Consider the following 57,671-nt stretch of genomic DNA (forward strand, 5'->3'; position numbering starts at 1 on the left):
CACACCTGTTGCGGAAGATCGCGCAGGGCTTTGCGACTAGCGCAAGGCGCGACGACGAGGAATGGTGATTCCATGGCGAGGAGGAGCAACGCAGCGATCGTCGCAAAGAACCAGCGAGGGCCGCAAAGCGGGCAGATGCAGCCGTACACTCTGCGTGTTGTGTGGCCACCGATTCGCCTTGCGCCACAACGGAATCGCGGCATCTGCACGCGCAGGTGTGAGAAATGCGGGCTAGACCTCGCCACATTCGGCATGCTAACTTTCCGGTCATCGCGCTCGCCGAACCCGGCTTGAGTGCTGTCTGCTCCGATATCCACGGCCCTCGATCGACGCCCTGCGTCCGACTCGATGGCCTGATCGCGCGATCCGCGCAAACTCCGCGTCACTCCTAACGCCCAATCTCAAGGCGCCTCTCAGCAAATCCTATGCATCTATCCGAACTGAAGCGGAAATCCGTTGAAGAACTCCTGGAAATGGCCGACGCGATGCAAATCGAAGGCGTCGCCCGGGCCCGCAAGCAGGAAGTCATCTTCGCCATTCTCAAGGCCCATGCCAAATCCGGAGAATCCATCTCCGGCGAAGGCGTACTGGAAATACTCCAGGATGGTTTCGGCTTTCTGCGCGCCGTTGATTCGTCCTTTCTGGCGGGTCCCGACGATGTCTACATCAGCCCCAGCCAGATTCGCCGCTTCAATCTGCGCACCGGCGATTACATCCGCGGCAAGGTGCGGCCACCCAAGGAAGGCGAGCGCTACTTCGCCCTGCTCAAGGTGGACGACATCAATGACGAGCCGCCGGAATCGAAGAAGAATCAGGTTCTGTTCGAGAATCTGACGCCCTACTACCCGACCGTGCGCTACAACCTGGAGCGCGGCAACGGCTCGGCCGAGGACATCACCGGGCGGGTCATGGATCTTATGTCGCCGGTGGGCAAGGGCCAGCGCGGATTGATCGTGTCGCCGCCCAAGGCCGGCAAGACGATGATGCTGCAGAACGTCGCCCAGGCTCTGATGGCCAACCATCCGGAAAGCCATCTGATCGTGCTGCTGATCGACGAGCGACCGGAAGAAGTCACCGAGATGCAGCGCATGGTGCGCACCGGTGAAGTCATCAGTTCGACCTTCGACGAACCCGCCGCCCGCCACGTGCAGGTGGCGGAAATGGTGATCGAGCGCGCCAAGCGTCTGGTCGAACACAAGCGCGACGTCATCATCCTGCTGGATTCCATCACCCGTCTGGCGCGCGCCTACAACACCGTGGTGCCGTCATCGGGCAAGGTGCTGTCCGGCGGTGTCGACGCCAACGCCCTGCAGCGCCCCAAGCGTTTCTTCGGTGCCGCGCGCAAGGTCGAGGAAGGCGGTTCGCTGACCATTCTCGGGACGGCGCTGGTCGAGACCGGTTCGAAGATGGACGAGGTCATCTACGAAGAGTTCAAGGGCACCGGCAACATGGAAGTGCACCTGGAACGTCGTATCGCCGAAAAGCGCATTTATCCCGCCATCAACATCAACCGCTCGGGCACCCGCCGCGAGGAGTTGCTGCTGGCGGCCGAACCGCTGCAGAAGATCTGGATCCTGCGCAAGCTGCTGCACTCGATGGACGAAACCGCGGCGATGGAATTCATGCTCGACAAGATGAAGAGCACCAAGTCCAACGACGAGTTCTTCCAGTCGATGAAGCGGCAAGGCTGAGGGCGGGCACACCCTGCCGAGCAAGCTCGGCACTACCAAGGCCTCGTACACCGACGCTCTGGTAGAGCGGAGCTTGCTCCGCTGCTTCTGCCGGGCTTGTGCTTGGGCTTTTGCCGCATGCCCGAAGAGCCGCAATCCCTGCCGAGCAAGCTCGGCACTACCAGAGCCTCGTGCACCGACGCTCTGGTAGCGGAGCTTGCTCCGCTACGGTGGCTGGGCCTTGATGGTGCGTGTTTGCCGAGAATCAACCCTTCGCCATCGGGCAATAGCGCTCGACGTATTCCTGGTGGCTGGGCAACTGGCGCAGGCTCATCGCGACTTGTTTGCGGATGCCTTCGAGAAAACCGGCCAGCTCGGCGTCACCCATCAGATCCGCTGATGGATGGTGCCGTTCAGGCATGATTCCCTGGCCGAGCATCACCTGGATCCAGGAGTTCTCGGCGAACAGTTCGTTGGGTACGCGGAATACGCGCCCGGTCTGGCGGAACAGGTCAATGCGATGACGCAGGCTGGGCGGGATGTCGAGTTCGCGGCAGGCACGCCAGAAGTCGGTGTCCTGACGTTCGGTGACGTGGTAGTGCAGCACGATGAAATCGCGGATGTGCTCGATCTCGGCTCGGGTCTGCTGGTTGTATTCGTCGATGTCGGCCTGGCAGATGCCCTGTCCCGGAAACATCTGCATCAAGCGGATGATGCCGCGCTGGATCAGATGGATGCTGGTCGACTCCAGCGGTTCCAGGAAGCCGCTGGAGAGACCGATGGCCACACAGTTCCTGTGCCAGGTCTGCAGGCGCTGGCACGGGCGGAAGCGGATCACGCGCGGCTCGGTGCGCAGTTCACCTTCGATATGGTCGAGCAGCGTGGCCCTGGCCTGGGCATCGTCCAGATGGCGGCTGCTGTAGACCAGACCGTTGCCGACCCGATGTTGCAGCGGAATACGCCACTGCCAGCCAGCATCGTGGGCGATGGAGCGCGTATAGGGAATGGCCGGCCCTGTCGACTCGGTCTGCACAGCGATGGCGCTGTCGCAAAACAGCCAGTGTGACCAATCCTCGATGCCGATGCCCAGTGTCTGCCCAATCAGCAGCGCGCGGAATCCGGTGCAATCGATGAACAGATCGCCTTCGAGCTCCAGGCCGGAATCCAGTCGCAGCGCAGCAATATCGCCGGACTCGGGGTCGCAGCGGACCTCGACGATCTTGCCTTCGATGCGCTGCACACCAAAGCCCTCGCTGAACTGACGCAGGAAGCGCGCATAGAGCCCGGCATCCAGATGGAAGGCGTAGTTCATGGCGCCGCGCGGCAAGTGCGCGAAGCGACTCTGTTCAGCCGCCTGAAGCTCCAGGCAGTAGTCACCGTAGTCGCCGGCCAGTCCGCGCTCGCGGCCCTTGTGCCAGAAATGCTGGAAGCCGGCGGTCCAGTGGTCGGTACCGGTCAGGCCGAAGGAATGGATGTAGTCCAGGCCGCGGTCGCGCCAATTCTCGAAGCGGATGCCAAGTTTGAAGGTCGCATTGGTGGCCGCCATGAATGCCTGCTCGTTGATGTCGAGCAGGCGATGGAAGGTCACCAGGGTCGGGATGGTGGCCTCGCCCACGCCCACGGTGGAAATCTCGTCGGACTCGATCAGCTTGATGTCGAGCTGGCGGCCCAGGATCTTGGATATCGCAGCCGCCGCCATCCAGCCGGCGGTGCCGCCGCCGGCGATGATCACGCGTTTGATTGGCTGATTGCGCATCTGTGATGTCCTCAACGGTTCAGGCGCTTGAGCAAGCGCGCGCGCAGACTGCGGGTGGCGTCGGCGTCGAAGGTCTTGAGCACGCCGCGCACTGATTCCGGAATATGAGCCGCAGTGCGCTCGTCGGCTTCGAAGATGTAGTGCTGGAACAGCTGCTGCCAAGCCTGGCGTTCGGCGCTGGGCAGATCCCTCAGGGTCATCAGTCCCAGCATCAGCGCATTCATGGGTGAGTCCATGTAGGCGGGCACCTGTCGCCACCAGTAGTTGATCAGCACATTGAACGCATCCAGCGCCTCTACGTGGTGCCACCAGAGGCTGGGCACAAACAACGCATCGCCAGCTTCCAGTTCCGCCACCTGGGCGTGCGCCAGCGCCTCGACAAAACGCGGATGGCGGGCGAGGTCTGGCTGGGCGAAATCGACCAGGCTGATCGCTTGCCCAGCGGGCGTGAAATCAAGCGGGCCAATGTAGAGATTGCCCACCTGCCCCGGAGGAAACAGGGTGAAGCGACGGCGACCGGCGATGACACAGGCCAGATTGTCGGGCACATCATGATGGGCGGCGATGCGGGTACGATTGCCGATCCAGACGCTGACCAGTGGGTCGAGGTCGCCGAAGGGCAACTCATTGGCTGCGCGAAATCCGGGCAGACAGGTGTCGACCGTGGTCGAACCAATGTACAGGGCAGGCGCATCGAGTTCGCCGGAGCTCGCGACAAGCAGGTCCAGCAGCTGATCAAGGCGCGTGCGAGTGACGCTGAAGTTGAAGCCGCTGAAATCCCGATTGTAGAAGAAGCGCCCCTGGTGTTCGGGCGCGCCCTGCCAGGCCACCACTGCCTCACCCTGATAGTGGTGGCGAAGATAGTCTGCCGCTGCAGCAGCCGATTCTCGTCCGGCGCGGGCACTCGGCCAGTGTGCCACGAGACCACGCACCAGGATCGGCCTGTTGGCGCGCAGCAAGGCCTCCGGCAGCGTGGCTGCCTCGGCCAGGGCCATTTCGCGCACGGCTTCAGGCACGGGACCGCTCACGGCGGAAGCGCTCGATCAGTTCGCGGAACTTGGAGATCGAAGCTACCGCCATGTAGATCGGCAGCAGGTGGCCGCTGCGGGCCAGCGCTTCCAGCGCAGCGCCCGACAGTGCCTGCAGACGCTCTTCATTGATGGTGTGAAACCCGGCCAGGCGATTCTGCGAGCCGTCACCCGGATCAATGTCGAGAACAAAGGACTCCAGCAGTTCGTGTTGCACCAGCGCGGCGACAAAGGCCGGGGTGCTCTCGATGCCCTGATGGATGGCGAGCAGCAGTGAATTGATGTGCTCGAGGTACTCGCTGGTGCCCCCGTGGGGCAGGAACACGGGAGTGCCTTGCTCCCCGCTGATACGCGGGCTGTCCATGTCGACATGGATGACCAGTTCATCGCCACTACGACCGATCAGAAAGGGCTGGCGCTCGATGGCCATCGGCACATAGCTGGCGTCCCAGCCATGCCCGTCCAGAAACAGATTCTGGCCTTCGTGCAGACCAAACAGGGCCAGTGGTTGGTAATCGCCAGCGGCGGAGGTCTGTCGGAATACGATCGGATAGTGCGCCTGGATGCTGCGGAATTCGGCAGGAAAGGTCAGCGCGCTCATGAGCCCGTCGCCCAGTTCGGCACTGTGCTCGGTACGGATGCGCAGATTCTTGTGCTCGATGTTGTTCAACAGCTGGTGATTGGCCATGTGGCAGTGGGCTCGCTCGAACTGGGGTGGGCGCCGAATCAGGCGCGGGGCAGACCGTGCCGGTGGATGTGATCGATCAGTTCACGGTGGCTGGGCAGCGCCGCCAGCATCCGTCGAGACAGGCTGGCGGCCTCGCGAAAGGCGCGGTCGGCCAGCTGCGGCTGATCCGAGCGCCGCGGCGCCAGGTGTGGATCAGGACGAAAACCCATGCCGTACAGCACATACTGATAACTGGCGCTGGGGAACATTTCCTCCACCCGATGCAGGTCGTAACGCGAAGGCGACTGCTGCCGCCACAGTGCCAGTTGTTCCTTCAGCCGATCCGGGATCGATTCAGGGCGGCAGTGATCCCGCCAATAGGGCGTGTCGCGGCGTTGGCTGAGTACATAGTGCAACTTCAGGAAATCGATGACGCGGCTCCAACGATAGCTGAAGGCATCGTTGAAGCGCCGCGCCACGATGGCCATACGCTCGACGGTGGTCGGCATCTCGTCGCTGAGCATGGCGGCGGACAGTTCGACCAGAGCCAGCGCTGAGGCCTCCAGCGGCTCGATGAAGCCCGACGAGAGACCGATGGCAACACAGTTGCGCTCCCAGAAGCGCTCACGGTAAGCCGGCTCGAAACTGAGCTTGCGCGGTGTCAGATGGGGATCAGGCGCGCCACTGCGGGCCAGGTACTGCTGCAGTTCCTGCGCAGCCGCGTCGTCGCTGGTGTGGGCGCTGGAATAGACATGGCCGACGCCGCGCCGAGTGGGCAAGCCAATATCCCAGATCCAGCCGTTGCTCTGTGCCGTGGAGATGGTGTGCGAGGCGATCGGCGCGTCGGCCTGGGCGTAGGGCACCTGCACGGCCAGGGCAGAATCGTTGAACAGTATCTGGCGCTGCGGAATCAGCCCGACCCCGTAGTGCTGGCCGAGCAACAGCGAGCGCATCCCGGTGCAATCCACAAAGAGATCGCCGACCAGAGCACCATGCTCCTGGGTCTGCACCGAGGCAATGTCGCCATTGTCGCGCGTGTTGACCCCCACCATGTGATCCAGCACATGGACCACGCCCAGGTGTTCGACGCAATGCCGGCGCAGGAACAATCCGAACTTGCCCGCATCCAGGTGGTAGGCGTAGTTGGCGACGGCGGCAAACTCGGGCGTCTGTGCCTGCTTGGGGGCCTTGCCGGCCACACACAGATGCGGCTGGAAGCTGACCAGATCGGCAAAGGGCACGTTGGCGTGACTGCGCAACCATTCGCCCACCAGATTGGCCTCGCCATAACCCTGGGGCAGCACGAAGGGATGGAAGTAGTAGTCGTCACCGCGACCATTGATCCAGCCGACAAACTGCGAACCTTGCTTGAAAGCGGCATCGCACTCGCGCACGAAGGTGCTTTCAGACACGCCGATCCGCCGCAGCGTATCGCGCATCGTCGGCCAGGTGCCCTCGCCGACGCCGATGGGCGCGACGTCCGGCGACTCCAGCAAGCTCACCTGCAGGTGCCCACCGACAGCGCTGCCGTGCTCGGCGGCAATCAGGGCGGCGGTCAGCCAACCGGCGGAACCGCCGCCGACGATGACCACATGGTTGATGGCAGCACTCACCGTTTTGCTCTCACCCGAGTTTCCAGGCCTGGTCGTTCAGAGTGTAGTTCGTCGCTCCGATCCAGACCGTGACGACCCTGTGGGAGCGGGCTTTGCCCGCGATCATCCGCGGGTACCCGAGCACCGATCGCGGGCAAAGCCCGCTCCCACACGTGTGCGTTGCCCAAACGAGAAAGCCGCTGAATCAGCGGCCTTCTCCGCTGCCTGATTGTTCAATCATGCAGCACGTCCCGCATTCATGCCTTCATCAGAACTTGTAGCGGAAGCCGACCATATAGCGCGGGCCGGTCTGGGTCACGTACAGGACCTGGTTTTGCGTGCGTCCATGCAAGCGCTGGATCTCGTCGGTGAGATTGATGCCCTCGAACTGGAAGGACAGCTGATCGCTCCATTGGTAGCCGACGTTCATGTCCCACTGACCATAGGCTTCGGTATAGACCGGATTGGGCAGTCCGCTGCCATCGAAACGACCGGCCAGGAACTCATCGCGCCAGTTGTAGGCCAGGCGCACCGACCATCCATGTTTCTCGTAGAAGCCGACCAGATTGGCGGAATCACTCACGCCTTCCAGCGCAAACTGTTCGCCGCGGTTGTAGTTGTCGTAGTCCAGGCTGGAATCGACCATCGTGTAATTGGCCGAGAGACCGAAACCGGTGTCGCCGAAGACGTGCTGGATGTTGAACTCCCAACCATCCAGGGAAGCAGAGCGCTGGTTGGCCGGCGTGGTGATGCGGAAGGTCGCGATCGGATCACCCGGCTGCCCGGCAATGGTGCCGGTGCGGTTGCCATTGGCATCGTCGGGACCGCGCACGACGCCCGGGTCGCCGTCATGGTTGTCGAAGATGTAGTTGCGTATGCAGGTGATGTCCGAGGTCGCGCAGCCGTTGGCCACTGCCTCCGAGAAGTACACGCCGCCGGCAGGCGTATTCAGGTCAAAGGGCGTCGCCGCGATGGTGGTGACACCGATGTAGTTGTCGATGTTCTTGCGGAAATAGCCCAGCGACATGTAGCTGGACTCACCGTAGTACCACTCGAAGGAAACGTCGAAGTTCTCCGACTCCAGCGGTTTCAGGCCGGGATTGCCCTGAGCGCCGCTGCCGCCGTCGATGCGGGCCAACTGATTGAGCGTCTGGCCTCCCTGGATATCACCCCAACCCGGTCGACCGATGCTCTGGCCATAGCTGAAGCGCAGGATGGTGTCAGCCGAGGTCTCGATCGACAGATCCAGATTGGGCAGCGTGTACTGGTAGTCACCCTTGAGCGTCGTGTAGTCGGGGTCGCCGAATTGCACGGCAAATTCGTTGTTCGACACCCAGAGGATGCCGGTGGCGGTCGGCACCAGTGCGGTGGAGGTGACATCGGTCTTCTCGAAACGCACACCGGCGTTCAGGTTGACCGGCATGGCCGTGTCGAAGGTCGTGCTGTATTGCAGGTAGGCACTCTTCGATTTCTCTTCGACACGGCGGTCCGTCGTGAACACGTCCGAGCGCAGATAGAGGGATTCGTCGCCTGCCGCCGCAGCCGCCAGCTGCCGCACGGTTTCGAAGTCGAAGGTGAAGAACTGACCGAACAGATCGGGGCTGCCGCCGCCGTTGATAGCGTCGAAGTAATTACCCATGTTGTCCAGACGCCAGATGCTGTCCGGGTAGTCGTCGACACTGGTCGCGCCGCCCCAGGTGTCGCGCTGCACGTTGGAAAAGGCGGTGCGATTCTTGACGGTGGTGGCGCTGACCCCAAAGTCCAGGCGCGATGCTTCGGCGAATTCGAAGTGGCCGCGAATCTGGCCCTGATCGACTTCAGATTTCATGTAGCTGTTGCGGAAGCTGGAACCGGTCACCAGCATGCCGGCGGGGTCGATCGTGGTCATGCCCGGTGGCAGGGCGACACTCAAGACAGGGAAGTCACGGGTGAAATCGACCGAGGTGGTGCCACGGAAGAATCCAGCGGTGCCGAGTACCGCATTCGAGCCGTAGGGGCTGTCGGCGCCGGTTTCCGCCTTCGAGCTGTGGACATCGAATTCCAGACCCAGACTGTCATTGACGTCCCATTCGACATTGAAGCCAATCGAGTCATTTTCGCTCTTGGTGGCAAATTCGGCGCCGGCCATGGCCAGATCGCTGTTGGCCGGATTGATGGTTTCCGAGTAGAAATTGGGCCCCGCCACCGGGCCATCAGTCCAGGAACTGCTGGATGGGCCGTAGTTGAACCACACGGACAACTCGTTGCGCTGCTGCTGAATCTTGTTCTGCGAGTAGGTGTAGTCGAGCGTCGTGGTGACGGTATCGGACGGCGCGAACTGCAGTGTCAGCTGGCCGTTGGTGCGTTGGCGCTTGAGGCCGTTGACGCTGTACAGCAGGTTCTGCGGCACCGAGTAGGTGTCGGTGGGATCGGGTCGATTGATGATGTTCTCCGAGCCCGGTGTGCCCGGCTGCGGGATCGTGCCCCAGTTGTTCTCGTCACCGGCAAAGGCACGCCAGCCACCCGGCACGGCGGCTTGGTTGTAGCCCAGATCACGCTCCTGGTAGCTGCCGGTCAGGGCAATGCCGAAGCGGCCATCCTCGCTGGTGTTGCTGAAGATGCCGGAAATTTCCGGCGTGAAGTCACTGCCTTGCAGGGAATCGGGCAGATTGCCGTTGGACGTGTCATGCACGCCCTTGACGCCGACATTGGCGCGGAAGCCCGGGGCTTCCAAGGGCTTGGCGGTCTTGATGTTGATGGTGGCGCCGATGCCGCCGGTGGGGGTTGCGGCACGGCCGGTCTTGTAGACCTCGACTTCGGCGATGGCTTCCGAGGCCAGATTGGCGAAATCGAAGGCGCGGGAGTTGCTGGGGCCGGTTTCGCCAATGCTGGAACCCGGCATCTGACGGCCATTGAGCAGCACCAGATTGAAGTCGGGGCCAACGCCACGCACCGTGACCCTAGAGCCCTCGCCGTTGGAGCGGTCGATCGACACGCCGGTGATGCGCTGCAGCGACTCGGCCAGATTGGTGTCCGGGAACTTGCCGATGTCCTCGGCGACGATGCCGTCGACCACACCGGTCGAGTCGCGCTTGAGATTCATCGACGAGGTCATGCTGCCGCGGATGCCCTTGACCACGATCTCGTCAAGTTCGGCCGCCTGCCTGGCGTCGTCGTTGTCCGCATCTACGTTCTGGGCATAGGTCGATTGACCGGCCAGGGCCAGCAGAAGGGCGGCAGTCAGCAACCGCTGCTTCGGGATAGGGTGCGCTTGCTTCATGGACTCTCCCTCCAGGGACATTCACAGACGACGGGTGGACAGACGCGCACGACGGCAGGTCGGGCGCCGGGTGGGTGGGCATTGCACGTCGAATTGACAGCGTTGTCAATCGTTAATGTGCAATTCAGTCTTGCTTTCATGCAGGATCAGGCCCGGGTTCGGATGAACGGTAGCTTCGCCACTTCACTCAGCAGCGTCGCAGCTGAGCACAAGGTCATGCTCGGGAGACAGCGCCAGCCCCGAGAGCGACAGCGACAGCGAGGCGCTGGTGCGCAGCTCGGCCATGCGCTCGACGCGCGAAAGATCGGCGCCGGCGCGCGCAAAGCAGGACAGGGGTACGGCCAGACGCGTCCAGATCGACAGCGGCAGGTCGGCCAGCGCTGCATCCAGCGAGACGGCCCCCTCGCAGCCATCGCCGCAGCCCAATGACAGGCTGACCGGGGCCTCGGGCTTGCTGTCCAGCCGCAGGCTGAGCACCAGCATCGCCCCGGCCTGGGCCTCGCGGCTGAGATCCTGCGGCGTGGCGGCCTGCAGCCAGAAGCGGCTTTCGCCACCGCCATCCCATTGCAGGCGGCGAGCATCTTCCTGGGCCTTGTGATCAGCGGCAAGCACCGTCAGATGTCGCGCCAGATCGCCGCTGGGCAGCGCCGTCAGCGCGGCACCTTCCTCGGCACCGTCAGCCATCATCAGCGACCAGCCCGGCGCCAGTTTGCCCTGACCAAAGTACAGACCAGGCTGCTGATCGAGATCGGCCAGACCCGATTGCTCCGACAGCAGCTCCAGTTCGCCGCCCTGTGCATAGCTGAGTCCGTAGCCCACTGGAAACTGCGGGTCATAACAACTCTGGCCCTGATTGAGCGGCGTCTGCACTGCGGAGCGCGGCCAGGAGAAGGACAGTCGTCCGCTGAAATCGTGGGCAATCTCGCCCGTCGGTGTCCGGAACAACACATCGGCGATGCCGCCGCCTTCCGATCCCGGTAGCCAGGCGGCAACGAAGGCATCGGCGCTGTTGATCTCTCGATTGACCCACAGCGGCCTGCCCGACAGGAACACCGCCACCACCGGAATACCGTCGGCCTTGAGACGGCGGATCAGGGCCAGATCGCCGGCCTGTCCGGGCTGGTAGGCCAGCGCCGGGATGTCACCGATGAACTCGGCGTAGGGATCCTCACCGAAGACGACGATGGCGACATCGGGTCGCTCGCTGTAGTCGCCGGTTGCCGACAGCTCACTTTCGCCACCGCCAGCCGCGACCGCAGCCTGGATGCCGGCCCAGATCGATTCGGCGTTGGGGAAATCAGCCGGCGTCACCCCGGTGCCCTGCCAGCTCAGCGTCCAGCCGCCGGCCTGTTTGCCGATGTTGTCGGCACCGTCGCCTGCCACCAGAACACGGCTGTTCGCGGGCAGGGGCAGCAGTCCGCCGTTGTTTTTCAGCAATACCAGCGATTGGCGCACTGCGGCGCGCGCCAACGCGCGATGTTCGCTGCTGCCCAGTTGTTCGAAGTGGCCACCGAGAGCGCGCGCTGAGGGTGCGCCAGCATCGAACAGGCCCAGACGGAACTTGACCCGCAGAATGCGCGAGACCGCATCGTCCAGCCGTTCCATCGGGATCGACCCATCCCGCACCTGGGCCAGCGTGTTGTGGTAGAGGGCCTTCCAGGTATCGGGCGCCATATACATGTCCAGACCGGCAATGAGTGCCGCCGGACAGCTTTCGTTGCTGCAGCCGCTGACCTCGCCGTGGCCATTCCAGTCACCGACGACAAAGCCGTCGAAACCCAGACGCTGCTTCAACACGTCGGTCAGCAGACTGCGATTGCCGTGCATCTTCTCGCCGTTCCAGCTGGAAAACGATGCCATCACGGTCTGCGTGCCGGCCTTCAGGGCCTGGATGTGTCCGGCGCCGTGGATGTCGCGCAGTTCGGACTCGGACACGCGGGTATCGCCCTTGTCCTTGCCGCCGCTGGTGCCACCGTCGCCGATGAAGTGCTTGGCCGAGGCCAGGACATGGCTGGCATCGAGAAACTCCGGCGAGCCGACCTTGCCTTGCAGACCTTCGACCACGGCGGTGGCGTAGCTGGCCACGAGCACCGGGTCTTCCGAATAACCTTCATAGGTACGGCCCCAGCGGTCATCGCGGGGCACGGTGACTGTGGGCGCGAAGGTCCATTCGAAACCGGTGGTGCGCAACTCGATGGCGGTGGCTCGGGCGATCCGCGCCACCAGCGCCGGATCGTGAGCCGCGCCGAGCCCGATGTTGTGCGGGAACAGCGTCGCGCCGACCACATTGTTGTGGCCGTGGACGGCATCGATGCCCAGCAGTACCGGAATCGCCTTGCCGCCGCGGCTGGTGTCCATCGAGGCCTGATAGAAGTCGTCGGCCAGCGCCAGCCATTCGGCTGGCGTCGCGTTGTAGCGACCGCCCGGATCGGAATTGCCGCCGGCCAGCACTGAACCCAGCCGGTATTCGAGCAGGTCTGCCGGGGTGACGCTGCCGAGGTCGCCCTGGATGATCTGGCCGACCTTTTCTTCCACGGTCATCGTGCCCAGCAGTTCACGGATCTGGGCCTCGATGTCGGCATCGTTGGCGATGGGCGAAGTCAGCGCCGGCCACCGGGAGGGATCCGCGACCGACGACGGCACAGTTTCGGCAGGCTGGGCCAGGGCCGGGCAACCAAGCGCCAGGGTCAGCAGCCAGGCAAGGCCCAAGTGCGACCCGCCGCGGGTACGCGGACGGTTCGCCGCTCTGGCTGCGATCGCGCTCTGCATGAATCTCCCTCCCCGGACATTCGCGACTGGGCCGCCTCCGCATATCCGGCGGCTGGCCACTGGGGGCGAATTAATACGCGCTTGTTGACAGCGTTGTCAACGATCGGATTTACTCGCGCCAGTCGATTCACGGCTGGCAGCGGCGGGGTACAGACCGCCGATCTCCGGCATTGCATCCCGACGACCAGCGCGAGCTGGCAGTTCGGGATCAGTGTCGTCCTCGGACCTCGACAATTCCCGCACCTGACCCTGTAACCATGAGCGCTCACCTGGTCTTGCTGGCCGACATCGGCGGCACCAATGCCCGCTTCGCGCTGGGCGATCCGATGCTGCCGGCGCCGCTGCTGCTGGACAGCGTGCGTCAGGTGGCAGCGGCGGGCTTTCCCACACTCGTGGCTGCCGCGCAACACTACCTGGCCGGAATCGGCGTGTGCGGACGTGATCTGCACTCAGGCGTGTTTGCCGTTGCAGGTCGGGTCGACGGCGATACTGCGCAGATCACCAACCATCCCTGGTTGATTTCGGGCCCGGATGTCGCCAGGGCGCTGGGCCTTGAGTCACTGGCGCTGATCAACGACTTTACCGCTCAGGCTCTGGCAACGCAGCTGCTGGAGGAAGCTGACCTTGTGCCGATCGGCAACCCTGCGTTGCGCTTGCGGCCATCGACCTCGCGCAGCCATGCCGTGCTTGGCCCGGGTACCGGGCTCGGCGTCAGTGCCCTGCTGGTACGCGACGGCCGCAGTATTGCGCTGGAAACCGAGGGCGGACACGTCGGCTTTGCGCCGTCCAACGCCGAGGAAGCGCAGGTGCTCGGCATTCTCGCGCGCCAGTTCGGACGAGTTTCCAACGAGCGTTTGCTCAGCGGCGGCGGCCTGGTCAACCTCCACGGCGCGCTGCACAGCATCAATCACGGAATGCTGCCGGCGGTCGCCCTCGCGCCCGAGGACGTCACCGCCGGCGCTGGCCATGGCGACCCGCTGTGCCTGCGCGCTGTGCAGATGTTCTGCGAAGTGTTCGGAAGCGTGGCCGGCGATCTGGTGCTGACGCTGGGGGCCTGGGACGGCGCCTTCCTGTGCGGCGGGCTGGTGCCGAAGTTGCTGCCGCAGCTGCAGGAGTCGGCCTTCCGCGAGTGTTTTGAAGCCAAGGGCCGCTTCCGGGCAGCGATGGCGCAGGTACCCACACTGGCGGTGCTGCATCCCCATGCCGGTTTGCTGGGCGCCGCCGCTGCAGCCATCAGGCCGGCACTGCGATCGGCCGCCTGAGCGGCGAGCCCGGGTCTGGCAGCAACCCTGTGGGAGCGGATTCATCCGCGATCGCAGCACCTCAAAGCTGTCGGGACTTTGATCGCGGGCAGAGCCCGCTCCCACAGCGGCCCATTTCGCGCTAGGGCCTGGCCTGCAGCTTCTCCACCCGGAATGGCATGTTGGCGTGCGCGGCATGGCCGCGACCATCGCGCACGGTGACGAACAGACGGTAGTTGCCGGATCGACGCGGCGAGGTGAACTGCAACCTGCCGGCGCCATCTGCGCGCATGCGTACCGGCACTGCCCGCGGCACCTCCTCAGCATCGCCACCGACGCTACGGGCCTCACTCTCGCGCAGCAGGCGCCAGTCGAATTGCAGGCTGTCGCCATCCGGATCATTGCTGGAAACGCTGGCGAGATAGGGCTGCCTGGGTGCCAACACCACGCTGTCGGCGGCCTGTCGTGCATCGATCCGCAGCGGCGAAATCGACGGACTTCGATTGCCCGGCCAGCGGCCGGTCCACGAATACTGCATCGCATCGACTGCAGCGGTGGCCTCGCCGGTCTTGAGGAACATGCCATACCAGGTGGGCGTGCGCTCCTGTTTCTGGCCCCAGAGGAAAACATAGGAACCCAGGCACTGGCGGCTGTCGCTGGCGATGAAGCGCCGGTAGCGATCGGTCAAGAGCTCGGCCTTGCGCGTGCTGTCATCTTCGATTGGCGCACCCCAGGCCGTTTGCGGCACTTCCCAGTGGCCGCTCGGGCCCCACTCGGTGACGATGTAGGGTCCGGTCCAGGCACTGGCGCCGAGCTTGGCAGGCAGCTGCACGATGTCGCCGTAGAGCTGGATTCCGATCAGATCGAGGGCTGGCGCGCGCGTTCGCAGTTGCTCGGCCAGTTCGGGGTTGAAGCCGGCCAGAGTGGTCATCACCGGGTGATCGGGATCCTCCTGATGGATCCATTCGGCGATCTGGTTGACGGCGTCCCAGACCTTGGGATTGTGGCCGTCCAGGTTCAGCTCGTTGCCCACCACCCACATCAGCAGCGCAGGATGGTCCTTCAGGCCCGAGACTTCCCGGCGCACGCGCGCAAATTGTCGGGCCACCGCCGCCGCGTCGTCATAGTCGAACCCATGGCGCTCACGGGCCATCTCGATGCCCATCGCGACCATCAGGCCATGGTCCAGGGCACGATCGAGCACGCGGCGGCCACCCTCGGTGCGCCAGGTACGAAAGCTGTTCGCGCCACTGGCCGCGAGTTGCGCCAGATTGCCCGACTCAAGTCCGGCACCGTTGACGTGGAAGGGCCGCCCGTCCAGCAACATCTGGTATCCGGTTTCAGCCTTGACGATCTGCACTTGCCTCGGACTCAGGCTGGCGGCCATCGTCGATGGCGTGAGCGACCATGCCAGATGCACGCCCAGCAACAGTCCCAACCAGGTCTTGCCGGCCGCGCGCAGAACCGATCGCGCCATGTTCAGTGGGCCACGGTGCCGACTGGTCCCTGATGCAGCCGCGCGTATTTGGCGCCGAAGTAGAAGATGAAGCCGTAACACAGCAAGGGCACCAGGAAAGACGTCTGAATGCCGATGCGGTCGGCAGCCATGCCCTGCACCAGCGGCACCAGTGCGCCGCCTACGATGGCCATGCACAACAAGCCCGATCCCTGACCGGTGAATTTGCCGAGGCGGTGCAGAGCCATGCTGAAGATGGTCGGGAACATGATCGAATTGAACAGACCCACGCCCAGGATCGACCACATCGCCAGCGGACCATGGCTGAGGATGCTGGTCAGGATCAGCGCCATGGCACCGGCGGCGTTGAAGGCCAGGGTCTTGCCGGGACTGACCCTGCGCATCACGGCGAAGCCGATGAAGCGACCGACCATCGCCATGCCCCAGTAATAGGCGACCAGCTTGGCAGCCGCCGCTTCTTCCAGACCTGCGATCCGGCTCTCGCCGAAGTAGTTGATCAGGAAACTGCCGATGCTGACCTCGGCTCCGACATACAAGAAGATTGCGATGGTGCCGAGCACCAGGTTGCGGTGTTGAAAGATCGAGGCGCCAACGGCTGGCGCAGCGGCATCGGCGGGATCGTCTGCATGGGTGATCTTCGGCAGTTTCGCCAGCGCAAAGAACACCGCCAAAGCCAGCAGCGCGGCAGCCAGCATCAGATAGGGGCCCTGTACCGTGGCCGCTTCCTGGGCCTTGAACGCGGCCTGCTCGGTGGCTGTCATCTGTGAAAGGTCGCCACTCACCAAGGCAGCCGCGCCACCGAGGATGAGCATGCCGCCGAACAAGGGGCCGACAGTGGTGCCGAGGGAGTTGAAGGCCTGGGTCAGCGTCAGCCGACTGGACGCCGTCTTGGGATCACCCAGCACGGTGACGTAGGGATTGGCGGCCACCTGCAGAATGGTGATGCCTGCGGCCAGGATGAAGAACGCGAACAGGAACAGGGCGTAGCCGCTCTGTGCCGCCGGATAGAACAAGGCACAGCCACTGGCGGCAATCATGAGGCCAGTGACCGCCCCGCGCTGGTAGCCGATTCGCTTGATCAATACGCCGGCCGGCACCGAGACAATGAAGTAAGCGCCGAAGAAACAGAACTGCACCAGCATGGCCTGGGTGTAGCTCAAGGTGTAGATCGACTTCAGGTGCGGAATCAGCACGTCATTCAACGAAGTCAACAAACCCCACATGAAAAACAGCAGAGTCAGGATGATCAGCGAGCGCGTGTGATCACCCTCGCTGACCGGCGCCAGTGACTGTGGCGCGGAGGTTGAATGCGGTGTCATGAGCCTTGCTCCCCAATGCTGGAACCGACGAGAGGCGCCCGACTAGACAGGCGCGCCGCGCCCGAAGCCACGGCGCCGACATTCTGGGACAAAACTACGCCAAATGATAGCGCTGTCAATTTGGTTCGATATTGTTGGCCCCGCCAGGAAGAGCCCCGCTGAGCCGCTGCGCGGCACAACGGGCTACCAAAGGCAGGAGCCACGGCTCTGGTAGCCCGAACTGCGCGCAGCGCTGTCCGGGTGGTGACGCCCAAAGGTCAATTCATTGCCACGGAGTTGCCAGATGGCTTGCGAGTTATCAAAGCGACTCGACTCAGGGCTATACTGCTGCGGCGCTGACAGCGTTGTCAGTCCTCGCCTCCGGGCTAAGATTCAGATCTTCAGGCCCTGCAAGCACGACACACCCAGGAGCAATCATGGCAGTCAGAGTGCGGATCGAAGACGTGGCCGAGGTGGCCGGCGTGTCGATGAAGACGGTCTCGCGGGTGCTCAACCGCGAACCCAATGTGCGTGAGGATACCCGTTTGCGGGTCATGAAGGCCGTGGACGAACTCAAGTACACGCCGCACCTGTCTGCGCGCAGCCTGGCTGGCAGCAAGTCCTATCTGATCGCCCTGCTCTACAACAATCCTTCTGCCAGCTATCTGATGGGCGTCATCGAGGGTGTGCTTGAAGCCTGCGAGGCCGAGAACTACCACATGATGCTGTGCCCACTGGAAGACGAGGACGAACGCATTGTTGCCGCGACCGAAGACCTGATCGCCCGGTCGCGTCCGGATGGGCTGCTGCTGACGCCACCGATCACCGATTCACCGGCGCTGCTGCAGCGACTGGCGGAACTCGATATTCCCTTTGCCAGCGTCTCGCCCAAGATCCAGAGCGGGGTCATCGGCGTGGCCATGGACGAAACCCGGGCCGCCTTCGACATCGTCACCCATCTGGCCAGCCTCGGTCATCGCCGTATCGGCCACATCGTCGGCCATCCGGCCCACGGCGCCAGCGGTTGGCGACTGAACGGCTACAAGCAGGGGCTGGAACGAGCCGGCATCAAATTCGACCCGGCGCTGGTGGTGCAGGGCGAGTTCTCCTTCGATTCCGGGGTGCACGCGGCTACTGCTCTGCTCGACCTGAAGCAAAGACCGTCAGCCGTGTTCGCGGCCAACGACGACATGGCTGCCGGTGTGATCCGGGTGGCTCTGGAGCGCAATCTGCGGGTACCCGGAGATCTCTCGGTTTGCGGCTTCGACGACACGCCGATGTCCAGCCAGATCTTCCCGGCGCTGACCACGGTGCATCAGCCCACGGACGAGATGGGGCGTATTGCAACGATGGAACTGCTGGCCGCCATTCGCACGCCGCACTCCGGGCAGATGGTGCGGGTGCCGTACACCCTGAGGCTGCGGCGCTCGACCGGGCCGGTTCAGGCCTGAGCCCGTCGCGGCCTCGCCGGTCGCGCCGTGAATGCGCTCCTACGAATGCTGCGCCTTCTGTAGGAGCGACCTTGCGTCGCGACCACGAGGATGTCTCGCGGCTTGCGCCTACGCGGAAACCATCAGGCCGCTGCCCGAAGTCTGCGCTGAGCACGTGCACGCCGACGAGCCTGCGCGGCCGGGCGGCGGGCCCGGCGCTGGGCTTCGAGGGCAGGTCCAGGCAGGAACTGTTTCAGATAGGGCAACAGCACCAGTGCTGGCAGCATTGCGCACCAGAACACCGGATGCGCCAGCAGGCCGACGGCCTCGGCGCTGGACCGCGGCAGCAAGGCCACCAGCGGCGTCAGCGCCAGCCAGATCCAGAGGGCACGCAGCAAACGGGGCGGCAGGGACAGGGGCTTCGATTCGCGTTTCATCAGGCAACTCCGGTGCGGACGACGAGGCCAATCTGGGCGCTGCCTGTCTCAGAGGCTGAGACGGCGCTCGACGGCCTTGTGCTAGCCTTCCAGACGTCACTGGGGAGTAGCCGCCCTGTCGAAGCTGACGGGGGCTTGCGTCAACATGCTTGGTCTACCGACCATGGCGCAGGCAGTTCGAGCTTGGCCAGACCTTTGACCAGAATGCGCCGCCAGGGCCGGGGTGCGTTGTGGTCATTGCCTTGTGCCGGCCCTGGAGTCCCCCATGGAAGCATTTCTGGTTTCAACCGGCATCGTCGCCCTCGCCGAGATCGGCGACAAGACGCAGCTGCTGGCCTTTGTGCTGGCCGCACGCTATCGGCGGCCGTGGCCGATCATTCTCGGCATACTGGTGGCCACGCTGGTCAATCATGCGCTGGCGGGCGCGGTCGGCACCTGGATCACCACCTGGCTTGGCCCGATTGCACTGCGCTGGGTGCTCGGACTGTCTTTCCTGGCCATGGCCATCTGGATCCTGATCCCGGATCAACTTGACAGGGAACAGCAGCCAGCGTCGAGACATGGTGTGTTTCTGACCACGCTGCTGGCCTTTTTCCTGGCCGAGATGGGCGACAAGACCCAGATCGCGACCGTGGCACTGGCCGCCCAGTATCAGGCCCTGATCGCCGTGGTTGCAGGAACCACGCTCGGCATGATGATTGCCAACGTGCCGGCCGTGCTGATGGGCGAGGGCATCGCCCGCAAGATGCCGGTGCGGCTGGTGCATGCCATCGTCGCGGCCATGTTTGCCCTGCTGGGCACCGCCACCCTGATGGGTGCGGCGCGGGCCTTCGGGCTGTAGCACCAGCGCGAAACACGCCGAAGGAAGTCGGGGGCACGGGGCACGGGGCACGGGGCACGGGGCACGGGGCACGGGGCACGGGGCACGGGGCACGGGGCACGGGAAAAGGCTACAGGGCTTTGGGTTGCTGTAGGTCCAGACTTGTCTGGAGGCTTCTCAGACACCAGACCAGGAGCGTCCAGACAAGTCTGGACCCACCAGAGCCCGCGTCATTGCGACGCCGGAGCTGATCCGGGGGAAGCATCCAGAGCTGGAGTCGCAGGTCCTGGATTTCTTCGCTACGCTCTCCATGAACCGCATTCCAGCGCCGGGCACCGGGGGTGTCGGGGCGCTGCTGTGGAGGGCGCCGCGCTGCGGCGCCGCTTTGCGCTGAGCGGAGATCAAGAGCGGCCGCGCAGGCGCGCGTCCCTCCTCAAGGCCGCTTCGTACCTGCCAGGGTTCATGACCCGTGCGCAGTGTCGGGCCGAGACAGGTGGCTCGCAATGACGCCTGGGGTTTTGTCCCGAGTCCCGAGTCCCGTGTCCCGTGTCCCGTGTCCCGTGTCCCGTGTCCCGTGTCCCGTGTCCCGTGTCCCGTGTCCCGTGTCCCGTGTCCCGAGTCCCCTTCACGCCCCTCGCCGCTCCGGCTACACCACCGCTAGCACCAGCTTCGCCAACAAGGGCAGCCACAGCACCGAGATCAGGATGCCGTAGCCGACCAGTGCGGCGGCCAGATCCGGGGCCAGACGGGCGTCGATGGCCAGGGCGCCGGCGGTGATCATGGCCGGCATGGCCGACTGCAGGGTGTTGACCGCCGTCAGCAGCGCTTCGGCACCGGCCAGATGGGCGATGCCGAAGGCGAGCGCCGGCAGCAGCAGCAGCTTGAGTCCAAGCCCGGCCAGCATCGGCAGGGCATAGGCGCGCGGCGGCACCAGCTTGAGCTGGAAACCGACCGCGAACATGGCCAGTGGCACCAGCAGCCCGGCCAGACTGTCGATCAGGCCTTCGAGCAGCGGCGGCCGTGGCCACGGCAGCAGGCCCAGCAGCAGAGCGCCGAAGGACGGAAAGGTGACGATCTTGCGCAGCACGGTCCACCACGGCGGCCGTCGGGCACCGCTGTACACGGCCACCACCATCACGCCGAAACTCGACAGCAACAGGAAGGATCCGAGCTGGTCGTAGACCACCGCATAGGGCAGCGCCGCCGCCCCCAGGGTGGCCTCGATCATCGGATAGCCCAGGAAAGCGGTATTGCCCAGGGCCACGCACAGCAGCAGGCAGGCGCTGACTTCCCGTGGCCAGCCGAGCCATCTCTGCAGCGACAGAACCACCGCCACGGTGACTGCTGCCAGCAGCCAGGGCGTGCCGATCAGCACCAGCAGACGGGGGTCGAAGTGCAAGCCGTGCACGGCTTTCAATACCAGCGCCGGCAGGAACAGCCAGATCACCAGCCGGTTGATGACTTCCGGGGTATAGGCCGGAAGCACGCCCGAACGCGCGTAGACCTTGCCCAGCAACAACATGGTCACCGCCAGAATCAGTGCCGGTGATGCGCTCAAGGCGCCGCGCTCACGTTCTTGTGGCGCCGATTTAAGGCCCCGTAGACAACAGGAAGACTAGGCTTTTCATTTCTGGCGCGCGCCAAGGCATCGGCGACCTTGTCGTTTTCGAACCGCCCTGACCCGCGGCCACCGCTTGATTGCTCCACCGGAACCTCTCTGATGAACGCTGCACGCATGCTTTCGATTCGCTGGCTCGCACTGCTGTTGCTGCCGCTGCTGATGCTCGGCTGCGCAGCCACCTCCACGCGCAACACTGAGGCGCGGGCGGCGCTTCCGACCATCGCCCGCGAGGATATGCTGGGCAGCTGGTACATCCTTGCCAACGTGCCCTATTTCGCCGAACGCGGCAAGGTGGCTGCGCGGGTGGAGTATGTGCAGCGTAGCGACGGCCGTCTGGACGATCTCTACTACTTTCGCCGCACCATGGATTCACCCGAGGAGCGCTGGGAAGGCGTGGCCTGGGCGCTGGACGAGTCCGGCGCGCGCATGAAGGCGCGCTTCATCTGGCCGTTCTCGACCGAGTTCTGGATCATCGCCCTGCAACAGAACCAGCAGGTGGCGCTGATCGCCACCCCCGACGCCAAACTGGCCTGGGTCTATGCGCGCACGCCCACGATTGACGAGGCCAGCTATCAGGCAGCACTGGCCCGCTTGCGCGAATTCGGGGTCGACACGGGCACGATGATTCGAATACCGCAGCCCGCGTCCTGACCTTCGGCTGCCCCTCAGCCCCGAGCTGACTGGCGCTGAACGCTGCACTGGGTCCATGATGCGGTCATGGACAGCAATGGCGATTGCCTGGGTGTGGTGCTGGCCGGCGGCCGGTCGCAGCGAATGGGCGCCGACAAGGCGCAGCTGGTCTGGCACGGACAGCGCCTGATCGACCGCTGCGCCGAGTGGTTGCGCGCCGCCGGCTGCAGCCGCGTGTTGGTCAGCGGCAACTACCCACAGTATCCCCATGTGCCGGATCAGTTCCCCGAGCGCGGTCCGCTGGGCGGTCTTGCCAGCGTTGCGGCCAGCGAGGCCGAATCACGCTGGCTGGTCAGCGCCATTGATCAGCCCTTGCTGGACGCCAACCTGCTGCGCGGATTGCTCGATGGCTTGCTGGTGGCCACCGAGATCGGGCGAGCCGTTTGCCGCTACGGCGAGGAGCCTTTGCCGATGGCGCTGCGGGTGACACCGGAAACGCGACGCTGGATGCAGTACGCCGTCAGCGGCGACAGCCCGGGACATCGATCGCTGAAAGCCCTGCAGCAACATCTGCGCATCCACGCATTACCCGCCGATGCTGCGACCCGAGCCCGGCTGCGCGGCGTCAACACACCCGAGGAATGGCAGGCCTTGCTGGATCAGCAAGCACCGTAGGGCGTGGCGCTGGCGTCGTGCGTGTAGGTGCTTTCGAGAAAGGGGCAGGGGCAGGGGACCAATCTTCCCGCACGGTATCAGACATGCGGCCTGTGCGATCACTGGCTTCCCGCCGCTTGCCCCGCATTCAGCTGTCCGAAAAATTGAGGACTCGCGCCCACCCAGCCGGGATACCCGTCGCGCCGGTTGGTCTATTCACGCATCAATTGGACGCAGGCGCCGGGCTTCCTGTCACAATCAGATCGTGCGACAAGCTGGGGCCCCGGCCCCTGCCCCCCTTTCCCGATCCACCCTAGCCCACATTTCTCACACCTGTTGCGGAAGATCGCGCAGGGCTTTGCGACTAGCGCAAGGCGCGACGACGAGGAATGGTGATTCCATTGCGAGGAGGAGCAACGCAGCGATAGTCGCAAAGAACCAGCGAGGTCCGCAAAGCGGGCAGATGCAGCCAAACGGTCTGTGACTGGTGCGTGCCTCGGAATCGCCTTGAACCACTAGGAAATTGGGGGCATCTGCTCGCGCAGGTGTGAGAAATGCGGGCTAGGCCGCCCTGCGCATGCTGGCATCGCCCATCAGGATGGCCCAGAGCTTGGCGAAGCGGCGGAATACCGACTCTTCGACGTAGGGCACGCCGTGGCGGGCGCAGATGGCCTTCAGTCTGGGTGCGGCCTGACGGTACTTCAGCATCGGCAGATCAGGCCAGACGTGGTGCTCGATCTGGTAGTTGAGATAACCCATCAGAAAGTCCCGCAGATCGCTGCCGCCGGGATAATTCACCGAGCCAACGATCTGTCGCAGGTAGAATTCGCCCTTGTCCTTGACCCGGCCTTCGAAACGCCACAGATCCTCGCCGGCATGGTTGGGCACGATGATCACGAAGGCGTGGACATTGGCGATCACTTCGGCGATCAGACTGTTGATCAGCACGGCCATCCAGACCTCGACCCCGAACGGCAGGAACAGGGCCGGAATCAGGCCGAAACGCAACAGTGCGTAGGGCAACACGCAGCGAGCCCAGAATTCCAGCGCCCGCCGGCTGATCGGCAGCAGCAGCCGCTCACCCGGATAGAGCAGGCGCCAGACCGTGCCGGCGCTCGGCAAGCCCGCGCGCTGCGCTGGCGCTGCACTGCGCAAACGCTGCTGCTGCAGCGCCCACAGCGTGTTCGGCGCGTAGTAGCTGAGCTTCCAGGTGGCCATCAGCAGACACGCCAGCAACCAGCGCAAGGGCCGCGGCAACAACTTCAGCCTGAGCAGCCAGGCGTTGTGTTCGACCAGATCCGGATCTTCGATTTCGCCGGTATGGAAGTGATGCAGCTGATTGTGCTCATGCGCCCAGGCAGCTGGATGCATCCAGTCCGGCCAGTCCAGAAAGCGCCGCCAGCCACGCGCGTAGTGCTGGCTGCTAAGGCGCGCCGGAACTTCGGGTACGCGGTCGTAGCCACGGTGCATGACATGGTGGGTGACCATGGTCCAGCGGGCCACATTGGCCATCGCCAGCAGCAGCCAGGACAGCGGGTTGAAGGGGATCCAGGCCAGGGCGTAGCCCAGCAGGCCGCAGATCCGGCCCCAGCGCTCCATGCGCTCCAGATGGGCAAGATCTGCCGCACCCAGATCCTGAATCAGCTCGACCCTGAGCGCCGCAATGTCCGCGGCAAATGCGCTGCGGTCGATCAGGGGGCAGCAGGGTCGCCACCGTGGCACGCTCGTGGCGCCAGGCTTGCGGACGGGTCACCATGTCGGCGCCGGAGTGGCTTGCAGCGATCTTCATCACAGTCACTTGCGTTGGGGGCCGACGGGCTCACCGGTAGCCGAGGTCCATGGCTGCAGCATTGCCGCTGTAAGCTTCACTGTCCAGCGTGGACAATGGCGGCACGAAGCTGAAGGACATGCGCGCTTGATGCAGTTTCAGATCTCACTCCGCTGCGACGGCAAGCTCGGAGCATGAGCGATCCGCTATCGGACCAGACCCGTCTGACGCCGGCGCCGAGTCTGCACCTGGTGACCCTGAGCCGGGTCGGCGACCACGCCGAGTCGGATCGGATCGTGCTTCACGCCGGTCAGCGCCTCGGGCCCTTCGAGCTGCGTCAGTTGCTCGGTGCCGGCGGCATGGGCCAGGTGTTCCTGGCCGACCAGCTGCATCCGGTGCAGCGCCAGGTGGCGTTGAAGTTCAGCCAGTTGCGCCTGGGCAGCGGTGAGGCCTCGGTGCGCTTCGACATCGAACGCCAGGCACTGGCGCGGATGAGCCATCCGGCCATTGCCCAGGTCTTCGAGGCCGGCACGACCGCCGATGGCTTCCCCTATCTGGCCATGGAGTACGTTCCGGGCGAAGCCATCGACGACTACTGCCGTCGCTGCAAGTTGGGTCTGAGGGCTCGCCTGGAGCTGTTCATCCGCGTGGCCCTGGGGGTCCAGCATGCGCATCAGAAGCGCATCCTGCATCTGGACCTGAAACCGGCCAATGTGTTGGTGACCACGGTGGACGGGGTGGCGCAGCCGAAGATCATCGATTTTGGCCTGGCCTCATCCTCAGTGCGCCTGCCGGGCCAGCGCAGCGGCATGGCCATGGCCGGCACCCGGGCTACATGAGTCCGGAACAGGCCGGCGTGGCGCAGTCCGGCGAGTTGGTCGATGTCGACACCCGCAGCGACATCTATGCGCTGGGCGTGATCCTGTACCAGTTGATCGCCGACACCCCGCCGTTTGCCATCGGCCAGTTCAGCGGCCTCAGCGGCGCAGATTTGCGCCAGGCGCTGATTGGCTTCGAGCCGGTGGCGGTCTCGCAACGTTTGCTCGAACTGGGTGACAAGCCCAGGGCGCGCCGGGTCCAGGGCGATCTCGACGACGCCGTCGTGGCCTGCGCCATGCATCCGCAGCGCAACCGGCGCTATGAGGCGGTCAGTGATCTGATCGACGATCTGCGCAGCTGGCTGGATTTCCGGCCGGTGCGGGCGCGGCCACCGAGCGGCGGCCATCGACTTGGCCTGTACATCCGCCGCAACCGCTTGTCGCTGGGCGTGGCCGCGGGGCTTGGGCTCAGCCTGATCGCTGGCCTCGGCGCCGCCACCTACGGCCTGCTGCAGGCCCGCGCCGAGCGCGATCAGGTGGCCGCCCGGCAGCGCGACCTGGAGCAGGTCAGCGAGTTCCAGCAATCGATGTTGGCCGGCCTTGATCCCGCCGTTCTGGGCCAGAGCCTGCGCAGTTCCCTGCACCAGCAACTCGCAGCAGCACTGAAGTCGGACCCTGCCGCAGAGGACCGCCTCGCGGCCTTCGATCAGGATCTGAATCTGGCCAACCCCACCGAAGCCGCCAGGCAGCTGATCGACGACGATCTGCTGGGTCGCGCGCTCGGCGCGATCGACACCGAACTGGCCGGACAACCCAAAGTCAGCGCCGAACTGCGGCTGGCCATCGGCAAGGCCTATTTGTCGCTGGGCAGCTTCGGTACCGCACTTGAAGTCATCGACGCCGCGCTCGACAGCCTGCGTCGCGAACTCGGCGAGCAGGCCGCCAAGACGCTGCAGGCGCGCCTCAGCCGCAGCGAGGTCATGCGCGCGCTCGGTCGCGGGCGCGAGGATCTGCCGGCGCTGGAGCAGTTGATCCAGGACGCCCGCGGCGCCAATGCCACCGGCGTGATGCTCAGCGCCGAACGGTTGCGGGTGGAGGTGCTGGGCCTGGAGGCCGGCCAGCTGGCGCAGAGCGTGCAGATGGCGCGCGATCTGCTGAGCCGGCACGAAGCCTATTTCGGCGTCGATGCCCTGGAGACCATTCAGTCCCGTCAGGTGCTGGCAGCACTGCTCGGGCGCAATGATGACCTGGAAGATGCCACACCCTTGTGGCAGCAATCGCTGGCACAGTTGCAGGCCCGCTTTGGTGAATCCGATCCGCGCACGATTACGGCGCTGGACGCGCTCGGTTCCAATCTGGGCATGCTTGGCGAGTACGAGCAGGCACTGCCGATCCATCTGAAGACCGCCGATTGGCGCCGCCTGCATCTGGGTAGCGAGCACCCGCTGACCTTGCAGAGCATGAACGGTGCCTCCGTCAGCCTGGCCAAACTCGGCCGATTGCCCGAAGCCATCGCCCTGGCCCGCGATGTGCTGACGATGCGCACGCGAACGCTCGGTCCCGACCACCCGCTGACACTGCGCTCGATGCTGAATCTGGGCGCATTTCTCGCCATGAACGACAATATCGCGGAGGCTTCCAGGTTCACGCGCGAATGCTATGAGCGCCGCCGCCGCGTGCTCGGGCCGGACAACCCGGATGTCTCCACGGCGGCGCTGAACCAGGTCGATTTCGAGATCATCGAGGGTCACGCCGCCGAGGCCGTACGTCTGGCCGAGGAAGCCCGTGAGCAGCGCGTCCGTCTGTTTGGCGCCGATCATCCGGCCGTGCTCGGCGCCGACGAACGTCTGGCCCGCGCCCTGACCGCCGCGGGGCGCCATGCCGAGGCGCTGCCCCTGCTGGAGCAAACAGCTGGCCAAACTGCGTCAGCCGGATGCTGGCAACGCCGGCAAACGGGCCTTGACCGCCTGGTATCTGGCGCGCGTCTATCTGGCGTTGGGGCGGAATACCGAGGCGCAGGCACTGATCGACACGGAGCTGGATTATCTGCGGCAGACGCCGTATGCGAAGCTCAATCCGCCGGAGCGACTGGCGCAACTACAGATCCGGGAGTACCCGCCGCAATGAAGATTCTGGTCTACGGTGCCGGTGCCATCGGGCAGTTCGTGGGCGGCATGCTGGCCCATGGCGGTGCGCAGGTGCATCTGATCGGCCGGCCGGCGCTGGTTTCGGCGCTGGGATCGGCGCCTCTGCGAATTCAGGATCTGGATGGCAGCGAGCATGCCGTCGGGCTCACGGCCAGTGCCACCGTGGCTGAGGCTCTGGCGGTTCCGGAATTGGTCATCCTGACGGTCAAGGGGCCAGCCACCGCCGAGGCCGCCGCGGATCTGGCCAGGCATGTGCCCGCCGGCACACCGGTGCTGAGTTTCCAGAACGGTGTCGACAACGTCGCCCGCATCCGCAGCGCAGCGCCCGGGCTGACGGCGTTGGCCGGCATGGTGCCCTACAACGTGGTCCAGATCGCGCCGGGTCAGGTGCGGCGCACCAGTGATGGTCAGCTGATGGCCGAGCGTGCGCCGATCACCGAGGCGCTGTTGCCGATCTGCGCGAAAGCCGGTCTGGCGCTGGAACTGCGCAGCGACATGCGCGCAGTGCAATGGGGCAAGCTCCTGCTCAATCTCAATAACCCGCTGAATGCGCTGAGCGGCCTGCCGCTGCGTCAGCAACTGCTGGATCGACACTTTCGCTGCCTGCTGGCCGATCTGCAGGAAGAGGCCCTGTCCATCCTCGATCGGGCGGCCGAGCCAGTGGCTCGGGTGACGCCGTTGCCACCGCGCTGGCTGCCGCGCCTGCTGCGCTTGCCGACCTGGCTGTTCAAGCCGCTGGCGGCGCGCATGCTCAGGATCAGCCCTGACGCACGCTCATCGATGTACGACGATCGCCTGGCCGGCCGCAGCACCGAGATCGACGATCTTTGTGGCGCCGTGGTGCGCTGCGCCGAAGGCGTGCAGCAGCAGGCGCCGAAGAATCTGGCCCTGGCTTGCCTGGTGCGGGAGGCGCCCACGGGTCGCTGGTACAGCGCCGCCGAGATTGCGGCTGCACTGCGGCCCTGAGCCGCGCGCGGTGCGCTTGATCCGCTCTTTCGGCGGGCCGCGGCCATCTGCAACTGTCACGCATGATGCACGACTGATGTGTGCGTGCCGACCTGGATGGCGTCGCGGGTACACTGTGATTCCGGCACTTGGTTCCGGCTGGACAGCGTGTGAACCATGGACCCGGGTACCGCGATACTGATGGCTGCGCTGATGATTCTGCTGAACGGCGGCGTCCTCGGTCTGGTCCAGCGCGAGCTTCCCATGGATCTGCGGCCCAGCGCCATCAGCTGGCGCATCGCCACGCTGCTGCACGCGGCCGGCTGCGTGTTGCTGGCGCTGCAGACCGAGGCGTCGAAAATCTACGTGCTGCCGCTGGCCAATGGCCTGCTGCTGCTGGGCCTGGCCGGCTACTGGCGTGCACTGCGGCAGTTCTACGGTCTGGGCGAACACTACGGGCTGCTGTGGCCGGTGGCGTTGGGTGTGATCGTGATCTACTGGTTCGTGGCCGTCCACGAGAGCTTTCCGCTGCGCGTCGCCGCCGTGTCGCTGGCCTGGTTCTGGTTGTTGCTCGGTTGCATCCGCACCCTGTACTCGACCGGCGACCGTCGTGGCAGTGCCAGTCGCGATGTGCTGGCCGGGATGTTTGCGGTGGCCGCAGTTTTCATGATGTTGCGGGCGCTGTACTTCCTCAGCGCGTCCGGCTCGCCATCCAGTCTGCTCGACCAGCGTCACTGGTTGAACATGGTGACGCCGATGGTCGCGGCGGTGATCCCGGTGATCGGCACCACGACCTTTCTGTTGATGTGTTCGCAACGACTTACGCGACGCTGGGAGTCGGCGGCTTCGACCGACTATCTGACAGGTCTGGCCAATCGCCCGTACGGTGGTGACCAAGGGCGACGCCCTGATTGCGAACGCCGCAGCTTCCGGTGCCGATGCCGCCTTGATGGTCGTCGACATCGATCGCTTCAAACAGGTCAACGACCGCCATGGCCATGCTGTCGGCGACCGTGCCATTCAACACGTCGCCCGGCAACTACTCCAGAGCTGCGCCGGTTTCGGCAGTGCCGGTCGCCTCGGCGGCGAGGAATTCATCGGCTTGCTGGCCAATGTGGGGGGGCCGACGCAGGCGCTGCAGATCGCCGAACAGTTGCGACAGGCCGTCGAGGAGTCACCTCTGCAGATCGAGGGCGCCGCAGAGCCCTTGCCTCTGACCGTCTCCATCGGTGTGGCCAGTCGGCAGTCACAGGACCGCGATTTCACGGCCTGGTTGCAACGCGCCGATCAGGCGCTGTACGCGGCCAAGGCTGCGGGCCGCAATCGGGTGGCCAGCGCCGGCTGAGCCCGTCAGTCACCGCAGCGCAGGCAGTCCTTCAAACGCCAGCCCTGACGCTTGTAGATCTTTGATCGGGCGGTTTCGCGACGTTCGGCCGGTTCCTCGTCCCGGGTCGGAGAGGCCTTCGGCAGCTGCATCTTCCGCTCGGCGGCAGCCCGTTGCGCTGCGCGCTCGCGCCCGGTCTGTGCCAGCAGATCAAGCAGACGGCGATAGTCGGTCTGGTCGAAACTCGGTCCCAGGGTTTCATGCTGTTCATCCCTGTAGGTTTCCATACGCACCGCCAGCGACAGCAATTCCAGCGGCTGTCCGGCCGCTGGCCAGCGCCAGATCGGTCCACCGCTGGCGCCCGCAGACATCCACAGGGCGAAGCGCTGAAAGGGCTCGGCTCCGCGCGGACAGGCGCTTTGCCCAAACAGGTTGACGGCAGCGCCCGGCGCAATCCGACCAGCCGGGCCGATCACGCCGTAGCCGGCACGCAGCACGCGCAAGCCGGGAGCGGCGGGCGAGGCGCCGAAGCGCAGCCGCGGCCAAGCCAGGTCCGATGGCAGATCGGCCGACTGATCGAGCACCAGAAAGGCAAAATCGTGGGCGGTGCGCTCGTCAAAACGCTCGTTGACATCAGGCGGGGCCTCGGCATCACGATGCCAGCCGCCGCGCTCGCTGAGAAAGGCCCGTGAGACCATGGCCGTGCCGAAGGGCGCCGCCGGCGGTTCCGAATAGCGGCGGCCGCCCGGCACCAGGCGGTAGCGATCGCAGACCACGCCTTCATGGGTCAGCACCACGTGGGCGGCGGTCATGGCCAGATCCGGTGACAGCAGCACGCCGCTGCCGGCCGTCGGCCGCGAACCGGGCTTGCAGCGGTAGGGCCGTACCCTCAGCGCCAACGGCGCTACCGGATCGGGCAAGGACATCGGCAAGAGTTCGCGGCTGGGCAGCGTGACCGGGCACCAGGGCAGGCTGGGACGGTCCGCCGCCAGCCGAATCAGCGGCGGGGTCTGCCACAAGGGATCGCGCTCGCGTTCGCGGATAGCGCGTACATCCGCGCTCGGGTAGGCACTGCTGCCGAGATCGCCAGCCAGCGCGGCCGGCGGCAGTCCCAGGCGCTGCAGGCCCTGCGCCTGCTGTGGGCTCAGATCGATCTGCTGCGGCCAGTCCAGACGTAGGCACGGTCCCCGCGCGGTCTGGAGTACCCGCCAGGCCAGCAGGTCCCTGGCATCCGGGAGATACTGCACCGCCGACTCCAGTACCGACTCCGGCGCATCGGCTGCGGCACTGCAGTTGACGTATAGCGAGCCGGTACCGGCACCAGCGGCGTCGAGTATGGCCAGTAGATCGGCCCTGGCGGCTTGGGCTGGCGCTGACAGGCACAGAACTGCAGCGACGCCGCTGCCGATCAGGCGGCCCAGAATCCGGGGGACAGAGTGCATCGAGATTTCGCTCGCCGGGAACTCGCGCCCAGAAATGCCAGCCGGAACTGAAACATGCGGTGAACGGGGAAACGCCGGTCGGTGTGCTTCTCCGCGCATCAGACGGGGGCAAGGGGCAGGGGGCAGGGGACCCACGTCGCGGCTCAGTCAGATCATGGGTCGAGTTTGGACCCCTGCCCCGTGTCCCGTGTCCCGTGTCCCGTGCCCCGTTCCCCGCATCCTTGCCGAGTGTCGCCGTTATTCGAAGCCGTTGGCGAACACGCTGTCCGGTATCGACAGTTCAACCTCCACCGCACCCTTGTCGCACTGGGCCGTGCCGCTGTTGTCGCCGTCCTGCGGGCGAGCGATGCCGCGCTGATCGCTGCCGAGGCAAAGCAGGTCCGAGCCACTGTCGATCAATGGGCTACCTGCCTGCGGCAGATGGGTGCGGGTGCCGCCGCCGTTGTCGGCCAGGGCCGCCAGTCCCGCCGGCACACCGAGCACATCGCCGCTGCCGCTGCTGAATCCGCAGCTGGAGCTGGGCGCCTCCAGATGATTGGAGGCCAGGTTGATGTTGGTCAGCGAGGCGCTGTTGCTGCAGTCATCGACCGTGCTGCCATTGCCGACCAGATTGCCGGCAAAGGCGCTGTTCTGGACCAGTCCGAAATTGCCCTCCATGCGCAGGCCGCCGCCGACGCCCGCGGCGTTGCCGTCGCTGTCGGCGCGGTTGTCGGCCAGGGTCACGTTGATCAGGTTGATGCGGCCGCTGGCGGTGGTCGAGAGCACGCCGCCGCCATTGAAGCGCGCCTGGTTGCCGGAAACCGTGCTGTTGTAGATGAAGGTGTTCGAGGTCGAGGCGATACCGCCCCCGCCGCCGGAGAAGCCCGAGGTCGAGCTGTTGCCGTTGATGGTGCTGAAGGCCACATCGACGCGGGTGTTGGCGTCGCCGCCAAAGGACAGGCCGCCACCATCGCTGGCCGCGGTGTTGCCGCTGATGACCGAATCGATCACCACCGTGGGCCCGTTCGCGCGCAGGCCACCACCCGACAACTGCGTGCTGTTGTTGCTGAGCTCCACCCGCTGCACGGCCAGATGCTCGTTGCCCGGTGTGGCACCGGAACTGGCGTTGATACCGCCGCCAAACGTGAAGCCGGCGACACCGTTGCGCACCGACAGATCCTTGAAGGCATAGGTGTGCCCGAGGGTATTGCCCGGATCCAGATCAAAGACCCGCTCGGCGCCATTGCCGAACACGCGCGTGCTGTCACGACCGGCGCCGTAGACGGCCATGCCGGTGGTCAGATCGAGGTCGCCATTGACGTTGCCATTGTCGTTGCCGGTGCGGGTCAGTGCATAGTCGCCCGCCGGAATGACCACGGCACCGGGTGCGGCATTGGCGGCGCTGATCGCCTCGCGCAGCGAGCAGTCGGCATCACATTGGCCGTCCAGCGTATCCGCCGTCTTGGTGACCGTGTAGACGGGCGCCGAGCGGATGTTGAAGCTGAGGCTCGCAGGATTGGGGTTCTGGGCCGGACGTGCGACCACGATCGAGTAGTCGACGTTGCCTTCCAGGCGCACGCCGGCCAGTGCCGCAGCAAAACCGCTGGCACCGTCGTCGTTGCAGGCACCCACCACCGGCCGGAAGTTGCCAGGCGTGCCCGTGTAGATGGCGACGATATCGTCATAGCCGAGCGCGCTCAGGTTGACGTGGAAATTCTGCCCCGGGCTCGCGAAATTCAATCCGTACCAGACCGTGTTGCCGCGTTGCTGGGTGTCGCCGTTCTTGCAGGCGAGGATAGGATCGGTGCCCTCGGTCGTGGCCAGCGCAATGTCCGGCTGGCTGTCGCTGAATCCGCCCGGCAGCTGCAGCGTGGCGGGATTGATCTGGATCCGATTGGCCCAGTCGTCGTTGGACGGGACGCTTCCAGCCATGGCCAGTGTCGGCATCAGGGCGACCAGACCCACGACCAGACACCGCATTGATCGATGACTCATCATCGATGGCTCCTGCTCACTTTCGGGGTGCGCAGTCTCGCCTAAAGATTGTCCGGACAAAAGTACCACTGATCGGATTGACCGGACAATTGCACGCGTTCGGGGAGAATCAGACGTCACCCTCGGCAGGCCAGCCCTCGCCCGAGCCTTTCTGGAACACCCGATCATCCGGCTGCACGCTGCCAGCGGGGAAAGCCGCGGCGCCCTTGAGATCGTAGTAGATCGGTCCGAAATCGGGATCCACGGTGGCCCGGAACAGCTGCTCGAAGCTGTCGATGACGAAATAGGTCTTCTGGAAGGTGTCGATGCGATAGCGTGTGCGCATGACCCGCTTGAGTTCGAAACCGATGCGGTTGGGGGCCGCGCTTTCCAGACTGTACAGGCTTTCGCTCTTGCTGGATGCGATGCCCGAACCGTAGATGCGCAAGCCCGCCGGGGTGTTGATCAGGCCGAACTCCACGGTGTACCAGTACAGCCGGGTCAGCTCCGTCAGCGGCTCGTCGCCGTAGCGCGCGGCCTTGAGGCCGCCCTCGCCGTAGGCCTGCATGTAGTCGGCAAATACCGGCAGCAGCAGCAGCGGCACATGGCCAAAGAGGTCGTGGAACAGATCCGGCTCGCTGATGTAGTCGATCTGTTCCGGCTTGCGTATCCACCAGGTGACCGGGAAGCGGCGATTGGCCAGGTGTTCGAAGAAGGCCACCTCCGGCAGCAGACCCTCGACCGCGATCAGCTGCCAGCCGGTTCGTTCCTTGAGAATGGGATTGAGATCGGCGAAGCGTGGAATCGCATGCGCGTTCATGCCCAACTGGCGCAGACCGTCAAAGAACTCGTCGCAGGCGCGGCCCGGCAACAGCGCGATCTGGCGTTCGAACAGCGTCGCCCAGGTCTGATGCTCGGCCTCGGTGTAGTCATCCCAGGGCTGCTCGACGACAGTGGTCGTGTAGACCGGCACGTAGCCCTTGTCGGTCAGCTGACTCTCGACCCGGCGTGGTTGCTCCATGACATCCCTCCCGATGCTGGCTTCAGCCTTCTAGCTTAGCGCGAAGCGTTCGCAGCGCGTGTGCGTTTCTTGCGCCGCTGATGGCTGTTGGCGCAATCTAGGTGCGTATATGTGCCCTCTGGAGCAAGAATGCATCATGGCTGAACTCGATCGTGTCGATCGTTTGCTGCTGGATCTGCTCCAGCGCGATGCCCGGCGCACCAATGTGCAACTGGCCGAGGCGCTATCGCTGTCGCCCTCTGCCTGCCTCCGACGGGTGCAGCGGCTGGAGCGTGCCGGCGTCATCCGCGGCTATCGCGCAGTGCTCGATCCAGCCGCACTCGGTCGCGGCCTCAGCGCCTTCGTGCGGGTGCAACTGGAGCGCCACGACGCCGAACACGTGCAGCGTTTCACCGAGCTGGTCGGCAGCTGGGACGCGGTGCTGGACGCGCACTGCTGGCCTGGACTATCACTGCACGGCGGCGGTCACCGACCTCGCCCATCTCAACGCATCATGGGCGGTCACCGATCTCGCCCATTTCAACGATTTCATCATGGGCGAGCGCGAGTTGTAGACGGGGCACGGGGGGCACGGTGGTGCACGGGGCACAGGGGGGCGCGGGACATCAACAGCAGTTTCGTCTTTGGCCCTTTGTGGGTCCAGACTTGCGAGGCGCTTTGCTTGCTGCTGGAAAAGCGTCCAGACGTCTGGACGTACAACAACCCAAGCCCGCTCCCCGTGCCCCGTGCCCCTTTCGCCCTGCACTCCATTCCGCGCGACAATGGCGGCCAACCCGCAACCAGGAGCCACTCCATGCATGTCCTGATCACCGGCGCCAATCGCGGCCTGGGATTGGAGTTCACCCGACAACTGCTGGCGCGCGGCGATCGCGTGGTAGCCACTGCCCGGCATCCGGCGCGCTGCGCCGAGCTCAACCATCTGTGCGGCGACTATCCCGGGCATCTGCACGTGTTGCCGCTGGACGTCGGCAACCCGCACTCCATCGCCGAACTGGCGCGCGAACTGGTGCTGGTCACACCCTCACTGGATCTGGTGATCGCCAATGCCGGGGTCAACATCAGCGGGGAGCACTTCGGTCAGCTCAAGGCCGAGGATCTGGAACGCAGTTTCGCGGTCAACGCGGTGGGTCCGGTGCTGCTGGCGCAGGCGCTGACCGAGGCGCTGGCGGCCGGCAAGCAGCCGCGGATGGTCTACATCAGCTCGGTGCTGGGTTCGATCTCTGCGCGGGACAGCTTCTACGTGCCGAGCTATTGCATCAGCAAGGCCGCCCTGAACATGGCCATGCGCCAGTTGTCTTATCCATTGGGCGAACGTGGCATCTGCAGCGTGGCGGTACATCCGGGCTGGGTGCAGACCGATATGGGCGGCGCCAAGGCGCCGCTGACGCCGGAACAATCCGTGCGTGATGTGCTTGGCCTGATTGACGGTCTCACGCAGGACGACAACGGGCGCTTCTTCAGCCACGAGGGCAAAGAGCTGGCCTGGTAGCGCCTGCGTCAAGAAGGGCGGGCGGGCAGCTGTTGCGCTGTCCCGACCCGCCATTCCCGCCGACGCCGACCGTCTGGATGACCGTCGGCGAGGCGCTGCTCAGTACACATCCTTGACCGTGTTGTGGACATTGAACTTGCCGGTGGGCGTGATCATCGTCGGACCCTTGATGACCTTCTTCAGTTTCAGAGTCTGATCATCGATGACCACGATGGCGCTTCTTCCTTGGCGCCGCTCCAGACCGAGAACCAGACTTCGTCGCCCGCAGCGTTGTATTCGGGCTGCACCACACGCTTTGGGACCTGGGCCGAGCTTGGCCCATTCGGCGATCGGCAGCACCTTGTAGCCCGCACCCAGCTTCTGGGTGTCGAAGACCGCCACGGTCTGACTGATTTTCGGATCCGGGTTCAGAGGCGTATCGACGTACAGGTGCTGGCTCTTCGGTGTGCGTCTTCACGAACAGCGAGCCACCGCCCTGACCCTTCAGTACCTGCACCGCCTTCCAGGCTTGCTGCGGGTGCTGCTCCGGATCGGTGCCGACCAGGGTGATCGCCTCGCTGCCGAGGGCGCTGGTCACCCATACCGGACCAAACTCCGGATGGATGAAGTTGGCGCCACGACCGGGATGCGGAATCTTCTCGGCATCGACCAGGTTCACCATCTTGCGCTCGCGCGAATCGACCACGGCAATCTTGTTGGATTGGTTGGCCGCCGTCAGGAAGTAGCGATGGGTGGAATCCCAGCCGCCGTCATGCAGGAAGCGAGCGGCGTTGAGCGTGGTGATCTGCAGGTTCTCGATGTCCGAGTAATTGACCAGCAGGATGCGCCCGGTTTCCTTGACGTTGACGATGAACTCGGGGTGTTCGTGACTGGCGACGATGGCGGCCACGCGCGGTTCCGGGTGGTATTCCTGGGTGTCCACAGTCATGCCGCGTGTGGAGACGATCTTGAAGGGTTCCAGGGTCGGTCCGTCCATGATGACGAACTGCGGCGGCCAGTAGCGCCGGCAATCGCGTATCTGTCCTCATAGCCCTTGAACTTGCTGGTCTCCACCGAGCGCGCTTCCAGGCCGATCTTGATTTCGGCGACGATGGCCGGCGGATTCATCCACAGATCGATCAGGTCGATCTTGGCATCGCGACCGATGGTGTAGATGTAGCGCGAGGAGTCGGACATGCGCGAGATATGCACCGCGTAGCCGGTTTTCAGCGTGTTGACGATCTCCTTGGTGTCGCCGTCGATCAACGCCACTTCACCGGCGTCACGCAGGGTCACGGCGAAGAAATTGTCGGTGTTGCGCTGGTGCATCTTCTGGGTGGGGCGCTGGAGACCGGCACCAATACCTTCCAGGTGTCCTTCATTTCCTTCATGCCGAATTCCGGCGGTGTGGGCGGATCGTGCTGGAGGAAGCGGGCCATGATGTTGACCTCTTCCTTGCTCAGCTCGCCCGAGGTGCCCCAGTTGGGCATACCGGCCGGCGAACCGAAGTTGATCAGCGCCTCCAGATATTGCGTGCCCTTGGCCCGGGTGATGTCGGGCGTCAGCGGCTTGCCGGTGGCGCCCTTGCGCAATACACCATGACAGCCGGCGCAGCGCTGGAAGAAGATTTCGGTGGCGCGGGCAAATTCAGGTTTGCTGATCGGTGGCGCGTCGGGGTTGAGCACCATCTCGATGCCTTCGGTAGGCACCGCCGAGGCGGTGGCCTGATACTTCATTCTCGCCTTCCTTGGTGCCGGGATGGCGCGAGCCCTGCGCGGGATCGGTTGACACCGCAAGGGTCTTGCGCGCCGCTGTCACGTCGGCGCTTGATATGACGTGGCCCGGATTGCCCCAGCTGGCATAGACGTAGGTGACGATGTTGGCGATATCGGCATCAGCCAGATGACTCATGGCTGGCATCACGTTGTTGTACTCGACGCCATTGACCACCAGCTTGCCGGTGATGCCCTGCAGGATCGAGGACAGCACCTTGGTCTGGTCGTTGTTCTTCAGGAAATCGGAGCCGGCCAGCGGCGGAAAGGCCCCGGGCAGGCCGACGCCGGTGGGCTGGTGGCAGGCGGCACAATTGGCGAGAAAGGCCGCCTCACCGGCCTGGTTGCCTTGTTTGGGCAAACGCTCATTGACCACATCATTGGCCAGTGCTGCGCCACCCAGGGCCAGCGCCAGCAATACAAAAAGGGGTTTGCGCATCAACATGACCGGAACCTCCAAGGAACGCCCGACAACCGTTGCGGGCTTGAGGGCACGATCCGCCCAATGGCCGCGGCCGCTCAATGACGCAGGTCAAGCCGGCGGGCGTTGATGCACGCCCGGTGGGCTCTGCCCGGCCCCGGACCCGGCGCTGCCAGCTGCAGCCCATCGCGGGCGATCCCATTTGCAAGTTCCAGGGCCGGCGCGCCAGACTTGGATGATTCTGGTAGCGGAGATCGCAATGACCTTCCTGTCCGCGCCTCGACCGCAAGCGGACGCCGAGCTGGCCGAAGTCCTGTGCCAGCGATCTGCGCGACGCCTTCGCTGACTACAACGCCCGCTTCCGCGCCATCTCCCAGCGCGCCAAGCGCCGCTTTGAGCGCCGCGAGTGGACGGCCGCTCGACTCGACGCCATCGAGCGCATCGAGCTCTACGATGTCTGCGTGGCCGAGACCTCGCGGCGCCTGGAAGCCGAGCTCGGCGAGCGCGTCGGTGACAAGGGCTTGTGGTCACGCGTGCGCGATCGCTACGCCGAGCTGATCTCGCCGCTGCTGGATCAGGAGCTCAACAAGACCTTCTTCAACACCCTGACCCGGCGCTTTTTCAAGACCCGCGGCGTTGACCCGTCCAGCGAATTCGTGGCGCTCGACATCGAACCCACCGACCGGCTCACCCACCCGGTGCCGCGCCTGAACTACAGCGCTACGCGTTCGCCCGAGGAGCTGTTCCAGCGCCTGCTGGAAGATTTCCATTTCGACGTGCCCTTCGCCGATATCGGTACCTCGGCCCAGCGGATTTCGACATCGGTGGCCGAACAGCTGCCACGTTGGGACGGGACGCCCATGGTGCGGGCCGTGGAGATGCTGGAAACCGTGTTCTACCGCGAGCGCCGCGCCTATCTGGTAGGTCGCATCTTCGGCGAGCGCGAGTTCGCGCCGCTGGTCATCGCGCTGGTGCACGAGGACGCCGGGCTTCGCGCAGATGCGGTGATGGTGCAGCGCGACGATGTCTCGGCGCTGTTCGGCGTGACCCGGAGCTATTTCCAGGCCGATCTGGAGACCGTGGGCGATGCCGTGGTGTTCCTGCGCACGCTGCTGCCGAAGAAGCCGGTCAACGAGATCTACACGGTGCTCGGGCGTGCCAAGCAGGGCAAGACCGAACGCTACCGGCATTTCTATCGGCACTTCGAAGCCAGTGACGAGGCGCTGACCCTGGCCGAGGGCGAGAAGGGTCTGGTCATGGCGGTGTTCACGCTGCCGAGCTATCCGCTGGTGTTCAAGATCATCCGTGACCGTTTTGCGCCATCCAAGCTGATGACCCGTCAGGATGTCATCGACAAGTACCAGCTGGTGTTCAAGCACGACCGCGCCGGGCGCTTGATCGATGCTCAGGAATTCCGCTTCCTGCGCTTCCCGCGCCGGCGTTTTTCCCCAGAGCTGCTGGAGGAACTGCTGGACAGCTGTCGCAGCAGCGTGATCGAGGACGGCGAAGATCTGATCCTGACCCATATGTATGTGGAGCGCCGGCTGCGACCGCTGAACCTGTTCCTCAAGGAATCGCCGCCGGAACTGGTGGAGCGCGCCGTCATCGACTACGGCCTGGCGATCAAGGATCTGGCCGCCAGCAACATCTTCCCAGGCGATCTGCTGCTGAAGAACTTTGGCGTCACCCGCCATGGCCGGGTGATCTTCTACGACTACGACGAGCTCTGCCTGGTCACCGAGTGCCGATTCCGCGAATTGCCCGCCGCCCGCGACGATGACGAGGAAATGCACCACGGTGCCTGGTATTTCGTCGGCGACGATGATGTGTTTCCAGAGCAGTTCACCGAATTCCTCGGCCTGCCCAGGCGTTTCCGCGAAGTCCTGATCGCTCGCCACGGCGAGATCTTCACCGTGCCCTGGTGGCATGGCGTGCAGGACAAGCTCAACGCCGGACACTTCTTCGATATCTCGCCGTATCGGGAGGAAGTGCGGCTGGGGTAGGTGCAGGTTGTCGGTTGTCGGTTGTCGGTTGTGGGTTGTGAGTTGTGAGTTGCGGCGATGATCAATCCAGGTTGGGACCCTGGAGGCGTTTCCGCCTTGCCTGTGGGAGCGGACTCTGTCCGCGATCACCGCCTTGAACGCGAACTGCGTTGGGCCTTGGCCGATGCCGATCGCGGACAGAGTCCGCTCCCACAACCAGCAACCAGCAACCGACAACCGACAACCGACAACCATGCTCCTCCCCTGCTAGCCTTCGCGCCCTGATCCTGCTTGCCGGTAGCCGCATGTCCTTCGATCGCCAACGCGTCCGTGCTGCCTTCTCTCGTGCCGCCCGTGGCTACGAGCAGACGGCGGTGTTGCAGCAGCGGGTCGGCGATCTGCTGCTGGAACGTCTGGCGCTGCTGGAAGCGCCGCCCCAGCGGGTGCTGGACGTGGGCGCTGGCACCGGACGACTGACGGCGCAGCTCAAGAAACGCCTGCCCAGGTCCGAAGTCATTGCGCTCGATCTGGCCATGGGCATGCTGCGACAGGCCAAACGCAATGCCGGTTGGTGGCGACCCTTCCGGCGGGTGGCCGGAGATGCCCAGGCCCTGCCCTTTGCCGATGGCTCGATGGACCTGCTGATCTCGAATCTCTGCCTTCAGTGGTGCCCGGACCTGGCTGCGGTCTGGCATGAGTTCCGGCGGGTGCTGAAGCCGGGTGGCTGGCTGCTGTTCACCAGCTTCGGCCCGGATACGCTGAAGGAGCTGCGGTCGGCCTGGCATGCGGCCGATGAGCGTCCGCATGTGCATGTGTTTCTGGATATGCACGATGTCGGCGACGGCGTTCTGGCGCAGGGTTTCGTCAATCCCATGTTCGATACCGAGCGCTACACGCTGGAGTACACCGAGGTGAACGAGGTGATGCGCGAACTCAAGGCCATCGGCGCCGGCAACGCGCTCAGTGGCGCGCCCGTGGGCTGACCGGCAAGAGCGCCTACGCTCGAATGCTCGCCGCCTACGAGGGGCAACGGCGCGAGGCCGGATACCGGCCAGTTATGAAGTGATCTTTGGTCAGGCCCGCGCACCCGAAGCCGGCGCGCCGCTGCGCGGGCCGAAGGGCGATGTCGCCAGTTTCAGCGTGGAGGCGATGCGGGCCAAGTTGCGCAGGGGCGGCGGCTGGCGGCTGGCGCTGGCGATTGGCGATTGGGCGCTTCGATTGCGGCGTGATGGTGAGTCATTGCAAGCCACCTGTATCGGCCCAACACTGCGCACGGGCCATGAACCCGGTGTCGTAGGTCATGTTGTCCGCGTCAGCGGACTACGTGACATCGATTTGCGTCACGTAGCTCGCTACGCGAGCAACGTGACCTACAACAGCAAATCAACAATTTGCGATATGGGTTCATGGAGAGGAACGCAGTGACGAAGCAATCCAGCGCTTCTTGCGGTGGGCTTCTGAATTGCTTCGATGCGCTCTCCGTGAACCCACAGCGCAAGGAATTGATCTGGCATCAGCATGCGTGCAACGTCTAAGTTGTTCACCTGTAGGAGCGCCCCCTTGCGGCGCGACCGCTGATGCGGTCATGCGGCTACCCGGTCGCGACGCGAGGTCGCTCCTACAGGCAAGCTCGTGGTTCATGGCTTTTGGGCAATGTCGGGACTACACACGCGGCTCGCCACCACGCCGTTTCAACGCTTGCCCCGCCGACCGCAAGTGCGCGCCAGCTGCCAGTTGCCAGTCGCCAGTCGCCAGTCGCCAGTCGCCAGTCGCCAGTCGCTAGTCGCTAGTCGCTAGTTGCTAGTTGCTAGTTGCCAGTTGCCAGTCGCTAATTGACTGACTCGTCGTGGTCGAACATCAGGTTTTCCAGCCAGGAATAGGCGGCTTCCTGATCGGGCTGGTTGAACAGCACCATCAGGATCACCCATTTCAATTCCTCGACATCGACCTCGCCCACGTCCAGGGGGCGATGACCCGATCGAGCACCAGCTCCCGCTGCGCCGGCGAGAGGACGCCTTGCTGTTCCAGAAACATCAGGAAGCCCTGCGCCTCGGGATCGAGTTTTCGCGCTCCTGCGGGGCGAGTACGCGAATCGGGCCGCCGGCATCCAGGGTTTGCGGCTCGCGCGCGGGCCTGAGCTCGGCGAGTTCGTCGAGCCAGTCAAAGGCCTTGCGGATTTCCTGGGGTGAAACCGACTTCGAGCAGCGAACTTTGGAGTGAATCGCGGTCCTGATCGGATTCAGGCTCGTCGATCATGAGGTTTTCGAACAGATAGAGCAGTACGTCGAGTATGTTCTCTTTCATTCATCCTCATCCGGCGCAGCGGCTGTAGGTGCCGCCGGGATTGGCTACGACTTCCCCCTCCAACTCCATGCGCAGCAGCATGCTGGAAAGCACCGGGACGGTCAATCCAGTGCGCTCGACCAGGGCATCCAGCGCCACCGGGTCATGTCCCAGCGCCTTGCGCAGTGCCTGATAGTCCGCATCGTCCAGGTTTGGTGCCGGCCTTCCCGAGGATTCGCTCGGGGCTGCCCTGACCTCGAGTGGCCCCAGCGTGTCGGCCCATTCCCGCACCAGCGGCTGCAGTTCGTCGATGACTTCCTGGGCGGTTTCCACCAGCTTGACGCCGTCACGGATCAACTGATGACAGCCCTTGGCCAAGGGATTGTGGATCGATCCGGGGATGGCGAAGACTTCCCGGCCCTGCTCGGCGGCCACTCGCGCCGTGATCAGCGAGCCACTGCCCAGGCTGGCCTCCACCACCAGCGTGCCCAGGGACAAACCGCTGATGACCCGGTTGCGACGCGGGAAGTTCTCCTTGCGCGCCGGCGTGCGCGGCGGAAATTCGGTGACCAGCGCGCCGTGCAGGGCGATCGCCCGCGCCAGATCGGCGTTGCGGGCCGGGTAGATGCGGTCCAGGCCCGTGCCGAGCACGGCCACGGTGGTGCCGCCAGCATCGATGGCGCCCTGATGCGCGGCGGCGTCGATCCCGGCCGCGAGGCCACTGACCACGGCAAAGCCACGGCTGACAAAGGTGGCGGCAAAATCGCGCGCAGTGGCCAAACCACCGGCGGTGCCTTGACGGCTGCCGACAATTGCCAGTTGCGGCGTCCACAGGGCGTCGGCGTCGCCGCGCACGAACAGCAGGAAAGGAGCGCCGGCAAGCCTTTGCAAGAGCGGCGGATAACGCGGATCGCGAATGCTGAGCACGCAGGCGCCCGTGTCATTCAGCCATTGCTGATCAAGCTGGGCATCAGTGCGGGCGCGGTCGATGGCCGCCGCGCCCAAAGCAGCCGAAGCCACGCGCTCGACCGCCAGCCGGATATCGCCGCCCGCACTCTCCAGCGCTCGCAGACTGCCGACACTGCCGCAGCCATAGGCCCTGTAGAGCGTCAGCCAATAGAGTTGGGAATCGTCCAAGCCGGGTCGGGTCACAGAAGCAGCGCCCATTCTCGCATTGTCGCGGGTACCGGTGGCGCCAGAAACGACAACGACCGCCGCAGCGGTCGTTGTCAGTCGGAACGAGTGAACCTCAGAGCTCGGTCGGTTCCTTCAGGACGGCACCCAGGTTCACCGGCCGCACGCCGTTCATCACCAGACCGTAGCTGATGCGGTCGAAGGTGCGGAAGATCATGACGTGACCGACAAACTCGTCGGGCAGCGTGACCTTCTTGTCGCGCGGGTTGAAGAACTCGCGCAGCGTGCCCTTCGGATAGCTGGTCTCGTCCTGCACGGTTTCACCGGGCTGGTAGATCGAATAGACCTCACCGACCTCCACACCCTCGCGGGCGCCTGCCGAGATCGCCAGTACATCGGATGGACCGGCATGATCGTAGTCGCCGCTGATGCCGATGACCCGCGCATCGGCCGGCACCGACGCCGGGGCATGCGGATAGAAGTTCATCGGCAAGGGCGATTCTTCCACCGGCAGCAGGAGATCTCCGCGGCGGATTTCCCTGTCGCCGTAGGTCACGTACAGCGTGGCCGGATCACCGACGCGGGTGACCGTGGCGTTGCCGACTTCCTCGACCTCATAGCCGAGCACGTCTTCGCCACGATTGGCAATCCACTCGCGCCAGTTGCTGCGGTACTGATCGGCTGCTTCCCAGGTGTTGGTCTTCGACCGGCGCTTGTCCTTCTGCCACAGCCAGCCGTCCGGTACGCTGCGGTACACCAGGGTGGGCCGGGCGATGATGTACTGCTGACCCGTCTCCAGGCCGTCATTGAATCGACGCCCGTAGACCAGTTGCTGATCGGTGGTGAGGATATGGGCTTCTTCGTTGGCGACGATGTACGGCGCGTTCTCGTAGTCCTCCTGACTCAGCACCCGGGGGCGTGAGAGGAAACTGCGAATCGAAGACAGCGGCAGCGGCGGAATGGCTTGCGCGTCGTCAACTTCGCGCATCCTCGGCCCGATGTCTGGCGCAGGCTCACCCGGAGGCGCGCCATTGACCATCAGCCGTGGCTGACCGTCGATATAGACCAGACTGATCACATCACCCGGGTAGATCAGGTGTGGATTGTCGATCTGTGGATTGGCTTGCCAGATCTCCGGCCAGTACCACGGACTCTTCAGAAAGCGTCCGGAGATGTCCCACAGCGTATCGCCCTTCTTCACGACATAAGTGTCGGGATGATCGGCACGAAGCTCCGGGCCGGCGGCGTAAACCGTAGCGGCAACTAGCAATGCTGCAACAACTGAAAGTGCTTTTTTAAGCATGGCAGCCATCTGCCTGATTCCCAAGGGCTTCCTGAGTGTAGCGGAAGATTGTCTTGGTGAAAATGAGGAGCAGCCCACTAAATCGAAAGAAAGTGGCGCGAACGCATGATTTCGATGCAGGGGATGACCATCGAAGGGGGGTCCATGCGTCGCGCCGGGGGAAATTGGGCCTTCAGGTGAGCTCGGCAGTGATGGCGCGAGCCGCTGTCCGAGTCCATCAGTGTCGATTCGGTGCCTCCCGTTCGCCGCGGCAGTCTCGAAGCCAAGTGAAGCCAGAGCCCATTCGACTGCCGTTCGGGCCTCAACCTACGACTTTCTTCGTATTCAAACAATCCCGTCGGGATGGGCCCGCGATTAAGAATCGACCATCTCCAGCTCCGCAATCGTCTGCTGTTCCAGCCGCTTGTATTGACCGCCGCGCAGTTGCCCGTCCACCTGGGCGACATACGCGGCGATGGCTGCTGCATCGCCTGGAGCGTCAGCTCTGGGCGGTACCGGCACACTCGACGGCGCTTCGTCCGCCGAGGTGGGACGGGAGCCCGGATCGGCACTGGCTGCCGTCATCGCGGTCCATGCGAGGCAAAATCCGACGATGGCGTGGCGAGCATAGGTCTTGGCCATGCCGTAGATCCTTGATCGGCTGCAAGGCTCAACCGTTGGGCGGAATCAACACCAGCCCCTGACCCTTCCTCATCTGTCGCAGTGACTCCTGTGACTCCGAGTTATCCTCGATCTGGCGCTTGCGCGAGAAACAGCGCTGGGTGGTCATACGGGTACCGACCTTGCGCTCCTGCCGGCAGACGATGCCACCCTCTTCGATGCCGATGACGCCGGTTTCGAATTCGCTGGCCAGCTCACGCAGCTTCGGGGAGGGTGCGCTTGAACTGTCGGCAGCGTCCAGTTCCTGACGCAAGGCGGCGATGATCTGAATCATCCATTCCTGATCGCGCTTGCTGGAGACGTCATAGCGGCCCTTCTGAAAGCGCCGATCCACGTCCTCCACATACTGACGGATCTCGGAAACCGACATGGACGACTGGACCTTGACTGCGGTGGTACCGGCGCGATCGGCCTGAGCCGTGGTTGAAAGCGCCAGCGTGGTGGACATGAGGACAACGAGCGACAGTGTACGGATCATGGTTCTTGCTCCTGGGTAAGTCCCGGATCAAAACCTACGACTGTCTTCGTAGATTGTCAACGCATTGAGACTGGGATTCTTGACCAGAAGGGAGAAAAGTTACGAAGAACTTCGTTGATCAGCCACGCGCTCTCCGGGGGTGCCCTGCCGAGCGCGTAACCCAAGCTCCGGGGGGCAGACCGAAGGCTGGGATGGTCGCCCATGGCGGTGAGCTTGCTCGCACAGCGGGGAGAGGCGGGGGACTCGCGGCGCGGTCAAATCATGCGTCGAGCTTGTTCACCAGCCCCGTGCCACATCTTTTCCAGGCCGACAAATCAACGGGTCAACGCATGTTTGGTGAGCAATGTGTGACGGCGGCGTTCATCACGACCAGGATGCAGCAGACTCCAGCGGACCACAGACCCCGGGTAGCCCGGATCCGCCGCAGCCAGGGGAAGCCTTGGGCAACAGGCCGCACCGTCGGGTACAGCCTGACTGTCAATCGCGCCGTTGAGTGCCTACTGGCCTACCGGAACCAGGGGCTGACGATTCAGCTTGCGCAGCTGGTCTTGCGAGTTGGTGGTGTCATCGACCAGACGCTTGCGGGTGAAGCAGCGCTGGGTAGACATGCGCGTTCCGGTCTTGCGTTCTTGCCGGCAGACGATGCCGCCCTCCTCGATACCGATGATGCCGGTCTCGAATTCGCTCGCCAGCTCACGCAGTTTCGGGCTGGGCTCCCGCGACGCGTCGGCCTTGTCCAGCTCCTTGCGCAAGACCGGAATGATCTGCGTCAACCACTGCTGATCGCGCTTGTCGGCGACGTCGTAGCGACCCTTCTGGAAGCGGCGATCCACAGTCTCGACATATTCACGAATTTCGGACACCGACTTCGAAGACTCCACCCTGACCGCAGTCGTGGAGGCACGTTCCGCGTGGACCGCGGCCGACATTGCCAGTGCAGCAGTCATAAGTGCAACCATCAACAGCTTCTGGGACATGAGTCATCACTCCGTGGGTAGCCTTCATGGCAAAAACTACGGCTGTCTTCGTAGCCTGTCAATCCGAGATTGACGCTGCGTTTTCAAGCACGCAAAAAGCAGCTACGATAACCATCGTGGAATGTTGACGAGGACATGGCCCGTGAGCCGAGCTGAACTGCAGAAGCCGACCGAAGCCGAAATAGAGCTGCTAAAAGTCATGTGGGATCGCGGCCCGTGCACCGTGCGCGATGTCCACGAATCGCTGCAGAGCAAGACCCGCAAGACCGCCTACACGACCACCTTGAAGTTGATGCAGGTCATGCACGGCAAGGGCCTGGTGATCCGCGACGAGTCGCAACGGGCCCACCGTTTTGCGGCGGCGGTTTCGCGGGAAGCCACCGAGCGGGCCTTTGTCGGCGCCCTGATTTCCAAGCTGTTCGATGGCTCGGCCACACGGCTGGTGCTGCAGGCGCTGGGCAACGATGCCCGCGCCAATGACAGCGAACTGGCCGAGATCCGGGAGCTGTTGAAAAACATCGAAAGCGAGCGTGAGTGATGGACGCCCTGTCGGTTGCCATCAATGCCATCGGCTGGACCCTGATTCATTCGCTCTGGCTGGGGGCCCTCGCGGCGGCGGCCTACGCCTTGCCGGCGGGCCGGCTGCGCAATCAGGCGCCACAACTGGCCTACGGCTGGGGTCTGGTCTGCCTGCTGGTGCTGGTGCTGTCGCTGGGCCTGATCTTCATCCAGGAATTCGACCGTCTCAAGGACAGCGCCGACGCCCAGGCCATCGCCCGGGCCTATGCGGCGCTGCCGGTGGAGACGGGTACGGTCAGCAGCAGCGTACCGGTGTCGGCTGCGGCGCCGTCAAGCCTTGCGCATGGCATCGAGAAGATCCTGCCGCTGTTGGTGCTGGCCTGGGCGCTGGCCGTGGCGGTGATCGGGGCCGGACTGGTGCGCTCGCAGCTGGCGCTGCGGCGTCTGGTGACGGCCGGTGTTGCCTTGCCGAATCTGGCACAGCCGGTGATCGAGTTGGCTGAGCGCTTTGGCGTCAACCGGCCCATTGCCGTGGTCTCCTCGGCGCTGGCCCGGGCACCCTTCGTGATCGGTCATTTCGCGCCCGTGATCGTGCTGCCGCTGACGGTGGCCACGGGCATGCCCTGGCCGCAACTTCGGCTGATCCTGGCGCATGAGATCGCCCATCTGCGCCGCGCCGACTATTTGATCAACTGGCTGCAGATTGCGCTGGAAGTGCTGTTGTTCTTCCATCCCGCGGTTCGCTGGCTCAGTGAAGAATTGCGGCGGCTGCGCGAGGCCTGCTGCGACGACATGGTGGTCGCATTCGCAGGTGGTCGCGGCGATTACACCCGGGCCCTGCTGGCGCTGGAGGAATATCGTCACGATGCGCCGCTGCTGGCGCCGAGTGCAGTCGCCGGGGGATTGCTCTGGCGCGTGCAACGCATCGCCGGCCGCGCTCCGAATCATCGCGGCTCCTTGCAGAAGGTGGTGCTGCCAGCGCTGGTGGCCAGTCTGCTGGTACTGACGCTGGCTGGCGGCGTGCAGATTCGCCCGGGCTCGGGTCCACGCGATCTGGTGCTGCCGCAGGCCTCTCTGTTGCTGCCGTCCTTGCTGCAGCGCGAGTCACCGACCACGCGTCTTGCCTGGGAGGTACAGCTGCCGCCGCTCAGCGATGCCGAATATGCCGCTGAATCGCTGCCCTCGGTCCCTGCGGTGGCAAGCACGATCAAGCCCGAGCCGATCGAGCCGTCGCCGGCTCTGACACTGTCCCTGGATCATTCCCCGATGGTGGCAAGCCTGCAGCCACCCACTGTGCCGATGACACCGGAGAATCGCTCCGCCCCAGTGGATCCGGTGCAGCCACTGCATGCGGTGCGCCCGGTTTACCCCCAGGATCAGCGGCTCGCCGACGGTCCGCTGGCGGTGGAATTGGAGTTCGGCCTGGCCGCTGATGGTGCGGTCCGCGACATTCGGGTCGCGAATGCACCCGACGGAGCGCAGCCCTTTGTCGCAGCGGCCACCCAGGCGCTGTCACAATGGAGATTCCCTGCCGATGCGGCGGCGGACGGCGGGCGCTTGCGCCATCGCTTCGAGTTTCGCGACCTGGTGACGGGTGAGACCCACGGCGAATGCACCATGCTGACCGCCAGTCGCTTCTGTCTGGTGGACGCACGCCCCGGACGCCGCGATTCATCGCTTCCTGGCGAGCGCTGCAAGCCCACCACCGGCTCTCGCCTTTGCCGCCGCTGAGCCCGGAGCTGGACCGGGGCTGAGCAGACGCCTTCCGGGGGCTTCCCCGGAAGCGCTGGGCATGGGACGCTATTGAATCCCTACGACTTGTCTCCAGATACGCTGGCATGGCCCTATTACCCATACTCGAATATCCCGATGAGCGACTGCGCACCGTCGCCAAGCCGATCGATCACATCGACGACGCCCTCCAGCGCCTCATCGACGACATGTTTGAAACCATGTACGAGGCACCAGGCGTGGGCCTGGCGGCCACCCAGATCAATTTTCACCGGCAGTTGATCGTCATCGACGTCAGCGAAGAAAAGAACACACCTCTGGTGCTGATCAATCCGCGCATCGTCGAATCCGAGGGCACCGAGACCTGCCAGGAAGGCTGTCTGTCGGTACCGGGCATCTTCGCCGATGTGGTTCGCGCCGAACGCATCGTGGTCGAGGCTCTGGATCGTCACGGCGAACTGCGCCGCATCGATGCCACGGGTTTGTTGGCAGTATGCATCCAGCACGAGATGGATCATCTGGCCGGCAAGGTCTTCGTTGACTACCTGTCGCCGCTGAAGCGGCAGCTGGTCAAGCGCAAGATGGAAAAGCGCCACCGTCAGGGCGCTCCCGCCGCCAGCGCCAGCGCCTGATGTCGCTGCGCGTGGTCTTTGCCGGTACGCCGGATTTCGCCGTGCCGTGTCTGGACGCGGTACTCGGCAGTGGCGCCGACTGCGTGGCCGTGTACACCCAACCCGATCGCCCGGCAGGGCGCGGTCGCCAGTTGCAGCCGAGCCCGGTCAAGCAACGCGCGCTGCAAGCCGGCTTGCCGGTGGAACAGCCGCTGACGCTCAAGGAGGCGCAGGTGCAGTCGCAGCTGGCTGCCTATGCGCCGGACCTGATGATCGTGGTGGCCTATGGCCTGATCCTGCCGCGTGCCGTGCTGGCGCTGCCGCGCCTGGGTTGCTGGAATGTGCATGCCAGCCTGCTCCCGCGCTGGCGCGGGGCGGCGCCGATCCAGCGCGCCATCCTGGCCGGCGATGCCGAAACCGGGGTCGATCTGATGCAGATGGAAGCCGGGCTCGATACCGGACCGGTCCTGCTGCAGCGGCGCACACCGATTGCGGCCGATGACAGCAGCGGGCGCCTGCATGATCGGCTGGCGGGGCTCGGCGCCGAGCTGCTGCGCGAAGGGCTGGGCCGGGTGCTGGCCGGCGAGACCCTGAGCCCGCGGCCGCAGTCCGAAGACGGCGTCTGTTATGCCCACAAGCTGGAAAAGTCCGAAGCGCTGCTGGATTGGCAGCAGTCGGCAGCGGAGCTGGATCGCAAGATACGCGCCTTCTCGCCCTGGCCGGTGGCCGAGGCGGTGATCGCCGGTGAGCGGGTGCGCATCCATGCGGCCGAGCCGGTCGAGGCCAGCGGCACGCCGGGAGAACCGGTGCACGCCAGCCGCAGCCGGCTGGTGATTGCCTGTGGCGAAGGCGCGCTGGCCCTGCTGCGCTTGCAGCGCGCTGGCGGTCGGGTCATCGACGCCACCGACTACGTCAATGCCCGCCCCGAACTCAAGCGCTGAACCCATCCGGGTGCAGGTGGCCCGCGTGCTGCACGCGGTGGCCCGCGGTGTTTCCCTGGATCAGGCGCTGGCCCGCCATCTCGCCGAGCCGGCTGCCGGCCACGAGCGCGATCCGGCCTTTGCCCGCGCGCTGTGCTACGAAAGCCTGCGCCATGGCGTCTCCAACGCCGCATTGATGACGCAACTCTGCCAACGGCCACCCAAAGCCCTGATCGCGGCGCTGCTCGGCGCCGCCTTGACCGAGCTGCGCTTCCTGGCGACGCCGGTCCATGCAGCCGTGGCCGAAACTGTCGCTGCGGCCAGGGTGCTGGATGCCGGCGCCGCCGGATTCGCCAACGCGGTGCTGCGGCGTTTCCTGCGCGAACGAGATACGCTCGAAGCCCAGTTGCAGCAGAACCTGCTGGCGCGCCTGGACCACCCGGCGTGGCTGATCGAACGATTTGAAGCGGACTGGCCCGAGCAGCTTGAGGCCATCTGCGCCGGCGGCAATCGGGCGGCACCGATGTGGCTGCGGGTGGATCCGCGCCAGGGCAGTCGCGAGGACTACCAGGCCGAGCTGGCCGAACTGGGCATCGAAGCCACGGCGCCAGTATCGCCGCCGCAGGCGCTGCTGCTGACGACGCCGGTCGCGGTCGAACGCCTGCCCGGATTCGCCCAGGGCCGCGCCTCGGTGCAGGATGCGGCGGCGCAGCAGGTGGTGGCGGTGATGGACGCGAAGCCCGGCCAGCGGGTGCTCGACGCCTGTGCGGCGCCGGGCGGCAAGACCGCCGCGCTGGCCGAACAGGTACCCGATCTGGTGCTGACCGTGATCGAGAAGGACGCCCAGCGTTGCCCACGTCTGGAGGACACGCTGCGGCGCTGTCGGGTCTCGGCCAGACTGGTCGTGGCCGACGCTGCCGACACGGGCGGTTGGTGGGACGGCGAGCGTTTCGACCGCATCCTGATCGATGCGCCTTGCACCGGAACCGGCGTGATCCGTCGCCATCCGGACATCAAGTTTCTGCGCCGCGCCAGCGATGTGGCGGCGCTGGCTCGGGAACAATCGCGCCTGCTGGATGCGCTTTGGCCTTTGCTCACACCCGGCGGACGTCTAACCTACGCGACGTGCTCAATCCTGAAATCAGAGAATCAGGCCCAGATCGAGGCCTTCTGCCAGCGCACGCCGTCGGCGCGCGCGCTGCCGCTGTCCTTGCCGGGCTTCGTCGCCGCCGGCCCGGGGGTTCAGTGCCTGCCGGGCAGCGCCGATCAGGACGGCTTCTACTACGCCTGCTTGCAGCGTTCGGATTGATGCTGCCGGCACTGCTGGCGGCGCAGGATCTAGCCATCCGCCGGGTCAGCGCCGTCGCCGATGCCGTGCCTACCCTGCAACTGGTGATGAGCATCAAGCTCGGCACCCGCGCCACCGAGGCCATCGAGGCCGGTCTGGTGCTGAGCTTCAAGGTCGATTGGGAACTCGCTGACGGCCGCGAACTGCAGCAGCATCTGCTGCTGCGCTATTCCCCATTGCTGCGCAGCTATCAGCTGGGTATCGGCCAGGAGGTGGTGCAGACCTTCGCCCTGCGCAACTCGCTGCTGGCGGCGATGGAGAACGCCCGAATGCGCTGGCCGGAGGCCCGCGCCTGCGAGGGCGATTGCGGCGGACGCGTGCGCATACGCCTGGATCCGGCCGCCTTGCCGGCGCCCTTGCGACTGCCGGCCCTGGTCGACAGCGACTGGCGTTTCGACAGTGGCTGGCAGGCGCTCGCCACCAACGCCGGAGCCGCACGATGAATGTCTGGAAGCGGGCTCTGCCGCTGCTGGCCTTGTCGGTACTGGCCCTGGGGGCGGTCTATCTGTCGGGCCGCGATGCCGAAGTCGGCCCGCGCATGGGCCCGGAATGGACCTGGGTGCTGGTCGGCATGGGTCTGTCGCTGGCGCTGCTGCTCGGCGCGCTCGGTCTGGAAGCCTGGCGCCTGCGCCGTGACGTGCTGGCGCGGGCCCCCGGCGCGCGCCTGAGCTGGCGGTTGCTCAAGCGTCTGGCGCTGCTGGTGCTGCCGCCGCTGGGCATGTTGTTCATCTTTTCGCTGCGCTTCGTCCACGGCGCCGTTGATGGCTGGTTTCAGGTCGATGTGACTGCCGCCCTCGACGACAGCCTGACCGTGGCCCGGCGCGCCATCGATCTCAGCGAGCAACAGGCGCTGCGTCGGGTGCGCGTGCAGAGCCGCCGGATCGACGCCGGCGAAGCGGATGGCGATGATGTCGCCCTCGCCAATGTCCTTGATGATCTGGATGCGCTGGAGCTGGTGATCTACGACGCCCAGCGCAACATCAGCGCGCGCGCAAGCGCCGATCCGCGCTTCCTGGTGCCGAGCGCACCCGACGACGCCCTCTGGCGCGCGGCGCGCACGCGCGGCTCGGCGTCGAGCATCGATCGTTCCGGCGAGGCATTGACGATACTGGCGCTGGTCGACATGCCCGATCGCGACCAGGTCATGCTCGGCCGATTCGTGCTCGACAACGAGATCGCCACGCTGGCACAGGCCATCGAGAAGCACTACTACGACTATCGACAGCTGGCCTTTCTGCGCGGTGCGCTCAAGTACACGCTGAGCGTGGTGCTGAGCGTGGTGCTGGTCGCGGCCATTCTGTTTGCGCTGTATCTGGCGTTCGCGCTGGCGCGTGGACTGGTCGATCCGCTGCGGAGGCTGGTGGAGGCCACCCGCGCCGTGGCCCAGGGCGACTACCGCATCGAAGTTCCAGAGATCACCGACGACGAACTCGGCGGCCTGGCGCGGGCCTTCAACCAGATGGCGCGTGAACTCGATGAGGCCAATCAGCGGCTGCTGCGCGCCGCTGGCGACGCCGAAGCCGGGCGACGCTATTTCGAGGGCGTGCTCGATCGAATTTCCTCGGGCGTGCTCAGCCTCGACGGCGCCGGCCGCTTGCGCACCTCCAATGGGTCGGCGCAGGAGATCCTGGGTGTGGATCTGAGCCCATGGAATGGCTTGCCGATCGAGCGCCTGGGCAAGGCCGACCCTCCGCTACTGCCGCTGGTGCAGCGACTGGTCGAGGCGCTTGCGCGGGAGCCGGGCGACTGGCGCGAGGAAGTGCGCATCCAGCGTGGCCAGATCGAGCAGCGCTTGCTGCTGCGAGGCGCGCGCCTGCCCGGGGGTGATGGCGAGGTCGGTGGTCTGGTGCTGGTGTTCGAGGATGAGGGCGAATACGCCCGCGCCACCCGCGATTCCGCCTGGTCGGAAGTAGCGCGGCGGCTGGCGCACGAGATCAAGAATCCGCTGACGCCGATCCAGCTGGCGGCCGAACGCCTGCGCCGCAAATTTCTGGAGCGGCTGCCCGAAGCCGACCGCGAGATACTCGACCGCTCCACCCATACCATCGTCGCCCAGGTCGAGGCGCTGAAGGCCATGGTCAATGCCTTCAGCGACTACGCCCGACCGCCGCGGCTGGAACTCAAGCCGGTCCGCCTGTCCAAGGTCATCCGCGAAGTGGTCGATCTGTACAGCGGAGACACCTCGCGGGTGGACATCCATCTGCGCATCCCCGAGGACGAGCCGCCGGTGCGCGCCGATATCGGCCGCGTCCGCCAACTGTTGCACAATCTGCTGCGCAATGCCGAGGAGGCCCAGCCCGATCGCCGCGCGCAGGTCGATCTGGCCCTGCACAGCACTCAGGACGGCAGCCGCAACTTCCTCGAACTGGACGTGCGTGACCACGGCCCCGGCATCCCGGAGACCCTGCGCGATCGCTTGTTCGAGCCCTACACCACCACCAAACCCAAGGGCACGGGCCTGGGGCTGGCCATCGTCAAGAAGATCGTTGAAGAACACGGCGGCCATATCCGCGTCGACAACATGAGCGACGGCGGCGCCAGGTTCAGGGTGCGGTTTCCTTTGTGAGGGCGCGAGGGCGAGAGGGCACGAATAGGCAGGTGCTGTCATTGCCTTTTGCGTGCTGGATTGCCGTCGTGCCTCTCGCCCTCGTGTCCCCTCGTCCTCTGCGTGCCGTCTGAAAACACGCTAGCCTTGGCGCCCTTGTGATGGCGGAGTTTCCCCGATGCGTCGTTTGCGTCCCCTGATGTTGGCTTCGAGTCTGTTGCTGCTGGCGGCTTGTGCCGGCACCCGTGAGCTGGCTGCGCCGGCAGCCGCGCAAGCGCAACAAGCCCCGGCCGCAGTCGCGGCTGCGCCGGTCGACAACTATCAGCTCGACCTGCTGCAGGCCATCGCCTGGTCACGGACCTCGGCGGAGGCCGAGGCGCTGTACCTGCAGGCCTATGGCAGCGCCCGCCGCGCGCTCGACCAGGCCCTGGCCGACCCGACCTGGACCGCCGCCGTCGAGCAGACCGGCGACTTTGCCAAACTGCCGCCGGCGATCATCGTCGATGTCGACGAGACCGTGCTGGATACCTCCGACTACATGGTCGAACGCCTGCGTAACGGTCGCGAGTTCTCCAATGCCGACTGGAACCAGTACGTGCTGCGCGCCAATGCCACGCCGCTGCCGGGCGCGCTCGATTTCCTCAAGTACGCCGCCTCGCGCGGGGTCAAGATCTACTACGTGTCCAATCGCGCCGCGGCGCCGGCCGAACCTGGCCTGCAACCGGAAATCGAAGCCACCCGCCGCAATCTGGCCCAGTTCGGATTCCCGGATACGGCCGACAGCCACAACTTCCTGTTTCGCGACGCAACCCGCGGCTGGAAGGAAAAAGGCCCCGCCGCGCCGAAATCGCCCGTACCCATCGCATCGTCATGATGGCCGGCGACAACCTCTACGATTTCATCGATCTCGACGAAGCCACCCGCGAGAAGCGCGACAGCGCCGTCGAGGATCACCCAGCTGGCTCGGCACGCGCTGGATCGTGCTGCCGAACCCGGGCTACGGGTCCTGGGAGAGCGTGCTGGTCGGCCGCAACAAGGGCGCCGATGCCCGCCGCGCCAAGCTCGAAAGCGTGGGCGTGCCAGCCGCCAGCGCCGACACCATCGCCCGCGGCGGCTTCGAGCCCTGAAACGGGGCACGGGGCACGGGGCACGGGGCACGGGGCACGGGGCACGGGGCACGGGGCACGGGGCACGTGAAAGGCTACGGGTTTCGAGCTCTTGTGGGTCCAGAGTTGTCTGGAGACGTGATCCCGGCCCAGCTGTGCCGTAGGCCGGATCCGCGCGCACGCCAGTTGTGACCAAGCCCGAACCGAGCAAGCGCGCGGCGTCCGGCAAGCCCCGCCGCGGCCGCCGGCGCGATCAGACCTTCCAGGGGCACAGGTCGAGACAAGGTGCGCCTTGGGTACACTATCCAACCATCAGTCACCCCAAAGGATGCGCAGAATGAGACCGATAGCCCTGATCACGCTGCTGGCCGTCGGCCTCATGGCAGACGCCAGGGCCGGGCAACCGATCTGGTCCTTTTCGGTCGCCACCACCGATAAACTGGTGATCGACACCGTCAGCAACCCGATGACCGTCAAGGGCGATCGCGCACTGGCCATGATCAAGGGTCGGGACGACCAGACGGTGCTCAGCCTTCAAGCCGACGATTACGAGGTCTATGACGACTCTGACAGGCAGTCCAACGCGGGCGTGCGCCTGGCGGGCATGGTGGTCGTCGCCGACGATGGCGTGCTGCTGGAAACCGAGGAGCTCTGGTTCGATCCCATCAAGACCGAGCTCGTTGCCGCTGACGCGCGAGCAGGCGTTGCATTGACCGGGGCTTTTTCCTGTCAGAGCAAGGCCGCCGATCACGCCGAACTGCAGACCGTCATGAGCAAGGCGTCGGATCAGGGCAATGGCTACGAAATTCTGGCGCGCTGCGTCGGCGAGCGCATGGAAGCGAGGATTCGGCCGCTGTCGTGAGGCCGCGTTGAGATGATCTCGGAGCCGCGCTACGCTGTGGTGGGTCCAGATTTGTCTGGACCCACCTCAGCCCGTTTTCCTTTGCGTCCTTCGCGTCCAATGCCCTGATCGGTGTTCGAGGAACCGGATTGCGCGCGCCCATCGCCGCCGCTTTGCGAGATGATCGGGCTCTCGCCGGTCTGATCGACCTGGCGCTATTCCGGGAATGAACATGTCTGCATCGCAACGTCGCTGGCTGTTGCTGGCCCTGGTCGCCATCGCGCTGGTGGCTTTCTTCGCGCTGGATCTGGGGCGCTTCTTCTCGCTGGAGGCGCTGAGGGCACATCGTGAGGGCCTGCTGACCCAGATCGGCGCGCATCCGCTGCTGAGCGCCGGCATCTTCTTCCTGGTCTACGTCGCCGTCACTGCCTTGTCCCTGCCGGCGGCCGCCCTGCTGACCATCGCCGGCGGCGCGCTCTTCGGTTTCGGCCTCGGCACGCTGCTGGTGTCCTTTGCCAGCACACTCGGAGCCACGCTGGCGATGTTGCTGGCACGTTATCTGCTGCGCGATTCGGTACAGGCGAAGTTCGGTAGCCGATTGAAGGCCATCGACGACGGTCTGGAACGCGAAGGCGCCTTTTATCTGTTTGCCCTGCGCCTGGTGCCGGTGTTTCCCTTCTTCCTGGTCAATCTGACGCTGGGCCTGACCAAACTGCCGGCGCGCACCTTTTTCTGGGTGAGTCAGCTGGGCATGCTGCCGGCGACCGCGGTGTACGTCTATGCCGGCACCGAGATCGGCCAGCTGACGTCGCTCAAGGGCCTGATCAGTCCGGGCTTGCTCGGCGCCTTCATCCTGCTCGGGCTGCTGCCGCTGATCACCAAGAAGATCCTGGATCTGCTGCGCGCGCGTCGGGTCTATCGGGGTCACACCCGCCCCAAGCGCTACGACTACAACCTGATTGCGATCGGGGCTGGCTCGGCCGGGCTGGTCACCACCTACATCGGCGCTGCAGTGAAGGCCAAGGTGGCGCTGATCGAGCGCCACAAGATGGGCGGTGACTGTCTCAACACCGGCTGCGTACCGAGCAAGGCGTTGATACGGACGGCGCGCCTGCTGGCCGAGGCGCGGCGCTCGCAGGATTACGGCATCAATGCCCTGCACGCCGAATTCGATTTCGCCACGGCCATGGAACGCGTGCAACAGGTCATTGCGAAGGTTGAGCCGCACGATTCGGTCGAGCGCTACCGCGGCCTTGGCGTTGATTGCATCCAGGGCGATGCGCGGCTGCTCGACCCGTGGACGGTTGAGGTCGACGGCCGGCGGCTGACGGCGCGCAACATTGTCATCGCCACCGGCGCGCGGCCGACGGTGCCGAAGCTGCCGGGCCTCGACACCGTGGACTATCTGACCTCGGACACGGTCTGGAATATCCGCGTGCAACCCAGGCGTCTGCTGGTTCTGGGTGGTGGCCCGATCGGCTGCGAACTCGGTCAATGCTTCTCCCGACTCGGCAGCGCAGTCACCATCGTCCAGCGCAATCCGCGCCTCTTGCCCAAGGAAGACCCCGATGCCAGCGCTGCCGTGCGTGCGGCCTTCGAGGCCGAGGGCATCACCCTGGCGCTGGGCGCAGAAGCGCTGCGGGTAGAGAAGGATGGCGAGGGCGGCCGGCTGATCGTCCACGAGAACGGGGTCGAGCGCGCCATCGAATTCGACCGCTTGCTGCTGGCGCTGGGACGCACCGCCAATGTCGCGGGTTTCGGTCTGGAAGCGCTGGGCGTCGTGGTGTCGCCACGTGGCACTGTCG

At 65.0% G+C, this 57,671-nt stretch carries 42 protein-coding genes and 3 pseudogenes (1 of these 45 only partly in view); 23 read left to right on the forward strand and 22 right to left on the reverse strand.

Annotated features, from left to right (window positions below; all coding sequences use genetic code 11):
• Positions 1-425: 425 nt before the first annotated feature.
• Positions 426-1,691 (forward strand): transcription termination factor Rho, encoded by a 1,266-nt coding sequence (gene rho, locus H7A19_15635; GenBank protein MCP5476263.1) that lies wholly within the window; start codon positions 426-428, stop codon positions 1,689-1,691.
• 244 nt (positions 1,692-1,935) lie between these two features.
• Here rho and H7A19_15640 read toward each other — a convergent pair whose 3' ends face one another.
• The 6 genes from H7A19_15640 to H7A19_15665 form a co-directional block, all read right to left on the reverse strand.
• Positions 1,936-3,426 (reverse strand): tryptophan 7-halogenase, encoded by a 1,491-nt coding sequence (locus H7A19_15640; protein ID MCP5476264.1) that lies wholly within the window; start codon positions 3,424-3,426, stop codon positions 1,936-1,938.
• Positions 3,427-3,437: 11 nt separating this feature from the next.
• Positions 3,438-4,421 (reverse strand): cupin-like domain-containing protein, encoded by a 984-nt coding sequence (locus H7A19_15645; GenBank protein ID MCP5476265.1) that lies wholly within the window; start codon positions 4,419-4,421, stop codon positions 3,438-3,440.
• A 13-nt stretch (positions 4,422-4,434) separates the two neighbouring features.
• Positions 4,435-5,142 carry a SapC family protein gene (locus H7A19_15650; protein MCP5476266.1) on the reverse strand — a complete coding sequence of 236 codons (708 nt, stop codon included), beginning with the start codon at positions 5,140-5,142 and terminating at the stop codon, positions 4,435-4,437.
• A 38-nt stretch (positions 5,143-5,180) separates the two neighbouring features.
• The gene (locus H7A19_15655; GenBank protein ID MCP5476267.1) at positions 5,181-6,734 is read right to left on the reverse strand and encodes a tryptophan 7-halogenase; all 1,554 of its coding nucleotides are present in this window, start codon (positions 6,732-6,734) and stop codon (positions 5,181-5,183) included.
• A 247-nt stretch (positions 6,735-6,981) separates the two neighbouring features.
• Complete coding sequence (locus tag H7A19_15660) at positions 6,982-9,972, reverse strand: TonB-dependent receptor (GenBank protein MCP5476268.1); 2,991 nt, start codon at positions 9,970-9,972, stop codon at positions 6,982-6,984.
• Between the two features lie 183 nt (positions 9,973-10,155).
• Positions 10,156-12,741 carry an exo 1,3/1,4-beta-D-glucan glucohydrolase gene (locus H7A19_15665; GenBank protein MCP5476269.1) on the reverse strand — a complete coding sequence of 862 codons (2,586 nt, stop codon included), beginning with the start codon at positions 12,739-12,741 and terminating at the stop codon, positions 10,156-10,158.
• A gap of 257 nt (positions 12,742-12,998) precedes the next feature.
• Between H7A19_15665 and glk the strand changes: the two genes are divergently transcribed.
• Positions 12,999-14,003, forward strand: a complete 1,005-nt coding sequence (gene glk / locus H7A19_15670; protein ID MCP5476270.1) for a glucokinase — start codon at positions 12,999-13,001, stop codon at positions 14,001-14,003.
• 121 nt (positions 14,004-14,124) lie between these two features.
• Here glk and H7A19_15675 read toward each other — a convergent pair whose 3' ends face one another.
• Positions 14,125-15,459, reverse strand: coding sequence for a hypothetical protein (locus tag H7A19_15675; GenBank protein ID MCP5476271.1), 1,335 nt, complete (start codon positions 15,457-15,459; stop codon positions 14,125-14,127).
• Between the two features lie 2 nt (positions 15,460-15,461).
• A complete protein-coding gene (fucP, locus tag H7A19_15680; protein MCP5476272.1) occupies positions 15,462-16,778 on the reverse strand; it encodes an L-fucose:H+ symporter permease in 1,317 nt (438 codons plus the stop codon).
• A 416-nt stretch (positions 16,779-17,194) separates the two neighbouring features.
• Here fucP and H7A19_15685 point away from each other — a divergent pair, with 416 nt between their 5' ends.
• Positions 17,195-18,208, forward strand: coding sequence for a LacI family DNA-binding transcriptional regulator (locus H7A19_15685; protein MCP5476273.1), 1,014 nt, complete (start codon positions 17,195-17,197; stop codon positions 18,206-18,208).
• 122 nt (positions 18,209-18,330) lie between these two features.
• On the opposite strand, the gene H7A19_15690 is transcribed toward H7A19_15685, so the two are convergent.
• Positions 18,331-18,624, reverse strand: a complete 294-nt coding sequence (locus H7A19_15690; GenBank protein MCP5476274.1) for a hypothetical protein — start codon at positions 18,622-18,624, stop codon at positions 18,331-18,333.
• A 265-nt stretch (positions 18,625-18,889) separates the two neighbouring features.
• Here H7A19_15690 and H7A19_15695 point away from each other — a divergent pair, with 265 nt between their 5' ends.
• Entirely contained in the window at positions 18,890-19,465 is a 576-nt protein-coding gene (locus H7A19_15695) for a TMEM165/GDT1 family protein (protein ID MCP5476275.1), read from the forward strand.
• Positions 19,466-20,090: 625 nt separating this feature from the next.
• On the opposite strand, the gene H7A19_15700 is transcribed toward H7A19_15695, so the two are convergent.
• Positions 20,091-20,966, reverse strand: coding sequence for an AEC family transporter (locus H7A19_15700; protein ID MCP5476276.1), 876 nt, complete (start codon positions 20,964-20,966; stop codon positions 20,091-20,093).
• A 198-nt stretch (positions 20,967-21,164) separates the two neighbouring features.
• On the opposite strand from H7A19_15700, the gene H7A19_15705 reads away from it, so the two are divergent.
• A complete protein-coding gene (locus tag H7A19_15705; GenBank protein MCP5476277.1) occupies positions 21,165-21,716 on the forward strand; it encodes a lipocalin family protein in 552 nt (183 codons plus the stop codon).
• A 66-nt stretch (positions 21,717-21,782) separates the two neighbouring features.
• Complete coding sequence (locus H7A19_15710) at positions 21,783-22,370, forward strand: molybdenum cofactor guanylyltransferase (protein ID MCP5476278.1); 588 nt, start codon at positions 21,783-21,785, stop codon at positions 22,368-22,370.
• Positions 22,371-22,910: 540 nt separating this feature from the next.
• On the opposite strand, the gene H7A19_15715 is transcribed toward H7A19_15710, so the two are convergent.
• Positions 22,911-24,071, reverse strand: a complete 1,161-nt coding sequence (locus H7A19_15715) for a fatty acid desaturase (protein MCP5476279.1) — start codon at positions 24,069-24,071, stop codon at positions 22,911-22,913.
• Positions 24,072-24,311: 240 nt separating this feature from the next.
• Between H7A19_15715 and H7A19_15720 the strand changes: the two genes are divergently transcribed.
• The 3 genes from H7A19_15720 to H7A19_15730 all read left to right on the forward strand — a co-directional run bounded on the left by H7A19_15720 (position 24,312) and on the right by H7A19_15730 (position 29,372).
• The gene (locus H7A19_15720) at positions 24,312-24,956 is read left to right on the forward strand and encodes a serine/threonine protein kinase (GenBank protein ID MCP5476280.1); all 645 of its coding nucleotides are present in this window, start codon (positions 24,312-24,314) and stop codon (positions 24,954-24,956) included.
• Positions 24,953-28,048 carry a 2-dehydropantoate 2-reductase gene (locus H7A19_15725; protein ID MCP5476281.1) on the forward strand — a complete coding sequence of 1,032 codons (3,096 nt, stop codon included), beginning with the start codon at positions 24,953-24,955 and terminating at the stop codon, positions 28,046-28,048. The genes H7A19_15720 and H7A19_15725 overlap by 4 nt, the downstream gene beginning before the upstream one ends.
• An 868-nt stretch (positions 28,049-28,916) precedes the next feature.
• A complete protein-coding gene (locus H7A19_15730) occupies positions 28,917-29,372 on the forward strand; it encodes a GGDEF domain-containing protein (GenBank protein ID MCP5476282.1) in 456 nt (151 codons plus the stop codon).
• A gap of 5 nt (positions 29,373-29,377) precedes the next feature.
• On the opposite strand, the gene H7A19_15735 is transcribed toward H7A19_15730, so the two are convergent.
• The 3 genes from H7A19_15735 to H7A19_15745 form a co-directional block, all read right to left on the reverse strand.
• The gene (locus tag H7A19_15735; GenBank protein ID MCP5476283.1) at positions 29,378-30,793 is read right to left on the reverse strand and encodes a trypsin-like peptidase domain-containing protein; all 1,416 of its coding nucleotides are present in this window, start codon (positions 30,791-30,793) and stop codon (positions 29,378-29,380) included.
• Between the two features lie 237 nt (positions 30,794-31,030).
• Positions 31,031-32,767 (reverse strand): CSLREA domain-containing protein, encoded by a 1,737-nt coding sequence (locus tag H7A19_15740; protein MCP5476284.1) that lies wholly within the window; start codon positions 32,765-32,767, stop codon positions 31,031-31,033.
• A gap of 109 nt (positions 32,768-32,876) precedes the next feature.
• On the reverse strand, positions 32,877-33,767 hold the full coding sequence (locus H7A19_15745; GenBank protein ID MCP5476285.1) for a phenylalanine 4-monooxygenase: 891 nt from the start codon (positions 33,765-33,767) through the stop codon (positions 32,877-32,879).
• A gap of 136 nt (positions 33,768-33,903) precedes the next feature.
• On the opposite strand from H7A19_15745, the gene H7A19_15750 reads away from it, so the two are divergent.
• Entirely contained in the window at positions 33,904-35,256 is a 1,353-nt protein-coding gene (locus H7A19_15750) for an SDR family NAD(P)-dependent oxidoreductase (protein ID MCP5476286.1), read from the forward strand.
• 99 nt (positions 35,257-35,355) lie between these two features.
• On the opposite strand, the pseudogene H7A19_15755 reads toward H7A19_15750, so the two are convergent.
• Together H7A19_15755 and H7A19_15760 are read right to left on the reverse strand one after the other, a co-directional pair.
• Positions 35,356-36,923, reverse strand: a pseudogene (locus H7A19_15755) (c-type cytochrome).
• Positions 36,883-37,452 (reverse strand): cytochrome c, encoded by a 570-nt coding sequence (locus tag H7A19_15760; GenBank protein ID MCP5476287.1) that lies wholly within the window; start codon positions 37,450-37,452, stop codon positions 36,883-36,885. The pseudogene H7A19_15755 and the gene H7A19_15760 overlap by 41 nt, the downstream one beginning before the upstream one ends.
• A 302-nt stretch (positions 37,453-37,754) precedes the next feature.
• On the opposite strand from H7A19_15760, the gene aceK reads away from it, so the two are divergent.
• Together aceK and bioC are read left to right on the forward strand one after the other, a co-directional pair.
• On the forward strand, positions 37,755-39,431 hold the full coding sequence (aceK, locus tag H7A19_15765; GenBank protein MCP5476288.1) for a bifunctional isocitrate dehydrogenase kinase/phosphatase: 1,677 nt from the start codon (positions 37,755-37,757) through the stop codon (positions 39,429-39,431).
• A gap of 284 nt (positions 39,432-39,715) precedes the next feature.
• A pseudogene (bioC, locus tag H7A19_15770) lies at positions 39,716-40,835 on the forward strand (malonyl-ACP O-methyltransferase BioC).
• A gap of 403 nt (positions 40,836-41,238) precedes the next feature.
• On the opposite strand, the pseudogene H7A19_15775 reads toward bioC, so the two are convergent.
• The 6 genes and pseudogenes from H7A19_15775 to H7A19_15800 all read right to left on the reverse strand — a co-directional run bounded on the left by H7A19_15775 (position 41,239) and on the right by H7A19_15800 (position 46,245).
• Positions 41,239-41,714 (reverse strand): annotated as a pseudogene (locus H7A19_15775) (DUF494 domain-containing protein).
• A 6-nt stretch (positions 41,715-41,720) separates the two neighbouring features.
• Positions 41,721-42,860, reverse strand: a complete 1,140-nt coding sequence (gene dprA, locus H7A19_15780; protein ID MCP5476289.1) for a DNA-protecting protein DprA — start codon at positions 42,858-42,860, stop codon at positions 41,721-41,723.
• Between the two features lie 82 nt (positions 42,861-42,942).
• Complete coding sequence (locus H7A19_15785) at positions 42,943-44,130, reverse strand: LysM peptidoglycan-binding domain-containing protein (GenBank protein MCP5476290.1); 1,188 nt, start codon at positions 44,128-44,130, stop codon at positions 42,943-42,945.
• Between the two features lie 354 nt (positions 44,131-44,484).
• A complete protein-coding gene (locus tag H7A19_15790) occupies positions 44,485-44,751 on the reverse strand; it encodes a hypothetical protein (protein MCP5476291.1) in 267 nt (88 codons plus the stop codon).
• A 28-nt stretch (positions 44,752-44,779) separates the two neighbouring features.
• Positions 44,780-45,268 (reverse strand): hypothetical protein, encoded by a 489-nt coding sequence (locus tag H7A19_15795; GenBank protein MCP5476292.1) that lies wholly within the window; start codon positions 45,266-45,268, stop codon positions 44,780-44,782.
• 497 nt (positions 45,269-45,765) lie between these two features.
• Positions 45,766-46,245, reverse strand: coding sequence for a hypothetical protein (locus H7A19_15800; GenBank protein MCP5476293.1), 480 nt, complete (start codon positions 46,243-46,245; stop codon positions 45,766-45,768).
• A gap of 121 nt (positions 46,246-46,366) precedes the next feature.
• On the opposite strand from H7A19_15800, the gene H7A19_15805 reads away from it, so the two are divergent.
• From H7A19_15805 to H7A19_15855, 11 genes are all read left to right on the forward strand, one after another.
• On the forward strand, positions 46,367-46,783 hold the full coding sequence (locus tag H7A19_15805; protein MCP5476294.1) for a BlaI/MecI/CopY family transcriptional regulator: 417 nt from the start codon (positions 46,367-46,369) through the stop codon (positions 46,781-46,783).
• Positions 46,783-48,495: a M48 family metalloprotease gene (locus H7A19_15810; protein MCP5476295.1), complete on the forward strand. Its 1,713-nt coding sequence runs from the start codon at positions 46,783-46,785 to the stop codon at positions 48,493-48,495. The genes H7A19_15805 and H7A19_15810 overlap by 1 nt, the downstream gene beginning before the upstream one ends.
• Before the next feature lie 107 nt (positions 48,496-48,602).
• A complete protein-coding gene (locus H7A19_15815; protein MCP5476296.1) occupies positions 48,603-49,127 on the forward strand; it encodes a peptide deformylase in 525 nt (174 codons plus the stop codon).
• Entirely contained in the window at positions 49,127-50,047 is a 921-nt protein-coding gene (locus H7A19_15820) for a methionyl-tRNA formyltransferase (GenBank protein ID MCP5476297.1), read from the forward strand. Before H7A19_15815 ends, H7A19_15820 begins: the two co-directional genes overlap by 1 nt.
• Positions 50,022-51,335: a 16S rRNA (cytosine(967)-C(5))-methyltransferase RsmB gene (rsmB, locus tag H7A19_15825; GenBank protein MCP5476298.1), complete on the forward strand. Its 1,314-nt coding sequence runs from the start codon at positions 50,022-50,024 to the stop codon at positions 51,333-51,335. The genes H7A19_15820 and rsmB overlap by 26 nt, the downstream gene beginning before the upstream one ends.
• Positions 51,335-51,817: a DUF4390 domain-containing protein gene (locus H7A19_15830; protein MCP5476299.1), complete on the forward strand. Its 483-nt coding sequence runs from the start codon at positions 51,335-51,337 to the stop codon at positions 51,815-51,817. Before rsmB ends, H7A19_15830 begins: the two co-directional genes overlap by 1 nt.
• Complete coding sequence (locus tag H7A19_15835) at positions 51,814-53,940, forward strand: HAMP domain-containing protein (protein ID MCP5476300.1); 2,127 nt, start codon at positions 51,814-51,816, stop codon at positions 53,938-53,940. The genes H7A19_15830 and H7A19_15835 overlap by 4 nt, the downstream gene beginning before the upstream one ends.
• A 157-nt stretch (positions 53,941-54,097) precedes the next feature.
• Positions 54,098-54,793, forward strand: a complete 696-nt coding sequence (locus tag H7A19_15840; GenBank protein ID MCP5476301.1) for a hypothetical protein — start codon at positions 54,098-54,100, stop codon at positions 54,791-54,793.
• Positions 54,794-54,899: 106 nt separating this feature from the next.
• The gene (locus H7A19_15845; protein ID MCP5476302.1) at positions 54,900-55,046 is read left to right on the forward strand and encodes a hypothetical protein; all 147 of its coding nucleotides are present in this window, start codon (positions 54,900-54,902) and stop codon (positions 55,044-55,046) included.
• Between the two features lie 316 nt (positions 55,047-55,362).
• Entirely contained in the window at positions 55,363-55,887 is a 525-nt protein-coding gene (locus tag H7A19_15850; protein ID MCP5476303.1) for a hypothetical protein, read from the forward strand.
• 211 nt (positions 55,888-56,098) lie between these two features.
• Positions 56,099-57,671 carry the 5' portion of an FAD-dependent oxidoreductase gene (locus H7A19_15855; GenBank protein MCP5476304.1) on the forward strand. It continues 569 nt past the right edge of the window, so the window shows 1,573 of its 2,142 coding nt (coding positions 1-1,573); it begins with the start codon at positions 56,099-56,101; its stop codon lies off the right edge, out of view.

The organism is Rhodanobacteraceae bacterium (assembly GCA_024234055.1).
Lineage (GTDB): Bacteria > Pseudomonadota > Gammaproteobacteria > Xanthomonadales > SZUA-5 > JADKFD01.

Bases quoted from the DNA above. Each gene is read 5' to 3' on its own strand.
- H7A19_15640 (MCP5476264.1), bottom strand. From the start codon at position 3,426: ATGCGCAATCAGCCAATCAAACGCGTGATCATCGCCGGCGGCGGCACC.
- H7A19_15850 (MCP5476303.1), top strand. From the start codon at position 55,363: ATGAGACCGATAGCCCTGATCACGCTGCTGGCCGTCGGCCTCATGGCA.
- H7A19_15725 (MCP5476281.1), top strand. From the start codon at position 24,953: ATGAGTCCGGAACAGGCCGGCGTGGCGCAGTCCGGCGAGTTGGTCGAT.
- H7A19_15790 (MCP5476291.1), bottom strand. From the start codon at position 44,751: ATGGCCAAGACCTATGCTCGCCACGCCATCGTCGGATTTTGCCTCGCA.
- H7A19_15720 (MCP5476280.1), top strand. From the start codon at position 24,312: ATGAGCGATCCGCTATCGGACCAGACCCGTCTGACGCCGGCGCCGAGT.
- H7A19_15750 (MCP5476286.1), top strand. From the start codon at position 33,904: ATGGCTGAACTCGATCGTGTCGATCGTTTGCTGCTGGATCTGCTCCAG.
- H7A19_15675 (MCP5476271.1), bottom strand. From the start codon at position 15,459: ATGGCGCGATCGGTTCTGCGCGCGGCCGGCAAGACCTGGTTGGGACTG.
- H7A19_15645 (MCP5476265.1), bottom strand. From the start codon at position 4,421: ATGGCCCTGGCCGAGGCAGCCACGCTGCCGGAGGCCTTGCTGCGCGCC.
- H7A19_15795 (MCP5476292.1), bottom strand. From the start codon at position 45,268: ATGATCCGTACACTGTCGCTCGTTGTCCTCATGTCCACCACGCTGGCG.
- H7A19_15785 (MCP5476290.1), bottom strand. From the start codon at position 44,130: ATGCTTAAAAAAGCACTTTCAGTTGTTGCAGCATTGCTAGTTGCCGCT.
- H7A19_15760 (MCP5476287.1), bottom strand. From the start codon at position 37,452: ATGTTGATGCGCAAACCCCTTTTTGTATTGCTGGCGCTGGCCCTGGGT.
- dprA (MCP5476289.1), bottom strand. From the start codon at position 42,860: ATGGGCGCTGCTTCTGTGACCCGACCCGGCTTGGACGATTCCCAACTC.
- H7A19_15800 (MCP5476293.1), bottom strand. From the start codon at position 46,245: ATGTCCCAGAAGCTGTTGATGGTTGCACTTATGACTGCTGCACTGGCA.
- H7A19_15740 (MCP5476284.1), bottom strand. From the start codon at position 32,767: ATGAGTCATCGATCAATGCGGTGTCTGGTCGTGGGTCTGGTCGCCCTG.
- H7A19_15820 (MCP5476297.1), top strand. From the start codon at position 49,127: ATGTCGCTGCGCGTGGTCTTTGCCGGTACGCCGGATTTCGCCGTGCCG.
- H7A19_15745 (MCP5476285.1), bottom strand. From the start codon at position 33,767: ATGGAGCAACCACGCCGGGTCGAGAGTCAGCTGACCGACAAGGGCTAC.
- rsmB (MCP5476298.1), top strand. From the start codon at position 50,022: ATGCCCGCCCCGAACTCAAGCGCTGAACCCATCCGGGTGCAGGTGGCC.
- fucP (MCP5476272.1), bottom strand. From the start codon at position 16,778: ATGACACCGCATTCAACCTCCGCGCCACAGTCACTGGCGCCGGTCAGC.
- H7A19_15700 (MCP5476276.1), bottom strand. From the start codon at position 20,966: ATGTTGTTGCTGGGCAAGGTCTACGCGCGTTCGGGCGTGCTTCCGGCC.
- H7A19_15690 (MCP5476274.1), bottom strand. From the start codon at position 18,624: ATGAAACGCGAATCGAAGCCCCTGTCCCTGCCGCCCCGTTTGCTGCGT.
- H7A19_15710 (MCP5476278.1), top strand. From the start codon at position 21,783: ATGGACAGCAATGGCGATTGCCTGGGTGTGGTGCTGGCCGGCGGCCGG.
- H7A19_15685 (MCP5476273.1), top strand. From the start codon at position 17,195: ATGGCAGTCAGAGTGCGGATCGAAGACGTGGCCGAGGTGGCCGGCGTG.
- H7A19_15830 (MCP5476299.1), top strand. From the start codon at position 51,335: ATGCTGCCGGCACTGCTGGCGGCGCAGGATCTAGCCATCCGCCGGGTC.
- H7A19_15660 (MCP5476268.1), bottom strand. From the start codon at position 9,972: ATGAAGCAAGCGCACCCTATCCCGAAGCAGCGGTTGCTGACTGCCGCC.
- H7A19_15835 (MCP5476300.1), top strand. From the start codon at position 51,814: ATGAATGTCTGGAAGCGGGCTCTGCCGCTGCTGGCCTTGTCGGTACTG.
- H7A19_15650 (MCP5476266.1), bottom strand. From the start codon at position 5,142: ATGGCCAATCACCAGCTGTTGAACAACATCGAGCACAAGAATCTGCGC.
- H7A19_15705 (MCP5476277.1), top strand. From the start codon at position 21,165: ATGAACGCTGCACGCATGCTTTCGATTCGCTGGCTCGCACTGCTGTTG.
- H7A19_15815 (MCP5476296.1), top strand. From the start codon at position 48,603: ATGGCCCTATTACCCATACTCGAATATCCCGATGAGCGACTGCGCACC.
- glk (MCP5476270.1), top strand. From the start codon at position 12,999: ATGAGCGCTCACCTGGTCTTGCTGGCCGACATCGGCGGCACCAATGCC.
- H7A19_15810 (MCP5476295.1), top strand. From the start codon at position 46,783: ATGGACGCCCTGTCGGTTGCCATCAATGCCATCGGCTGGACCCTGATT.
- rho (MCP5476263.1), top strand. From the start codon at position 426: ATGCATCTATCCGAACTGAAGCGGAAATCCGTTGAAGAACTCCTGGAA.
- H7A19_15735 (MCP5476283.1), bottom strand. From the start codon at position 30,793: ATGCACTCTGTCCCCCGGATTCTGGGCCGCCTGATCGGCAGCGGCGTC.
- H7A19_15840 (MCP5476301.1), top strand. From the start codon at position 54,098: ATGCGTCGTTTGCGTCCCCTGATGTTGGCTTCGAGTCTGTTGCTGCTG.
- H7A19_15695 (MCP5476275.1), top strand. From the start codon at position 18,890: ATGGAAGCATTTCTGGTTTCAACCGGCATCGTCGCCCTCGCCGAGATC.
- H7A19_15665 (MCP5476269.1), bottom strand. From the start codon at position 12,741: ATGCAGAGCGCGATCGCAGCCAGAGCGGCGAACCGTCCGCGTACCCGC.
- H7A19_15805 (MCP5476294.1), top strand. From the start codon at position 46,367: ATGTTGACGAGGACATGGCCCGTGAGCCGAGCTGAACTGCAGAAGCCG.